The sequence below is a fragment of the Bacteroidota bacterium genome, from assembly GCA_030706745.1.
In the GTDB taxonomy this organism is placed as follows: Bacteria; Bacteroidota; Ignavibacteria; order Palsa-1295; family Palsa-1295; genus PALSA-1295.
The window spans coordinates 57,672-115,342 of the sequence record JAUZNX010000007.1 but is presented as its reverse complement, the minus strand read 5'-3'; the positions used below and the strand labels follow the sequence as shown (position 1 = coordinate 115,342).

General features: G+C 53.4%; 40 protein-coding genes and 3 tRNA genes (2 of these 43 cut by a window edge). 18 read left to right on the top strand and 25 right to left on the bottom strand.

Annotated features, from left to right (window positions below; genetic code table 11):
• From Q8902_09785 to Q8902_09765, 5 genes are all read left to right on the top strand, one after another.
• Positions 1 to 1,694 carry the 3' portion of an APC family permease gene (locus Q8902_09785; GenBank protein ID MDP4199848.1) on the top strand. It extends 181 nt beyond the left edge of the window, so only the last 1,694 of its 1,875 coding nucleotides appear in the window; its start codon lies beyond the left edge, outside the window; its stop codon occupies positions 1,692 to 1,694.
• Positions 1,695 to 1,748: 54 nt separating this feature from the next.
• Positions 1,749 to 2,444 (top strand): 2-C-methyl-D-erythritol 4-phosphate cytidylyltransferase, encoded by a 696-nt coding sequence (gene ispD, locus Q8902_09780; protein ID MDP4199847.1) that lies wholly within the window; start codon positions 1,749 to 1,751, stop codon positions 2,442 to 2,444.
• A 113-nt stretch (positions 2,445 to 2,557) separates the two neighbouring features.
• On the top strand, positions 2,558 to 3,229 hold the full coding sequence (plsY, locus tag Q8902_09775) for a glycerol-3-phosphate 1-O-acyltransferase PlsY (protein ID MDP4199846.1): 672 nt from the start codon (positions 2,558 to 2,560) through the stop codon (positions 3,227 to 3,229).
• Positions 3,230 to 3,307: 78 nt separating this feature from the next.
• On the top strand, positions 3,308 to 4,303 hold the full coding sequence (locus Q8902_09770) for an NAD(P)H-dependent glycerol-3-phosphate dehydrogenase (protein MDP4199845.1): 996 nt from the start codon (positions 3,308 to 3,310) through the stop codon (positions 4,301 to 4,303).
• A gap of 175 nt (positions 4,304 to 4,478) precedes the next feature.
• The gene (locus Q8902_09765) at positions 4,479 to 4,751 is read left to right on the top strand and encodes a hypothetical protein (GenBank protein MDP4199844.1); all 273 of its coding nucleotides are present in this window, start codon (positions 4,479 to 4,481) and stop codon (positions 4,749 to 4,751) included.
• Between the two features lie 68 nt (positions 4,752 to 4,819).
• Here the strand turns inward: Q8902_09765 and Q8902_09760 are convergent, their stop codons facing one another.
• The 6 genes from Q8902_09760 to Q8902_09735 form a co-directional block, all read right to left on the bottom strand.
• The gene (locus Q8902_09760; GenBank protein MDP4199843.1) at positions 4,820 to 5,314 is read right to left on the bottom strand and encodes a DsrE/DsrF/DrsH-like family protein; all 495 of its coding nucleotides are present in this window, start codon (positions 5,312 to 5,314) and stop codon (positions 4,820 to 4,822) included.
• A 14-nt stretch (positions 5,315 to 5,328) separates the two neighbouring features.
• A complete protein-coding gene (locus Q8902_09755) occupies positions 5,329 to 5,643 on the bottom strand; it encodes a TusE/DsrC/DsvC family sulfur relay protein (protein ID MDP4199842.1) in 315 nt (104 codons plus the stop codon).
• Positions 5,644 to 5,673: 30 nt separating this feature from the next.
• Positions 5,674 to 6,942 (bottom strand): FAD/NAD(P)-binding oxidoreductase, encoded by a 1,269-nt coding sequence (locus tag Q8902_09750; GenBank protein ID MDP4199841.1) that lies wholly within the window; start codon positions 6,940 to 6,942, stop codon positions 5,674 to 5,676.
• A 261-nt stretch (positions 6,943 to 7,203) separates the two neighbouring features.
• A complete protein-coding gene (gene speA, locus Q8902_09745; protein ID MDP4199840.1) occupies positions 7,204 to 9,255 on the bottom strand; it encodes a biosynthetic arginine decarboxylase in 2,052 nt (683 codons plus the stop codon).
• A 146-nt stretch (positions 9,256 to 9,401) separates the two neighbouring features.
• Complete coding sequence (locus Q8902_09740) at positions 9,402 to 10,100, bottom strand: VIT family protein (GenBank protein MDP4199839.1); 699 nt, start codon at positions 10,098 to 10,100, stop codon at positions 9,402 to 9,404.
• A gap of 214 nt (positions 10,101 to 10,314) precedes the next feature.
• Entirely contained in the window at positions 10,315 to 14,190 is a 3,876-nt protein-coding gene (locus Q8902_09735; GenBank protein MDP4199838.1) for a hypothetical protein, read from the bottom strand.
• Positions 14,191 to 14,487: 297 nt separating this feature from the next.
• On the opposite strand from Q8902_09735, the gene Q8902_09730 reads away from it, so the two are divergent.
• The 7 genes from Q8902_09730 (at position 14,488) to Q8902_09700 (ending at position 21,665) form a co-directional block, all read left to right on the top strand.
• A tRNA-Gly gene (locus Q8902_09730) sits at positions 14,488 to 14,560 on the top strand.
• Between the two features lie 83 nt (positions 14,561 to 14,643).
• Complete coding sequence (locus Q8902_09725) at positions 14,644 to 14,934, top strand: hypothetical protein (protein ID MDP4199837.1); 291 nt, start codon at positions 14,644 to 14,646, stop codon at positions 14,932 to 14,934.
• Between the two features lie 40 nt (positions 14,935 to 14,974).
• On the top strand, positions 14,975 to 15,124 hold the full coding sequence (gene rpmG, locus Q8902_09720; protein ID MDP4199836.1) for a 50S ribosomal protein L33: 150 nt from the start codon (positions 14,975 to 14,977) through the stop codon (positions 15,122 to 15,124).
• Between the two features lie 81 nt (positions 15,125 to 15,205).
• Positions 15,206 to 15,278 (top strand) — tRNA-Trp (locus Q8902_09715).
• A gap of 117 nt (positions 15,279 to 15,395) precedes the next feature.
• The gene (gene secE / locus Q8902_09710) at positions 15,396 to 15,632 is read left to right on the top strand and encodes a preprotein translocase subunit SecE (GenBank protein ID MDP4199835.1); all 237 of its coding nucleotides are present in this window, start codon (positions 15,396 to 15,398) and stop codon (positions 15,630 to 15,632) included.
• Between the two features lie 9 nt (positions 15,633 to 15,641).
• Positions 15,642 to 16,193, top strand: coding sequence for a transcription termination/antitermination protein NusG (gene nusG, locus Q8902_09705; GenBank protein ID MDP4199834.1), 552 nt, complete (start codon positions 15,642 to 15,644; stop codon positions 16,191 to 16,193).
• Between the two features lie 303 nt (positions 16,194 to 16,496).
• Positions 16,497 to 21,665, top strand: a complete 5,169-nt coding sequence (locus Q8902_09700) for a hypothetical protein (GenBank protein MDP4199833.1) — start codon at positions 16,497 to 16,499, stop codon at positions 21,663 to 21,665.
• Between the two features lie 14 nt (positions 21,666 to 21,679).
• Here Q8902_09700 and Q8902_09695 read toward each other — a convergent pair.
• A tRNA-Ser gene (locus Q8902_09695) sits at positions 21,680 to 21,768 on the bottom strand.
• Positions 21,769 to 22,043: 275 nt separating this feature from the next.
• Between Q8902_09695 and Q8902_09690 the strand changes: the two genes are divergently transcribed.
• Together Q8902_09690 and Q8902_09685 are read left to right on the top strand one after the other, a co-directional pair.
• Positions 22,044 to 23,009 (top strand): hypothetical protein, encoded by a 966-nt coding sequence (locus Q8902_09690; GenBank protein MDP4199832.1) that lies wholly within the window; start codon positions 22,044 to 22,046, stop codon positions 23,007 to 23,009.
• A 19-nt stretch (positions 23,010 to 23,028) separates the two neighbouring features.
• Positions 23,029 to 25,419, top strand: coding sequence for an NAD(P)-binding protein (locus tag Q8902_09685; GenBank protein ID MDP4199831.1), 2,391 nt, complete (start codon positions 23,029 to 23,031; stop codon positions 25,417 to 25,419).
• A 50-nt stretch (positions 25,420 to 25,469) separates the two neighbouring features.
• Here Q8902_09685 and Q8902_09680 read toward each other — a convergent pair whose 3' ends face one another.
• Together Q8902_09680 and Q8902_09675 are read right to left on the bottom strand one after the other, a co-directional pair.
• A complete protein-coding gene (locus Q8902_09680; GenBank protein ID MDP4199830.1) occupies positions 25,470 to 30,578 on the bottom strand; it encodes an adenylate/guanylate cyclase domain-containing protein in 5,109 nt (1,702 codons plus the stop codon).
• Positions 30,579 to 30,695: 117 nt separating this feature from the next.
• Positions 30,696 to 34,067 (bottom strand): cyclic nucleotide-binding domain-containing protein, encoded by a 3,372-nt coding sequence (locus tag Q8902_09675; GenBank protein MDP4199829.1) that lies wholly within the window; start codon positions 34,065 to 34,067, stop codon positions 30,696 to 30,698.
• Here Q8902_09675 and Q8902_09670 point away from each other — a divergent pair.
• On the top strand, positions 34,055 to 34,705 hold the full coding sequence (locus tag Q8902_09670; GenBank protein MDP4199828.1) for an HD domain-containing protein: 651 nt from the start codon (positions 34,055 to 34,057) through the stop codon (positions 34,703 to 34,705). The two genes, Q8902_09675 and Q8902_09670, sit on opposite strands and share 13 nt — an antisense overlap.
• Here the strand turns inward: Q8902_09670 and Q8902_09665 are convergent.
• The 10 genes from Q8902_09665 to Q8902_09620 form a co-directional block, all read right to left on the bottom strand.
• Entirely contained in the window at positions 34,702 to 38,073 is a 3,372-nt protein-coding gene (locus Q8902_09665) for a CusA/CzcA family heavy metal efflux RND transporter (protein ID MDP4199827.1), read from the bottom strand. The two genes, Q8902_09670 and Q8902_09665, sit on opposite strands and share 4 nt — an antisense overlap.
• A gap of 2 nt (positions 38,074 to 38,075) precedes the next feature.
• Positions 38,076 to 39,500: an efflux RND transporter periplasmic adaptor subunit gene (locus Q8902_09660; protein ID MDP4199826.1), complete on the bottom strand. Its 1,425-nt coding sequence runs from the start codon at positions 39,498 to 39,500 to the stop codon at positions 38,076 to 38,078.
• Positions 39,501 to 39,512: 12 nt separating this feature from the next.
• Entirely contained in the window at positions 39,513 to 40,847 is a 1,335-nt protein-coding gene (locus Q8902_09655; GenBank protein ID MDP4199825.1) for a TolC family protein, read from the bottom strand.
• A 104-nt stretch (positions 40,848 to 40,951) separates the two neighbouring features.
• Entirely contained in the window at positions 40,952 to 41,317 is a 366-nt protein-coding gene (locus Q8902_09650) for a hypothetical protein (GenBank protein MDP4199824.1), read from the bottom strand.
• A 51-nt stretch (positions 41,318 to 41,368) separates the two neighbouring features.
• Positions 41,369 to 41,947: an HAD-IC family P-type ATPase gene (locus Q8902_09645; protein ID MDP4199823.1), complete on the bottom strand. Its 579-nt coding sequence runs from the start codon at positions 41,945 to 41,947 to the stop codon at positions 41,369 to 41,371.
• Between the two features lie 8 nt (positions 41,948 to 41,955).
• A complete protein-coding gene (locus Q8902_09640) occupies positions 41,956 to 42,510 on the bottom strand; it encodes an HAD family hydrolase (GenBank protein ID MDP4199822.1) in 555 nt (184 codons plus the stop codon).
• Positions 42,511 to 42,873: 363 nt separating this feature from the next.
• Complete coding sequence (locus tag Q8902_09635; protein MDP4199821.1) at positions 42,874 to 43,050, bottom strand: hypothetical protein; 177 nt, start codon at positions 43,048 to 43,050, stop codon at positions 42,874 to 42,876.
• 122 nt (positions 43,051 to 43,172) lie between these two features.
• Complete coding sequence (locus Q8902_09630) at positions 43,173 to 43,604, bottom strand: hypothetical protein (protein ID MDP4199820.1); 432 nt, start codon at positions 43,602 to 43,604, stop codon at positions 43,173 to 43,175.
• A 2-nt stretch (positions 43,605 to 43,606) separates the two neighbouring features.
• Complete coding sequence (locus tag Q8902_09625) at positions 43,607 to 43,987, bottom strand: heavy metal-associated domain-containing protein (protein MDP4199819.1); 381 nt, start codon at positions 43,985 to 43,987, stop codon at positions 43,607 to 43,609.
• A 13-nt stretch (positions 43,988 to 44,000) separates the two neighbouring features.
• Positions 44,001 to 44,402 carry a hypothetical protein gene (locus Q8902_09620; protein MDP4199818.1) on the bottom strand — a complete coding sequence of 134 codons (402 nt, stop codon included), beginning with the start codon at positions 44,400 to 44,402 and terminating at the stop codon, positions 44,001 to 44,003.
• A 269-nt stretch (positions 44,403 to 44,671) separates the two neighbouring features.
• On the opposite strand from Q8902_09620, the gene Q8902_09615 reads away from it, so the two are divergent.
• Both Q8902_09615 and Q8902_09610 read left to right on the top strand, forming a co-directional pair.
• Entirely contained in the window at positions 44,672 to 47,602 is a 2,931-nt protein-coding gene (locus Q8902_09615; GenBank protein MDP4199817.1) for a T9SS type A sorting domain-containing protein, read from the top strand.
• Positions 47,603 to 47,682: 80 nt separating this feature from the next.
• On the top strand, positions 47,683 to 49,692 hold the full coding sequence (locus Q8902_09610; GenBank protein ID MDP4199816.1) for an OmpA family protein: 2,010 nt from the start codon (positions 47,683 to 47,685) through the stop codon (positions 49,690 to 49,692).
• A gap of 20 nt (positions 49,693 to 49,712) precedes the next feature.
• Here Q8902_09610 and Q8902_09605 read toward each other — a convergent pair whose 3' ends face one another.
• Genes Q8902_09605 through Q8902_09580 form a run of 6 tightly spaced genes read right to left on the bottom strand, consistent with a single transcriptional unit; the run spans position 49,713 to position 56,285 of the window.
• Positions 49,713 to 50,633: an FAD binding domain-containing protein gene (locus Q8902_09605; GenBank protein ID MDP4199815.1), complete on the bottom strand. Its 921-nt coding sequence runs from the start codon at positions 50,631 to 50,633 to the stop codon at positions 49,713 to 49,715.
• The gene (locus Q8902_09600) at positions 50,630 to 53,449 is read right to left on the bottom strand and encodes a molybdopterin-dependent oxidoreductase (GenBank protein ID MDP4199814.1); all 2,820 of its coding nucleotides are present in this window, start codon (positions 53,447 to 53,449) and stop codon (positions 50,630 to 50,632) included. The genes Q8902_09605 and Q8902_09600 overlap by 4 nt, the downstream gene beginning before the upstream one ends.
• On the bottom strand, positions 53,449 to 54,192 hold the full coding sequence (gene fabG, locus Q8902_09595; GenBank protein ID MDP4199813.1) for a 3-oxoacyl-ACP reductase FabG: 744 nt from the start codon (positions 54,190 to 54,192) through the stop codon (positions 53,449 to 53,451). The genes Q8902_09600 and fabG overlap by 1 nt, the downstream gene beginning before the upstream one ends.
• Positions 54,185 to 54,682, bottom strand: a complete 498-nt coding sequence (locus Q8902_09590) for a hemerythrin domain-containing protein (GenBank protein MDP4199812.1) — start codon at positions 54,680 to 54,682, stop codon at positions 54,185 to 54,187. The genes fabG and Q8902_09590 overlap by 8 nt, the downstream gene beginning before the upstream one ends.
• Before the next feature lie 59 nt (positions 54,683 to 54,741).
• Positions 54,742 to 55,632 carry an XdhC family protein gene (locus Q8902_09585; GenBank protein ID MDP4199811.1) on the bottom strand — a complete coding sequence of 297 codons (891 nt, stop codon included), beginning with the start codon at positions 55,630 to 55,632 and terminating at the stop codon, positions 54,742 to 54,744.
• Positions 55,629 to 56,285, bottom strand: coding sequence for a nucleotidyltransferase family protein (locus Q8902_09580; GenBank protein MDP4199810.1), 657 nt, complete (start codon positions 56,283 to 56,285; stop codon positions 55,629 to 55,631). Before Q8902_09580 ends, Q8902_09585 begins: the two co-directional genes overlap by 4 nt.
• 332 nt (positions 56,286 to 56,617) lie before the next feature.
• On the opposite strand from Q8902_09580, the gene Q8902_09575 reads away from it, so the two are divergent.
• On the top strand, positions 56,618 to 57,671 hold the 5' portion of the coding sequence (locus Q8902_09575; GenBank protein MDP4199809.1) for a 2-hydroxyacyl-CoA dehydratase. Its footprint extends 212 nt past the window's final position; 1,054 of the gene's 1,266 nt are visible here — the first part of the coding sequence; the start codon lies at positions 56,618 to 56,620; its stop codon lies off the right edge, out of view.

Genomic DNA, 57,671 nt, shown 5'->3' with positions numbered 1-57,671 from the left:
CCTATTTGATAGTTGGCGTCGCCGCGTTCGTCTTTATCATCGCGACATCTGTGCTCATGCGGTTCTTGTCGAGCCGGATGATCGAAATCGCGCACATTCTCGAAAAGCACGGCATCCGTGGTGGCGGTGTCTATAGTTTTAGTTACCTGGTGCTCGGGCCTACGATGTCGTTCGCCGCAGTGGCTTCGATTCTTGTCGATTACATTTTGACGGCTGCGATTTCCACCGTTGCGGCCGTAGGCAACGGGGGTTCGTTTTTCAACCTCTCGCCGGTGGTTATTTACATTCTCATGTTTGCCGTTGTGTGGGGAGTTGCGTCGCTGAATATTGTTGGGATCCGCGAGAACGCGCGGTTTACGTTTCTCATTTTCATCGTTGCGGCGATGATTCTCCTGACACTGATTCTTTCTGCGGTCATCGACCCAAGTCCGGGACAGTTCACCGCGGCCACGGAGGGTGTTCACTTCACACTCACTGGCATGTTCGGGCACGGCTTGTTCAGTGGCATCAGTTTTATGATCTTTGGTATTTCGGGTGTTATTCTTGCCTATTCCGGAATCGAAAGCGTGATTCAGACGGCGGGCTTGGTGAAATCCTGGAAGGACATTCGCAAAGCATACATCTTTCTCGCTCTGACCGTCGGCATCGTTACGCCTCTCATTACGATGCTGGTATTGACTCGCACCGACATCGACTTCAAAGCACACGAGAACGACCTGATCACCTATTTTGCCAATGTGGTGAATGGACGCGTCTTCTCGTATCTCATGGGCGGGCTGGCGAGCTTTACACTGATCATGGCCGTCAACACGGCCTTCGTGGCATCGAGCGAACTTCTGGAGCGCGTCGCGCACCGGTATGGGTTCGACTGGTTGATCAAAACCAATAAGGCGGATTCGCTCTATCGCATTCACATCATGAATGCCACGCTCTTCAGCGTGATTATTGCCGTCACGGCCGGAAGTCAAACGATGCTCGCGCACATGTACGCCGTTGGCCTTGTCGCGAGCTTTACGATCAACATGGGCGCACTAGTCTATTACCGCTACTCACGCGGGAGCGAAGAAATTCCGGACTATCATACGTCGCGCACGGGCACCCTGCTCATATTCCTATTGCTGCTATCGGTCTTCGCGTTCATCGGTTATCACAAGTGGCAGGGCTTTGTACTATGGGCGATCACGGTCACGATCTTTCAGATCATTGGCTTCCGTGTGGCCAAGCGGCGCGCGCCGGAAATTCAGCAATTCCGCAAGACCGACAGTCCAATGGAGCTCATGTTCCGCATTGCCGAAGCGGATGAGACGAAGGACTTTCATCTGTTCTTCCGGCGACAACAGGACACCTCGCCACTGAATTCGGATCCGAACGTTGCATACATCACGCTCTACTCACCCCGCTCGGGATCACCGCAGAAACTTGGCGAGAATCATTACTTGCTGACCCTCTTCCGTGAGTCGCTGGCGCATCGGCTTGTGGCACTGATCTATATGCTGCAGTATGATTTTGCCGATCGCAAAATCGTCTTCCACCTTGGCTGGCCGACCTCGAGTTGGCTCGATCGGTTCTCGACGGGCGTGATGGTCTTTTCGCTGATGCGACTGCCGCGACGCTTCCCGGCGTATAGCTTTGTCATTGAGTATAAGGGACAGGAACACGAGGCCGCCGAGATTCAGGAAGCTGAGAAAAAGTAGTTACGAATAGCAAATGCCGAAAAGCGAATTCCATCACCGTGCTAAGTTGTCATTATGAGGGATGTCGGCGTAATCATCGCAGCGGCTGGAAGTGGCAGCCGATTCGGTAAGGTCAAGCAATTCGAATTGCTCGGTGATCTCGCGCTGTATCAATATGTTGCGCGAACGTTTTCATCAATCGAGTCAATCCGCGCGCTTGTACTTGTCGGCCGTGAGGAAGAGGTGCCCACATACGAAGCCGGTCTACGCGAACTCAAGCTAGAATGTGAGTGCCACGTTGTTTCCGGCGGCGCGACACGACAGGAATCGGTGGCCAAGGGTTTGGATGTATTCCGTGCATTTGACGGCATCGAGGTACTACTCGTTCACGATGCCGCGCGGGCATTGGTGAATCCGCCGCTCATCGAGGCGGTGATTCGGGCAGTCCGCGAGCATGGTTCGGCCATTCCGGGACTACCGGTTGTGGACACACTCAAACGAACAGACGGTCAGAGGATTATCGAAACAGTCTCGCGCGAGAATCTCTGGCGCGCGCAAACGCCGCAAGGAGCACGCCTCGAGTTGATGCTCGGGGCGTATGATGTGGCGCCGGACATACTCCGCACGGCGACTGACGAGGCGCAGTTGCTCGAGCGGATCGGTGAGCATCCGTGGATCGTGCCCGGAAGCGAGTCGAATTTCAAGATTACATATCCGGCCGATCTGGAGCGCGCGCGTTCCGTTCTGGCCAACGCATCGCAGATAGATTAGCAGTTTATGAGCGCAATTTTATTCAACGATTTCTGAAGAGCAGGTGTTGTATCGGCTTCTAAGAGAATTCGCATACTGCCGTCCAAAGGAAATTACAAAGGATTTAGCAACGCATGTTGAGTCTGGTTCTCATTGTCATCGCGAGCTACCTGATCGGCTCGATCCCATTTGGGATCATTATTTCGAAGCAATTTCGTGGATTTGACATTCGAAGCAAAGGTTCGGGCAATATGGGCTCGACGAATGCTTTTCGAGTGCTCGGCTGGAAATTGGGCCTCGCGGTCCAGGTTCTCGATCTGGCCAAAGGACTGGGTGCGGTTCTGCTTGCCACCTATTTCTTCAACGGCCTTCCGTTTCATAATGCGACGCCGTTTCAAGACATCACGATTTTTCGTTTGATCGCCGGATGCTCCGCAGTTCTCGGCCACGTCTACACGATCTTTGCTGGCTTCCATGGTGGAAAGGGAATTAGCACAGCGGCTGGAATGCTGATTGGCGTCGCGCCGATCGAAATTGCAATCGTGGCCGGCATCTTCTTACTGGTGGTTGTTCTGAGTGGGTATGTCTCGCTCGGGTCAATCATTGCCGCGATCATGTTTCCGACAACGATGTTCCTGCGTGAGAACGCGTTCGGAGTTCATATCGTCGGATACAGCACGCTGATCGTCTTTGCGATCGGGCTTGCGCTCTTCCTGATTTTTACTCACCGGGCGAATATTACACGCCTGATCGAGAAGCGAGAAAACCGCTTCGATGCATTACGCATTTTCCGCAAAGCGTCATAAGATTTTCGTGGCCCTTTGGCCACGGACAATCACGACCGTGGATTAGCCCGGCAAACGACGCTACGCCTTCAATTAACCATGAATACGGCTGTCATTGGTGCAGGTGCCTGGGGGACGGCACTGGCGCGCGTGCTCATGGAGAGAGGCCACTCGGTTACGCTCTGGGCCCATCGTGAAGAGTTTGCAACTGAGTTGCGCGAATCTCGCGAGAACGCGATCTATCTTCCCGGAATCCAGATCGATCCAGAGATCGAAATCACGCATAGCCCGGAGGCCATTGCTGGCAAAGAATTATACGTCTTTGCCTTACCATCGCAAGCCACGCGTGCAGTTACGATTGGTCTCCGCCAGCATATTGCGCGGGATGCCTGCTACGTCAATGCTTCCAAAGGGATCGAGCGCGGCAGCGACGAGCGGGTGACGGAAATTATCGCAGAGTCCCTTGCCGTTTCTGCGGCACGCACCGTTGTTCTGAGCGGTCCAAGTCATGCGGAAGAAGTCGCGCGAAGAGTGCCAACGGCAGTGGTGATTGCCGGGGAAAACCACGACACCGTGCGCACTGTGCAGGATGCATTCTTCCTGCCTTATTTTCGAGTGTACTCGAGTTCTGATGTCATCGGTGTCGAGTTGGCCGGCGCATTGAAGAATGTCATTGCTATCTGCGCAGGAATGATCGATGGCGCCGGATTTGGAGATAATACCAAGGCCGCTCTGATGACTCGAGGTCTCGCTGAAATGCGCCGATTGGGTGTTGCGCTTGGCGCGGAGGAACATACGTTCAGCGGACTTGCAGGTCTTGGCGATCTCGTTGTCACTTGCGCAAGCAGACACTCACGCAATCGTTATGTCGGTGAGCAAATAGGGCTTGGCCGCACCCTCGCAGATATTCAGGCCAGCATGAAGAAGATCGCCGAAGGCATAACCACAACAGAATCGGCCCGCAGCCTCGCCAGGTCCCATAAAATCGAAATGCCAATTATCGAGGAGACGTATCGTATTCTCTTCGAAGGAAAAGACCCCAGAGAAGCGACGAACGATCTCATGACCAGAAATCCGAAATCGGAGCGCTGGTAAGGTCAGACACCCATTATCTGGGCAGTGACCGGGACTTGAGTGGTGGATGAATTAACGATGAATTGCAGTGAAGGCTCTTGCTTTCTTCGGCTCGAATGACTATATTGCACACGCGACTAAAGCGGTTATTGGCCACTGTTCAAAATTTTTGGTTCGATTTGCCGAACCCACGAATATGACTGCTACACTTTTGGAGACCCGAATCACTTCGCTCTATGAAGCGGAGCAGCATGTGTATGCCATACCTCCCTCGGGCAAAATGCCCTCGCAGCATTGGACGATGCTGACGAGCGAGCGCCGGGTCAGCCTTCGATCGCGTGCCATCGAAATATGGAAACACTATCTCGAGAATGATGGCCACGTCGTTCCCCATCCCGCGGTGCAGATTCCCGAACTCCGCACGATGCTCTCTCATCCGGATGGCGAATCCATCATCGAGGAGTTGTGACCGGCGCGCTCCCCTTAATGGGCCAGTGCCGACTCCATTCAGTTTTGCGAACTTGATTCGCGAACGAACTATGTGAAGATGATTTGAGCCCCTACTGACTTCTCGTAGAATTCCCCGACTGTGAGGACTTGGTCCAATTGCGGAATGAAGTCATCGTTCGTCAAGTGGAACATGTCAACCGTCGCTTTGCACGCGTATATCTTGCCGCCGGCGTCGTGGAACATCTCGAGGAATTCCGGGATTGGAGGGATGTCCAGCTTCTCCATTTCTTTGCTCATCATTTTCGTCGCGATGGCGGACATGCCGGGAATCGCTCCCATGATGGTCGGCATCGGAAATCCTTTGGCGTCAGGCAAACGCATCGCCGGATTGCCGACGGTTGCAATCCGGAGCTTGTGATTGTACTTTTGAAGTATACCGTAGAGCCCGAAGAACGTAAAAAATAGGTTTGCTTCGATCCCTTCCATCCGGGCGCCGTTCGCCATGATGAGGCCCGGATAGATACCTTCCAGCGAACCGTGCGAAACGACGATCGAGACCTTACTGAGTTTGTCTTCGGCCATTGTGTTTCCTTTCGTTAAACGCAGCTTGCAGGTTTCGGGTAACCGGAGATTTTCGCCGCTTTTTTGATCGGTCCTTCCGGGAATAAATCATAAAGTTCTTTCGTCGGAATCCCGCCGACTTTATTCATACGCCGGATGCCAGGCACGACACCCTTCTCGCCAAAGTCCTTGTCGATGAAATTCAGCACACGCCAATGCGCGGGCGTGAGCGTGACGCCGAGACCCTTCGCAAGTTCCGCAGCAACGTCGGGGTTCCATTGGGCATGATTGGTCATGTATCCCTCGTCATTCACGTCGATCGAGGATCCATTGATTTGTAATACGGCCATAACTAAATTTGTCTGTTGAGTGTGAATGTGTTACGCTTCAGAGGCAACATCAGTCGGCACGGTGGGTGGGATCCGCTTTCCGGTCCGACTCATGGTGTGGCTGATGCCAGGGATCGGCCTGGCTTTCAGCAGTCCATTCCAATAAATCCATCGGAAGGCAAGCTTACCGAGATGGTTCACATAGCTCTCTTTCAAGAGGGAGAACGGGCCAATGCCCGGTAGCGGGAATGTTCCCGGCATCGGTTCGAGCTCGTAGTTGAAGTCGATCAGAAATGCCTTGTTAAATCCCGATTCGATGTAGCAATTCGCGTGGCCGTCGAAATCTTCGGTGAGCGGCTCGCCATGCATGTAGTGAAGGATATTCTTCGTCAACACTTCGGACTCGAAATGCGCGACCGATCCGGCTTTCGATGCCGGCACGTCCGTCGCGTCACCGATCACGAAAATATTATCCTTCACTTTGGACTGCAACGTATGCTTGTCGGTCGGCACGAAATTCAGTTCGTCGCCAATGCCGGAGCGCTCGATCATCGCGTCGCCCATGTTGGTCGGAATCGTCACGAGAAGATCGTAAGGGACCTCCCGGCCGTCCCAGGAGATAATCTGATGCTGATCGTTATCGACACGCGCGATGTTGAAGTCGGTCACCGTGTTGATCCGCTTGTCCGTCAACGTATGTCCCATCACGTCGGCGCAAATAGGCTTTGTAAACGCGCTGGAAAGGGGAGTGACATACACCAACTCCGTCTTGTCGCGGAGCCCGCGCTCGGCAAGCCACCAATCTGCAAGGAAGGAAAACTCGAGTGGCGCTACCGGGCACTTGATAGGAAGCTCTGTAATATGGACGACCAGTCGGCCGCCGTTCCAATTCTCCAGCGCGGCGTGGAGTGCAGTGGCTCCTTCGAACGTATAGAAGTCGAAGATACGCTTTCGCCAATCGCTGCCAGTTAATCCTTCAGTCTGTTCCGGCGCGGTTTTGGCTCCCGTTGCAATGATGAGGATGTCGTAATTCAGCGTCGTCCCGGATGCAAGCATGACGCTGTTTGTCCTCGGGTCGATCCGGTCGATTGCGGATTCCAGATATTCGACTCCATGCGGGATGAACTCTCGCTTGGACTTCACGACGTCCTTCTCTGAGTAGAGTCCAAAGGGAATAAAGAGAAATCCGGGCTGGTAATAGTGCTTCGGGTATTGATCCACGATCGTGATTTGCCACTCATGGAGATCGATACTCTTATGAAGGTGATTGGCCATCATGGTACCGGCCGTACCAGCACCTAAAATCACAAGCTGTCTCATAGTCTCTCCCTTTGAGTGAAAAAAGGACCCCAGAGACTTACGTTATCGTGATCATCCTTACTGAGATGACCCAACAATTCCATTCGGATAGGGATCGTCTTGTCGTCCATGCCGTTCATTTCCATCTTGTCCAAAACCTACTGAGATGTAGGGATAGAAAGAAAATGCCATATTATGCAACTGGCTCAGAGCGCAAGAATTTTATGAATGGAGGGAGGATGGGCAGAAAGGAATTGGCCTGTTTGATAAGAAATCTTACGACTATCCCTTCCCGTTGAACGTCAAATATGTGTGGTCCTGCAAGCCTTTCTCGTACTCGTTCAAGAGTCGCATCGCATCGTTCGGTTTCAACCGGTCAGACTTGATCGCTTCGTCAATCTGGACTTTCATGCGGCGTACCAATTCCTTTTCGTGGTATTGGGTGAGTTCCAGCACCTGCGAAATCGAGTTGCCTGGGATTGTTTCTTCGATGTAGAATCCGGAATCTTCATCCGGGTCTAGGAACACATGCGCCTCGTTAACACGGCCAAACAAATTGTGAAGGTCGCCCATGATGTCCTGATACGCGCCGGTGAGGAAAAATCCAACAAAATACTCTTCGCCAACTTTCAGCGGATGAAGCGGCAGCGTTGTTCGAACGTCACGGATGTCCGCAAACTTGGTAACTTTTCCATCAGAGTCGCATGTAATATCGACAAGCGTGCCGTGAATCGTTGGCGGCTGATCCAGGCGATGGATCGGCATGATCGGGAAGATCTGCCCCAGTGCCCAGTGATCGAGCAGGCTCTGGAAGACCGAAAAATTGCAGAGATACTGATCGGCAAGATGCGGCGTGAGATCGGCAATTTCTTCCGGCACGTCTTCTTCGGTATTCGGATCTTCGGCGCGGCGCTTAAACAGTGCGGCGATCTCCTCGACAATGTGCCAGTAAAATGTCTCGATCTTAGCCTTTGTTGGCAAGTCAAGAATTCCAAGATCGAAGGCATTCTGCGATTCGTCCTTGATCTGCAGCGTGTCATGCAGAGCCTCACGCGGGTTGATCTCGATGCGTTGCTCGATATCGCGAAGTTGCTTGATCCACTTGTGGTCCGACTGGCTCACTGTCAGATCGTATTCTGCCTTGGTTTTTTCGATGGCGCCAAAGACCTGCACGACCAGCAATGCATGGTGCGCGACGATCGCGCGACCCGACTCTGAGACGATTTGCGGATGCGGAACACCTTCTTCGTCGCACACGTCCATGATGTTATAGACCGTGTCGGCGGCATATTCTTCCATCGTGTAATTAGTGGAAGAGTGGAAGCTGCTGCGGCTTCCATCATAATCGATGCCCAAACCGCCGCCGACATCGAGATAGCGAATGCCGCTGAGTCCCATCTTGAGCAGCTTCGCATAGTAGCGGGTGGCTTCGCGAATCGCCCGTTTGATGGAAAGAATGTCCGGTACCTGGCTGCCGATGTGGAAATGAACGAGTTCGAGTGAATCGAGGGCGTTCATTTTCGTCAGATAGTCGATCGCTTCAACGAGATCCATCGTCGAAAGCCCGAACTTTGCCGATTCGCCGCCGGAAGTGGACCAGATGCCGGTACTTTTTGCGGCAAGGCGGATACGCACGCCGATCAGTGGCTTCACACCAAGCTCTCGCGCGACTTCGATGATCGCCTTGACCTCTTCGACCTTCTCAGCAATCATGATGACTTTCTTGCCGAGCCGATTGCCCATCAATGCCGTGCGAATGAACGCGGTATCTTTATACCCGTTGCAAATAATGATGGCATCGGGATTTGTGTGCGTCGCAAGCGCAGCGAACAATTCTGGCTTCGAGCCGGCTTCGAGGCCGTAATTGTAAGGCCGGCCGGCATCTTCGATTTCCTCGACAACTTCGCGAAGCTGGTTGACCTTAATCGGGAACACACCGAGATACTGCCCCTGATAATTCTGCTCTTTGATGTTGTCGGCAAACGCTCTATTCAACCCGACGACGCGGTCCCGAAGCAAGTCCTGAAATCGGAGCACGAGCGGGAAACGCAATCCCCAGTCCCGTGCGTCAGAAATTACATCCATGACGTCCATCGTCGCGCCCTGCTCGCGCAATGGTGCGACGGTCACATGGCCCTTCTCGTTGATCCCGAAATATCCGAGACCCCACCGGTCGATGTTATACGTCTCGACGGCATCCTCGATTGTCCACTCGGCTGCCGTTTTGAAATCGGCGGCAGTGAAATTCCGTGAGGAGTCAAGACCGTTGGTTGCGGCAGCGTATTCGCGCGTTTCCGTCAGTTGCTGTTCGTGGGAAAGAAGCTGTTCGGACAAGTCCTTGGAGTGAATTACGAGTGACGAATGATGGCGGATGCGGTCATGGATGATCGCGTCCGACCCGGAACAGCAGTAGCGCGAAATCGGTGCAAGGGAAATTTCGGCGCTTAGCCACTTGGCGGCATGCGCGGGCTACAGCTAACTCAGACCACCGTGCCAAAGATCGCCCCGATGCCAGCCGTCACTGCGAGCGCGAGCGCACCCCAAAACGTGACGCGAAGCGAACCTCTTACCATACCCGCACCGCCGGTTTTGGCCGCCACGGCACCAAGCACAGCAAGAAAGATGAGCGAAGAACTTGATACGGCCGGGATGAGCATCGCAAACGGCGAGATAAGAACGACCACCAACGGCAATGCGGCTCCTGCTAAGAACGAGGCTCCCGATGCAGCAGCAGCCTGCACCGGACGCGGCTTGACCATATCATTGATCCCCAGCTCATCGCGCGCATGCGCACCGAGGGCATCGTGAGCCATGAGTTCTTCTGCCACTTGTTTCGCCAAAACAGGATCGAGCCCGCGCCCCACGTAGATGTTAGCAAGCTCCTGATGTTCGAACTCATTGTGGACTGCGATTTCCTTCTTCTCGACCTTCAGATCGGCTTCTTCGGTGTCCGACTGCGAACTGACCGAGACGTATTCTCCGGCCGCCATGGACATTGCGCCCGCAACAAGCCCTGCCACTCCAGCGATCAATATGCTACCGCGCGCAGCATGTGACGCAGCCACGCCAACGACCAAACTTGCAGTCGAAAGAATGCCATCGTTCGCACCTAATACGGCTGCACGCAGCCAGCCTGTTCGATTGAAGTTGTGTTGTTCAAGCAGAAAGTGCGATTTCATGGTGAACACCCGGTGGCGGGCTAAATTATGAATAATAATTAAAAAATAAGATTGAGTATATAATTTTATGATGTTCATGCAACACCCAGCCCCTCGAACCTTGTTATATAGGGTGAAGGGGGTACTCTCCGTTTATGTCAGATGATTTCAATGGGACATTCGCCCGTTACAGGGGTCCAGTCAATTGAAATCAGACCAGCGGTCTTGCTCGCTTCTACTTTAATAACATAATCGAGCCGAGCGCTCTCGAAGAACCAGCAGGCGAATCGAATCGCACCTGATATATATACGCTCCAGCCGAGAAGTGGCTGAGATCGAACACATAATCGTGATCTTCACCGCGCGCAAACGGGATGACTTCACTCAGCGTCGTGCGTCCAATGGCATCATGAAGCTCGATCGTTGCAGTGCCTGGCGCGGTAGCATGTAGCTGCACGTGCGCTTCGAAGTTGGTACTGGCTGTCATCGGATTTGGAGAAGGGTCGGTGACGAGTAGCAATTCCTCATTGCGCATTGTGCTCAGCAGGAATGTAGTATTGCAGTCGCGCATCAACGATGATGTGCTGGTTGCGCCCTTGGTCGCCAGCACGCACCGTGCAAAATCAGGATCGGATGCATTCAGTTGCATCGAGTTTACTCCGACGGTGAGATCGGTTGTATCGCCGAGCACGGACTGGAGATGAATAGAAAGGACCGGCAGGGTCGGATCGAGCACAATACCGGCCGGATTCGTCAACTGGAATGGAATTCGAGATTCGCCGTCAATTGATTGCGGCGCGCTCGTCGTGAGTGAAAGATTCGGAAGAGACTCGAGTGATTCATACTCGAAATTATCCTCGTTGTATTCCACTTCGCCGGAGATCGAAGTCAGACCTTTGGTTTGCAGGACCGTTCGGTCGGGCTGCACAGTCACGACAAAACGCTGATTTGGTGCAAGACTCGCCGGTTGCGACATCACGAAGTTCACAGAATCGAGTGGAGCAACGAATGCCTGGATTGGAATGCGCCGAACGGAATCAGGCTTTGCATCAGTCAGTACATTCACCGTATCGTAGAGCATGCCGGTGTGCGTTTCATCATAGGTAATATGTAGAGAATCACTCTGGCCAATTGCCAGGCCGCGTGGAGGGTTTTGCCCGGTTCCGGACACATCAAATCCGGCGCCCCAACTTGCCATGCTCCATCCCAAAACGGTGACAGAATCGCAACCGGTGTTTGTGTAACCGATCGTGGTATCACGCGCTTTGCATGCAGAGAGTGTGCCCAGCATGATTTTCGAAGTATCGAGCGCAAGCGCGCTTGCTCCGCCGGTCACATTAGCCCAGATCATAAATGTGGTGTCGTGTCGCACACCATCCATTCGATAATAGAGATGAAGGTTGCCAACAAACTGGCCAGGACCGCTGGCGGTAAGCACCATCTTTAGATGGACGGAATCATTCGCCAATACTTTTGGCAACGAAGGCGAAGTGGATACGATGTAAGAATTCGTGTTTCCGCGCATAGGAATGTAGGCGATGCTATCGAGGGACATCGAATCGCAACCGGGATCCAGAATTCTCACAATGCCAGAATCGGGAAGCTGGCACATGGTGCGGTCTGCAAACCGGAAACCACCATCAGTGACAGTGAGTCGGGCAGAGGGTAGCATGACCGGAAGGAATTTCCCTCCAACTGCTGATGCCCGCAATGCGAGTGTATCTGAGATTTGCTTTCCGTTGACGATAGCTTTAAGTATGGCCAGACCTGCATCGCTATTCGTTCGTGGCCGATACCGCACGCGAACCGTGATGCTTTTGCCGCTTGCGAGTTTGATGGGGAAGAGAGTCGAATCGAGCAGCGAGAATGGCGCTGGAATGTTCAGGCTGTCCAATCTAACATCATTGCAGGTAGCGTTGCGGAATGTGATCGTCGTATCGAATGACTCACAGAACGAGACATTGCCAAGGGCAAATGAATTGGGATAAACAAGCGAGCCCGAACTGGCGCCCGTGCCTGTAAGCGTGATCGTTCGCGTAATCTTCGAGCCCAGGTACCGATAGTCGAGCGTGATCCTACCGCTTGTTGCGCCGAGCGAGTGTGGTTGGAATCGCAGAAGCAGCGTCCAGTTGGAATCGGGAGGAATCTTAACCGGAAGTGGTATCGGCAAGCCATTCGTATCGAGCAGCGCCCAGTCTTTCGTGTTCAGCGTATCCAGCGTAATCGTGAGTGTGTCGCATCCGCGATTGCCAATATGGATGAGCGTATCGTCCGTCGTGCAGGTCGAAAGAGTATCGAATGCTAGCGAAAGCGCGCTCGCTAGAGCCTCCGCGCTACTCAATATGCCTCGTAGGCTAACTTTTGAGAGTGCCGGTTGCCGGAAAAACTCGGTACCGAGCTTAAGCGTGTCGATTCCAACAGCGAAGCTCTTTGGATGGAAATGCAAGCGAATCGGAAGAGAAGAATCCGGTGGAATAGCAATGGGGAGCAGCAGTGGCATGCCCAGCGAATCCGTCGCGGACCACACCTTGTTTATTGCGAGCGCAGCGCTCGTCAGCGTGACGGTGTCACAACTGTTGTTTGTAAATGTCACGATGGTATCGTACTCGCAATTGACAGAATCCAAACGGATCGCAGCCGGGACATCGAGCAATAGCGGTGGTTGCACTGCTCGAAGATACACTTTGATAATGGTGGAGTTATTCCAATTAAATGCCGGTGCGGTAAATTTCACAAGGATCGTTGCGGAATCGAGTCCCGCCGTATCCAGCATGCGGCGTGGACACCAATGAAGGCGGTAGCCGAGCACCTGTTCTCCCTTGAGCATTTGCGGCACCAGAACGCTGTCGATTCCGAATGCCTTCGAGGTGGCAGGTTTTCGTGTCGAGTCCACAATCTGGAATGATGTTATCAGAAGGGAATCGAAGTAGGGATTTTGGAAGTACTTCACAACACTTATGGAATCGCAGAGCGAAGCAGTTAGCTGGATCTCGGTCTCAGGAATCTGCGGCAGTGGCGGACACAAATTGACCAGAGTGCCATCTCCGCCATCAGTCGATTTCCACAGTCCTCCAGTGGCATCCCCCGCATAAAGCGCTCCCGGCGTAACCGAAAACCTGGTATCGTATCCGTTGTTGGGACCACCAATCGGTGACCAGGTGCTTCCACTATCCGTCGAACGATAGAGGCCATGCCCCAGCCCAGACATGACACACTGAACATACAGCGCGCACGTGTAACCGGTGATGCCGCCAGTGATATATGTTGCGCCGAAACTGGATGCCGTGAGCCAGGTTTGTCCAAAATCAACTGGTGACCGATAAATATCCCCACTGGTTTCATCGGCTGCGACGAAATATCGTTTGCTTTTCGCCCCATAGATGCCCCAGGTCTCTGTCTGGAGGTTGTTCGAAGTAAGTGCGGGTCGCCAGGTCAGGCCGCCATCGGTCGTGTAATTGAATTGATCTCTGAGGAAGCTTGATGCTCCATGTATCGAATCGACAAAGTCCAAATCGTTATCCGTTTGTCCGAAGGTCGAGCCAAACGATGCGCCGCCATTCGTCGATACATAGATTCCAGGAGCGGCTCCGCGATTGGTCACAATGAGTGCGCGCGGCGTCGCTCGGACGCTCGTCAGACCAAGCCCGGTGCCACCAGTAAGTCCAAGGTTCGACCAGTTAAGACCGCCATCGAGCGTATGCCAAAGACTCGAACCGGAGGCTTGCGACATTTCAAACGTAGCCCAGCCCTCCAACTTGTCTTTGAACCAAATGTCCGTGACGACGCAGGTGCTTCCGAATGTCAGTGCTGGAGTATTTGGGGCGACCCAGGTTACACCGCCGTCCGTGGTCCGCATGAGCGGGCAACCGAGCCCACCCTGTGAAAATCCGATAATTCCAACCGAGTCGTCGAAAAAGTACATGGAATTGACCCGAGCGACCGGCGCAGCGAACTGTGCGACTTTCTTCCATGAACCCAAAGAAGGGTCTGCAAGGAATAATTGCGAAAGAAGCGCGAAAACGACAATGGAGTACACCGAGAGGCCCCTTGCTCGCAAGCGGTTCGTGCACTCGCTATGAGTAGTCCCACCGACCGACGGAATGTTCAGCATAGGGGAGCAGAGAGAAGACTCGCCACAAAAGTGGTCGTTTCGCAACGGAGCGGCAGGGGGTGCGGTTCCGGGAGGCAACGGCCAGAAAGTTCGGTGGAACACATCGTGCCGCGCATTTGTCTAAGGGGCGCTGAGGTCGCGAGATTCCACCCTTTTGGGGTATTTGGATCGAGTGGCCCCGGCTTTTTTTTCGCGGTTTTGCGGTTAGAGCGCCGCGCAGTGCATTCCCTCTCGTAATGGGAAATCTCCAGACCGGAGAGGACCGACGAGGAATCGTCGAGCGAGGGATCGCCAAGCGCGGGAGTAACTCAGTTGGTAGAGTCACAGCCTTCCAAGCTGTTGGTCGCGGGTTCGAGTCCCGTCTCCCGCTCTGCGGTAGTGGATAGCTGATAGTGGATAACGGATAACGAATCCTCACTATCCACTTTCCACTATCAACTATCCACTAGTGAGATGACACCACCAAAGCTTTGTGGGGACTGTGGGACGCAGATGGATGTCAATCCGGACTTGTTTGCAATGCCCGGACTGGACGCTACGCCAACGGGGCTGCAGTTCAACTTTGCACGCGCGCTGCCGGTGACGGTCTACATTTGTCCGAGCTGCGGGCGGTTTAAGTTGATGTCGGCGATTTTTTTGAATAATATCGAGCCGATGCAACCGCAGGCGCCCCAGCAAGTGCAAGCGCATCCAGCTCAAGCGCAGATCGTGGGACAGCCGGGCGTGGAAGCAGAGACCAAGTGAACGTTTTGAATACGAGTTTAGAATAAAAAGGTAAGAACCGATGAGAGACATCATTACACTCGAGTGCACCAGTTGCAAGTCGCGGAATTACTCGGCGACGAAGAACAAACGGAAACAGTCTGGCCGCGTGGAGTACACCAAGTACTGCTCGCGCTGCAACAAGCGCACGCCGCACAAAGAATCGAAGTAACGCGTAACGCGTAACGAGTGATGAGTAACGTGTGACGAGATTAGACTCGTTACCCGTTACTCATCTACTCGTTACTCACGAACGTCAGTAGCTCAATTGGTAGAGCAGCGGTCTCCAAAACCGCAGGTTGGGGGTTCGAGTCCCTCCTGACGTGCTATCGGGTGATGAGGTAGGGGTTAATGGCATTAACCCGCTTAACCCAGGGAGGGCTAACTCAGTTAGCCCCGACTAACACCATTAGCCCCTACCTGACCCCGTAACTTTAAGCACTATGGCTGAAACAACTGCAATCGCTCCAGGGACCCAGAAGCCAAACCTTGGCAAGAAGTCCTTTTCCTTTTTCAACGACGTCGCCCGCGAAATGCGCAAGGTCTCCTGGCCCAAGCGCGCCGAGCTCCAAGATGCGACCGTAATCACTCTCGTGCTGTGTGTCCTGCTTTCGATCTTCACGTTCGGCGTGGACAAGATATTCGAGACGGTCATTCGCACGATATTCAACTTATTCTAAATGCAAGTCATGACCGAGCCTCAAGCGACCACCCTCAAATGGTATGCGCTCAAGACCTATACCGGTCATGAGTCCAAAGTCAAGGCCTTCCTCGAAGACGAGATGAAGCGCCGCGGCTTTTCCGAGCGTGTGCCCGAAGTCGTAATCCCGAACGAAAAAGTCTATGAAGTTCGCGAAGGCAAAAAGCGGACGAAGACCAAGAGCTTCCTGCCCGGTTACATTCTCATCGAGGCCGCACTCGATAAGAAGCTGATCGATCTCATTCTCTCGGTGCCGGGTGTCGTGAGTTTTGTCGGTCCAACCAAGACCCAGCCCACCGCATTGCAGCCGGATGAGATGCGACGCATCCTCGGCAAGGTCGAGGAGAAGCGCGGTATGGAATCGCCTGAGATTCGCTATTATCTTGGCCAGCCGGTCAAGGTGATCGATGGACCATTCTCCGGATTCGGCGCGCAGATCAAAGAGGTCAACGAAGACAAACAAAAGCTCAAAGTCGAAGTCTCGATCTTTGGCCGCAAGACACCGGTCGAACTGGACTACGCCCAAGTCGAAGCAGAGTAACGAACGCTTAGCGTTACTTCTGAAATCGATGTTCCTACGCGAACTTCGATAACGCACGTCCAATACGTCTCTATCACTCCGAGAAACGGACTCGGACCATTGACTTGATTGCTGAGAGAGGGCAGAGCTGTCATCTGCCCGTATTGTACTATTTCCGCCGCGAAGTGCTTACCAGATTGTTCTTTGACTGGTTTCCGGGTTATATAGGGAAGACAGAGCACCAAGTATTTTCCCATAGACTGAACCAGACTTGGGTCTCGTTCATTATTATTAATGCAGCTTCATGCATTCTTCCCTACGGTAATGAGGCAAGTTCTTCGTCAATGCGTCTGGTCTCTGCTGCTCGTAATCGCGGTACTACCGAAGTGTGCGATTGCACAGTCGATTCCCAAAATTTCTTCGCATGCCCGGGGCGGCGCCTTTGATTCACGATTTTCACTCGCTCCCAAAACCATCGAATTCGAAAAGAATCTCGGGCAGGTTTACGATCAATTCGGTAAGCCAATGCCGGAGGTTCTCTATCGTGCAAAGTCGAGAAGTCTGAACCTCTATCTGACGAAAAACGGAATTCAGTTCGTCTTCTCTAAGCATTCAGTGCAACCTCAGGATATTATGAAGCTGTCTCGCCATCGGAATCAACACGAGCGGAAGAGATTACTCGACACGCTCACAGCGTACCGAATGGATTTCGAACTCGTTGGGTCGAATCCGAATCCAACCATTACCGAAGAGGCGGCAAAACCTTATTATTTCAACTACTACGACAAGAGCCATCCTGATGGCCTGCTCGACGTTCCAGCTTTCGAGAGGCTGATCTACCATGACGTGTATCCAGAGATCGACATGGTGATTTACTCGACCGAGCAAGGGATGAAGTACGATTTTATCGTTCATCCTGGCGGTGATCCATCATCAATCGTCCTGTCCTACGATGGTTCGGATAGCCTTCGAATACAGGATGGGGCCGCCCAAGCATTCACTCCGATGGGCGTAATTCGTGAGGGTCTTCCTTTTTCATTCACTGGCACCGAAGATAATCTGAAGAGTGTGAACGCTTCTTATGTTCTCGATAGCAGTCATCTTCGCTTTAAGATTGACCATTACGATCATCGAAAAACACTTGTCATCGATCCTCCCCGGATTTGGGGGAGCTATTTCGGCGGCAGCGACGGCGATGAGATCTTTTCACTTGGGGTGGATAAACAACGAAATATCTTCGTATGCGGAGGTACGAATAGTTCTTCTGGCATCGCCACTCCGGGCGCATTTCAAGCAACATACACGCCGAATGCGAGCAATTTTTTTCTCGCAAAGTTTACTGCGGCGGGTTCACTCCTTTGGTGTACGTACTATTTTGACGGCGGCAATTCCGTGAATCGGCTCGGTCTTGATACCAGTGGAAATCCGATAATCGGTGGAACGACTCAAGACACAACTGGAGAATTTGCCACAGCAGGCGCCTATCAAATGAATAATGGCTTCTCATCGGCAGACCCGTACTTGGACGATATTTATCTTGCCAAGTTCTCGAGCGCGGGAGTGCGGTTATGGGGCACCTACTGGGGAAGGAAATATGGAGATGAACTCCGCGCTCTCGCTGTCGATTCTTCTAATAACATCATCATTGGTATCCAGACCAACAATGATAGCATGGCGACTCCTGGCTCATTCAAAGCGGCTCGCACAGCAAATCGGGATGATGTAGTTCTTGCGAAGTTTTCGCCGACAGGATTTCGCACCTGGGCCACTTACTATGGCTCGGGCCAGATCGGGTCGATTGCAATAGGAAAAGATAATGCGATTTTTATAGCAGCCATTCCTTCGGGTAGTGACATGCCACCTGCGACTGCAGGAGCTTTCGATGCCATTCCAACGGATGGTAGTACCATCGTAGCTTTTAGTCCGGCAGGTTCGCGAGTATGGGCGACCTACTTCCCCGGCGTGGTTCGAGCCATTTGTTCGGATCATGCTGGGTCGATCTATTTCGGCGGTCAGACGCTCGATGACACTCGCATTGCAACGCCTGGTGCTTACCGCCAGACTCTCATTGGCAATGTGTGGAATGCATTTGTAGAACGCTTCGACACTTCGGGCAAGCGGAAGTGGGGCACATATATCGGCGGATGGAATCATATTACAGATGATGGAGACGATGACCTGGGACTTGCTGCAAATCCACATGGAGATGTCATTGCAACCGGATATACTGGCGATTCTCTCTACATCGCGACGACTGGAGAGTTCCAAACTGTTTTCGGCGGTTCCACTTCCGATGCATTCCTGATGAAGTTCGACAGCATTGGTCGCCGCAAATGGGGCACATACTATGGGGGCACAGGTATCGACCGGGGTAATGCTGTTAGTACTGATATTTTCGGCCATATTCTCTTGGCGGGCTATACGGAAAGTCCAAGTGGGATTGCTTCATCAGGATCATATCAGTCCACCTATGCCGGAACTGGTGATGGCTTCGTGGCGAAGTTCTGCGACACAATTCGAGCGAACCTCAGTTCGACAAGTGCCGACACCATTTGTTATGGCGAGGCCGATACCTTAGTCGGGACATCTGGGTTCTCAGTATATCAATGGCGCGATACGGGAAGCATAATACCCGGCGCGACCTCCAGCAAATATATCCTGCCGGACACATTGCATCCCGGCTTACACCGCTTCACTTTGGACATTGCCGATCCCGAATTATGCGCGACAGCTACGGATACATTGCCCGTATTTATCCGCACACCACCGCCGATCGACGCCGGACCGGATAAGACCATGTGCTTAGGCAGTAGTGTTCAGATTGGTAAGACAATTGCGAGGTACCAATATTCCTGGTCACCGGGTAAAAGCTTGTTCGACTCGACCGTAGCACGCCCAATTGCACTGCCAACGCAAACAACGACATACGTCGTCTCTGTCACGGACACCAACGGGTGCCAGAATACGGACACGGTCATCGTTAACGTGAACAATCCGCCCGTTGTCGATGCCGGACCCGACAAGACAGTCTGTAGCGGGACGAGTGTTCGGATTGGTAATTCGATAACTGGCAAACCGCCATTCATTATTTCGTGGCAACCGGCAGACGGCATTGACCATACGGATTCGCTCAGCACGACAGCTCATCCTGCCGCGACAACTACCTACACTGTGACTGCCACGGATGTAAACGGCTGTCAATCGAGTTCGTCTGTCACGGTCCACGTGAACAAATCGCCTGTGGTGAGGGCGCTGCTGCCAGTCTCAATTTGTAGAGGCGACTCGGTTATAATCGGCGCTTCCGTTACAATCGCTGGGAACACGGCGACCTTTCAGTGGAGTCCGGCGGCAGGGCTGAGCGATCCGACCGCTCAATACCCAAAGGCCTCCCCAAAGTCCACAACGGTTTACACAGTTGTGGTCACCGATGGAAATGGATGCACTGGCAGCGACACCATCGAAGTTGCAGTCGCGGATACATTGCGACCAAGAATATCACCTGCGACTCCAAGTATTTGCGCGGGAGATACTGTCATGCTCTCGGTGTCGAGTGCATATTCTTCCTACAAGTGGAGCACCGGCGATACAACGAGCAGCATCCTTGTAACCCAGAGTGGCGACTACTCTGTGCATGTCACTGGCACGTCTGGTTGCTCGGGTACATCGGCGCCGACGCATGTGACAGTCCTGTCCGACAGCGTGCCGCACCCGGTATTACTACCCGTGCAAACGCAGTTCTGCAGTGGCGATTCGATACGAATCGAACCGGCAGGGACGTACAAGTCCTATCTCTGGTCCAGCGGTGATACGACGGCTTCGATCTTCGTCACCAAAAGTGGAGAGTATTCGGTCACCGTAACTAACAGCGCCGGCTGCGCCGGTTCGAGTGTTCCGGTAAGCTTCACGGTCGAGCCGCGTCCGCAGGTGCAATTGCTAGCGGCTGGTCCCACAAGCATTTGCGAGGGAGATTCCGTCCCGCTCGATGTCACGCCTGGCTTCCACTACACATGGTGGAACGGGACGACGAAACTTCCGGACACGACACAACGCATCTTCGCAAAGGTGAGCGGCTCGTACTCCGTCACGGCAACGAGTGCCAGTGGATGCGATAGCACATCGCCGGCGTTGGTGATTACAGTGAATCCGCGTCCGGTCGTGGCGATCTCTGGTCCGGAATCGATGTGCCTTGGTGGTAAAGCGCAGTACACGCGAAGTGGGCCTCCCGGCGCCGTGTTTTGGCTGATCACTCCTGCTTCGCTCGGAACGATCACGTCCGGTCAAGGGACGAACACGATCGAGGTGCAATGGGGGAGTGGTGGCACCGGAATGCTCTGGGTGAACGTCACTGCGGGTGGCTGCGAAGGGATTTCTCAACTTCCGATCACCATCGGGTCGCATCTGACTCCGCTCGTTTCGCACCAGAATCCACTGGCGTTTTGCCCTGGCGATAGCGTTACGCTCGATGCCGGATCGGGATATGCAACATATCAGTGGTCGAGAGATGGCAACGCGATCAGCGGTGCGACCGGCCAACAACTTACGACCAACCAGGCAGGCAATTACTCGGTCTTTGTCACGGATGCAAGCGGCTGCGATGGATCGTCGATGGCCGCAACAGTGATCGTGTATCCATTGCCAGCAAAGCCAACGATCTCACAATCCGGTGGCAAATTAACATCAACACCTTCATCAGGATACCAATGGTCGCTCGGCGGTATGCTAATACCCTCGGATTCGACGGAGACAATATCGCCGGATACGGATGGAATATATGCAGTTACGGTTACAGACGCGCACGGCTGCTCCGCAACAAGCGACCCCTACAACTACTCGATACAGGGCTTGGCAACGGTCAAGGTCCCCGCATTGACAAAAGCAAATCCAGGGAGCACAATCGTCATTCCGCTGTTGCTCGAGAATGCCGTAAATCTTGCTGAGACTCGTGCCACAACTTATGCTGGAGTCATCCACATTCGCGCGGATCTGCTTACGCCGACGAATCCAATCAGCACTCGATCTGGTAACGTGTGGGCTCTTCCGGTTGCTGGTCCGGTTGGCATAAGTGATACGCTCGAAATGCTTGCTTTCGTTGCAGGGTCAACCGATCCCAATTGCGGCACGCTCATGATCGATTCGTTCGCATTCCCGAATGCGCGCGTGGCTGTCACTCGCGTTAACGGCGAAGTCTGTGTGGCTGGTGCATGCACTTCGTGGACGGAGACATCGGACACAGCGTTCTTCATTCATTCCGTTGTTCCAAATCCGTCGACAGGTTCGTTCACGATCGAGTATCACATTGCGGAGGAGGGTCTGGTCGAGATGTCTCTTCAGGATGTGCTTGGCCGCACGGTGAAACAATTCAAATCGGCTTCGATGAAATCGGGGACAGTCCGGGAGACCTATTGGACTGATGAGTTAGGCGCTGGCGCGTATCGGCTCGTGCTTCGCAGCGGCGGCCGCGCGCGAACAATGCGGCTGGGCGTCCTGCGCTAACAACCCAAAACTCGCGGAGAGGGGGAGATTCGAACTCCCGATAGCTATTACTAACTATGACGGTTTAGCAAACCGTTGCCTTCAGCCACTCGGCCACCTCTCCAAACATCAATTTGGCGTCCGAATCCAGCGGGTTTCCGGACGCGGGCTCAAAACTTCGAGCGGCCTACTCACGTTCCTTTTGCCGCGTTTTGATGCAATGAATTGCAGGACTCCACCCGCAGCATCTTTTTCAATTCGCGGGTAGCGTCCCGAAGGTTGATTATCTTTGTATCGCCTTTTCAACCCTGTTATTGTCGTCAAGTGATTGAACCGTGACCTATGAGGATCCATCCATTTAGGAGCAGTAATCCTTCTATTTTGCCTGCTGATCGGACAGTGCCTATTCGGCTGTCCACAAGTTTTGACGAGCTGGAGGAGAAAGCCCGCACGACCGTGCACGCCGTGCATGACGATCCCGATGGACGGATCGCCCTTCGCAAGGCGTTCTACAAGCACTACGGTTACGCCTATATTCCGGATTCCTACGGTCTCGGAAATTCCGAGATAGCATTTCTCGGATGGGAGGCGGAGCGTGGTGTTCTAAACCCTGTCACTGCTGAGGGCCGTTCATCCCCGGAAGAACAAGCCGTTGCGGAGCTCGAACGCCAGCTCAGGGAAGTTGTTGGAAGCCATTGGTGGCGAAAAGTGAATTCGCGCCTGCTGCTCGATAGCGAACTTGCCGGCCTAATTTATCCGGCGATTTCACCCGACGGCCCATATCTTCTGCCGGACGATCTCGGGCCATCCGTGTGGCATTGGCTCAAATACATCGATAATCCTAACGGACTTAGCTGGTATCGGTCGCATAATAGCAGCATCGTCGTTGGATACATTGACGCGATCGAGAAGGCAGATTTAGAATCGGAATACGAGCAAGTCTTTATGAATGAGGTGTTGACCCGCTTGCTCTACGCTCAGGCGATGGTCGAGGGGATGGACTTCGCCTTTGGCAAGCTGGGCCAATGGCTGAGCGATCCGCGCGGATTTGCAGTCGGGTTCATCGTCTTGTTTCGTGATTTTTATCCGCGCAGTTATCAGTTGGACCCTCATGACATCAATGCGGTAATGCACCGAAATCACCACCTGATGGGTGAACTTGCGACGTTTCTGGACCGATGGCTTATCCATCCGTTTCTACGGAAGATCTACAGTCTGAGTGCGAAGTGGCTGGATACGCCAGGACTCGAACGGTTCTTTATCGATAACAACTCGATGTATCCTAAGACTGTCGGTAATCTCTTGCGGACAACGATGCCAGTCCGAGAACCGAGCAGCGAGAGCGTCCCAGTACCCCAATCATAATTCTGAATTTTCAATCAACGTGAGTATCGATATGAGTGACAAGCAAAAGAAGAAGATCGCCGTGCTAGGGGCGGGAATGTCGGCCCTATCAGCCGTTCATGAGATGACCAACTACGATGGTTGGCAGGATGATTACGAGATTACGGTCTATGTGCGTGGTTGGCGCGTGGGTGGCAAGACTGCCACGGGCCGCGGCGTCAACATGCGTATCGAGGAGCACGGTATCCACATCATGCAGGGCTGGTACAATAATGCCTTCCGGCTGATCCAGGATGTATATGCCGAACGCGAAGCCAAGAAACTCGATCCGGACTGTCCGATCCAAACATGGAAGGATGCCTTCATCGAGGATAACGGCACGCTGCTCATGGAGTACAGTCCCACGGAAGGCCGCTGGATCAACTGGCCGATGGTCTTTCCCGGCAACGACGCTGTACCTGGCGATGGCCCACCGCTCACCGTTTGGCAATTGTTCGACAAGGCGCTTGCTTTGGCGCTCGAGGCCATTCTCGGTTCGCCCTACCAAACAGGGGAGGAGGCCTGGGAAAAATGGATTCTCGATTTATTTTTCCCACCTCAAAGCGAGAACATCCCAGCTCTCAACGCCGATTCACCGCTGCCCAAGGTCTCGCGTGGCGGCAACACGACGACTGTCGTCGCATCGACAGTTCTGTCAGGCTCGAACACCGTTGCTGCTGGAGGAGTACCAAGCACCCGTCCACATTGGTGGAGTGGGTTTGTCGAAAAAATCGAGGCTGACTACAAGCATGTTGAGGCTCGTGTCGAAGTCAAGATGCTGTCGCACGTCCACGATCTCGTGAAGGAGATGGCGCAGCATGAGACGGGAACGCCGATTGTCAGCGCGACTGGAGTGCCACATCACGAAACGATCATCGAAGGACTCGATCATTTCATCGAGTGGCTCTTGCATGGTGTGAAGGAGCGATTGATGGAGGATAATAAGATTCGCCGCATCGTGACCATGCTCGAGTTCATGGTCGTCAATATGAAGGGCATCCTGAAGGATGTGTACGACCCGGTGACGCACGAACTCGATTTCGAACGGATCATGAAGTACGATTACCGCGAGTGGATCGCGATGCACGGTGCCAGCCAGCGCGTGCTTGCGTTTCCGATCACGCGCTTCATGTATACCGGGATCTTCCAGAACGAATACGGTGATGATTTGACTGGGGGACGAGTCGCGGCAGGCACCGCGCTGCGGCTCACGACGCTCGCCTTCGGCTACAAGGGAGCGTTCGTCTTCAAATTCCGGTGTGGGACGGGTGAGACCCTGATTACGCCGATCTATCAAGTTCTCAAGGCGCGCGGGGTGAAATTTAAGTTCTTCCAGCGCGTCCACGACATTCACCATTCCGATACCGGCGAGATCGAGCGGATCACCATTGCCGATCAGGTTACGCTCAAGAATCCTGGGGCTGGCTACGATCCGCTCGTTCCCTTCAAAGGATTCCAGTGCTGGCCAGCCGAGCCGCTCTATGATCAGATCGATCCCGATCAGGCCCGCGCAATGCAGGCGAAGAACGTCGATCTCGAAAACTCCTGGAGCGATTGGACTGACGTGAAGGCTCGTGTAATGACAAAGGGTACAGATTTTGACGAAGTACTGCTGGCCATACCGGTTTCCGCTCTCAAATCCATCACGACCGAGATCATGGAACACGACATTTCATGGAAGGAGATGATCGAGAATGTGAAGACGACACAGACACAGTCCATGCAACTCTGGATCAAACCCAATCTCAGCGAGTTGGGCTTTGATCTCAACGCGTGGGGGATGCGCGATGACTCCGAGCCAAACACCGTATGCTATCAGGACGCGATGTATTCTTGGATCGACATGTCGCTTATCATCGACTGTGAGGACTGGGACGCTTCAAATAAACCCGGTTTCCTTGTCTATTTCTGCGGGGCACTTCGCGATGAATTAGAGATTCCCGATTTTAGCGACCACGGATTTCCATTGCAGGAACTTCGTCGTGTGCAAAACTCGAGCGAACAGTGGCTCATCGATAACGCCGGAATATTTTGGCCCAATGCCACGCTCAATGAAATTCCCATGGGGTTCGACTTCCGGAAGTTGATCCATCCGAGCAATCCGAACGCGTCCTCTTATCAAAGGTACTTCTCACAGTTCTTCAAGGCGAATGTCGATCCTTCGGTGCGCTTCACGCTGTCTGTACCTTACACGAAGCAATATCGGAAAAAACCGGACGAGTCAGGGTATAAGAACCTATTCCTAGCTGGCGACTGGACCAACTATGGAGCGAACGCTGGCTACATCGAGGGCGCCGCAACGAGCGGACTCCTGGCTGGTCAGGCGATGCGCAAGAAGTTCGGAAGGACCAATCATCAGGTGGTCTTTAGCTCGACTCAGGACAAGAACTGATACGTCGTAATTGCGGCGGGTGAGAACCTCATCCGTCGTTGCGTAAACCTTTATCCTGCCAACTCCACGAAGTACATATCGACCGCTCCGATATTCTTCGCTTCGATCTGGCCTCGATATGTGCAAGGGTACATCTCTTTGATGCGCTCGAACACCGTACCCGAAACGTTGATACGGCCGCCGACGCCGTTCGACTCCATTCTGGAAGCGACATTGACTGTATCCCCCCAAATGTCGTAGGCAAACTTCTTTGTCCCGACGATTCCTGCCGCGACCGGTCCGAGATGAATCCCAACGCGGCAATTGAATGCGCCTCGCATCTTGCCGGTGTTGGCTTTTGCGCGTTCGACGAACTGTAGGATCTCGCGGGCCGCAGCGACCATATCCTTCGTGCCGTTCTCGGTTCCAGAACGGATACCGGCCGCGCACATATAGCTGTCGCCGATGGTCTTGATTTTTTCGAGCCCGTGACGACCCACAATCTCATCGAATGCACTGAAGTAATAGTCAACTTCCTGAACGACTTGTTCGGCGGTCCACTCGCGCGTCACACTCGAGAAGTTGACGAAATCCGTAAACATCACCGTTACTTCATCGAATTTCCGAGGCTGGACATACCCATTGCGCTTGAGTTCTTCGGCTGTCTCATAGGGAATAATATTCAGTAGGAGATCGTCCGATTTTTGTTTTTCGCTTGCGAGCTCGCGCGTGCGCTCCTCGACCTTTTGCTCGAGATTCTCGTAGAGCTTGGAATTTTCGAGAGAAATTGCGATTTGACCAGACAGTAATTGGAGTACCTCGATCCGTTGCGGGGAAAAGGCTCCGGCAACGAGATTGTTTTCGAGATACAAGATGCCGGTCAACGTCGAAAGGTTCATAATGGGAAGGCCAAGCACGGACTTCATACGCCCTTCGGCGAGATAACGGTCCTGTCCGAACATCGGATCGCTCATTGCATGCACGAGCACGACGTTTTGCTTCGTGCGGCTAACATACTGGATCACGGCGGGGGAGACCTCGATCGAATCAGATGCTTCCGGGAAGTCTATGCGAATCTTCTGTCCTTCGACCTTGCCAATAGCTTGCTCCTTCCAGGAGCCGTCACCTTCCGGCAGCAAGAACACAGCTCGCTCCGCTCCCGCGGACTCGATACAAATCGTCAGTAGGCGCTCGATCAGTGTGCGAAGCCTAACAGCGCTCGAAATCGCGGTTGATGCTTTTAGCAGCGACGAGAGATCAAGACTGAGAGAAGATGTATGGCTCACGGTGTGTCCATGGCCCGAGATCCCAATCAATTCAGTCGACGCAGCTTGTGGATGTCTGGCAAGATAGTGCTCTGCTTTCGCGCGTGCACCCCAATGCTCATAGGCTTGATACGCCGTACGGCTATATTCGAGCGCAGACTTATTGTCGCCAATCTTTGAAAAATGTTCGCTGGCAAGTTCGGCAGTCAGAGCGGCATCTTGCAGGAAACCGCTTGCACGAGCTTCAGAGAGTGCTTTTGCAAAGAGTTCGCCGGCCTCCTCCTTGTTGCCACGCTTACTCGCTCGCTCAGCGAGTATGAGATGGTAGCGATGCGAGTAATTATCGGGACTACTCGCAGCCCATTTCTTCATCTTGCGAAGAAGGCCTGCCACTTTCTTGTCGTGCGTTCTTCGTTCACCGGAGATAGCCCCCTCGGCAGCCCGCAATCGCACGAGTGCCTCATAGAACCGGAACATTGTCAGTTCCGCGAGCCCTACGCCTGACTCGACCAAGGCCGTCGCATGCTCCATGCTCTCTACAGCACCTGGTGTGTCGCCATAAAGATAAGACAGCATGACCTTCATCCCATAGAATCCGAATGTGCCAGTCTTATCGACCCCGGCGGCCGAATTCGTTTCGATCAATTCCTCCGAGAAGTGCTCGCCGTTCAGAAGTGTCGGTTCGGCTGAGGGGTGCATAAGATTTGCGATGACCTGTCGCAAGAACCCAGAGCGCATCACGGCACCATCGTGTTTCATTCTGGCAAATGTAGCGGCGTACGTCCCAACTTCGCTTTCGAGTTCGGCCAGCGGGACACCACCAAGGAATTGGTAATACAACCTGTAGTATGCAGACCAGTATCCCGTGGCAACATTTCCAATCTTTAGCCCGGCGGTATAAGACTTTTGAAGAAGTTCGTAGGTCTCTTTGAGCGGTCTGTTCCAATGATAGATGAAGACCCCAAGCACGAAGAGCACCTTTACTTCGAAGTCTTCAGAGTAATGCCGCCGAAGTGTTTCAAGACTCGTTTGGCCAAACCGGAAACCTGCTTTGAAGTCACCAAGGATTCCAGATAGCGTAATAGCGTATGATCCATAAGCATACGGTGCCGTTTCGCCATTACCATACTTGAGCGAGAGCTCGACCATCTTGAATATCATGAGAGGGAAGAGCTGACTGCCCGTCAAGAATGCTGAAGGACTCACCCGCTCGATGATCGTCATTGCAGACGTCTTTTGCGGATCCGTCATCGTCGGCAGTTCCGCCAGCGACTCGATCTTCTTGCCCGCCAGTCGCATCTTTGTAGCTGCGAGCGCCCGGACGACATGGAGCATTGTGGGCTTACGAGGGAACTTCACACCGAGTTTAGCCAGGACTTCAAGACCAAACTGCAGCATCTCCTGATGCTTATTCACGGCCATCGCGGCGTCCAACTTGATCATGTAGGCGCGGATGGATTCGAGCGGATCGCGTGCATTGTGAATCACAGCATCAGTCCACGCATCGGTCAATAGGGCATCACGAGTAACGTAAGCAGCTTCTGATGCTTCCGTGTAAAGCGTCAAGGCAAGGCCGTAATTGCTCGTCCACACATCTTGCGGCAGTTGGCCAATTGCTGTGCGATAGAAGAGAAATGCAGGTTGGTATGCCGAACTCTGCTTCGCCTTATTCCCCGCCATCAAATTGAGCTCGACCAAAGATCGGCGTTCGGCGGCATCCGTTATCGCCGAAAGCCCTAGATTGAGCTGATAGACGATGTCGAATATACGTTCCGATTGCTGCTCAAGTGGCACATTCTTGAGGAGTAGCCGACCGATGTCAAGGTGAACTGCTGTCCGTTCCTCTTCTGGGATCAGAGAATGCACCGCCTGTTGGACGCGGTCATGCGCGAAATAGAATGTGGCCGTTTGCCCCAAAGTCGCGCTCTCTTCAGCTTCCACTAGCTTATACCGCTCGTCGGCGGGCATGATGAGCCGCTCAAGCGTCGCCGTGCGAAGAAGCTGCGATAGCTCGAACGGCGACTTTCGAGAAATGAAAGACAGAGTTTGGACATCGAAACTGCTTCCAATGCATGCTGCACATCGCAGCGCGCCTTGCACATCCTCTGGCAACTGTTTCACGCGATCCGCAAGAAGCTCGACAACATTATCCGTAATCTTCAGCTGTCGGATTTGTGTGACATCCCATCGCCATCGGCGTTCGTTAAAATCGAACCGGAGGGCCCCTCGAGCATCGAGTGATGCCAGAAATTGACGGACAAAGAATGCGTTGCCGCGTGTTTTTTCCTGCACCAAATCGGCTAAGCTTCGAATGTCTTCCGGACTCTGAAACAGGGCGTCGGCCAGTAGACGTGATATGTCGTCGCGAGTCAAATCGAGGACATTGATCCGAGAAATTGCAACACCTGAATCGGATACATCGCGAAGCATGACCGCCAGCGGATGTGTTTGGTCCGCCTCCGTATCACGGTAGGCGCCAATGATGAGAAGATGACGGTGTTCGGGACTGCTCATCAAGAGCTTGAGCAAGTCAAGTGATGCAGCATCGGCCCATTGCAGATCGTCAATGAAGAGCACGAGCGGATGTTCTTCGGTCGCAAGTGCAAGGAAGAATTGACTGAGTGCGTATTGGAACCGGTTCTGAGACTCAGCGCCACCGAGCACGGGAAGATCCGGCTGTGGGCCGAGCACCAACTCGAATTGTGGGACGAGATTTGTGATGACCTTACCCAACGTCCCAAGGGTACTCAGTAACGATGTTCGCCACTTGGCCAGCACGTCATCGCGCTCGGTCAAGAGCAATAATGCAAGCTCTGCGAGGGCCTGACCGATTGCCGAATAGGGAATATCGCGCTGAAATTGATCGAACTTGCCCTCGGCATATCGCCCGCCGCGCGTGCTGATCCGTTTATGTAACTCATGCACGAGAGCGGACTTTCCGCTGCCTGGAGCCCCGAGGACAAGGATAGGTGACGCGGCGCCATCGGCTGCGCGATCGAACGCATCGAGCAGAAGCGCGATTTCCTTCTCGCGTCCATAAAGTTTCTGTTGAATTTGGAGAATGCCCGAATAATCGTGCGTGGCAAGCTCCATGTCAGCAATGAAGCCATGTTGCTGAAGCGACTCCCGGCACCGTTCGAGATCGTATTGCAGTCCGAATGCCGACTGATATCGGTCCTCCGCATTCTTTTCCAGAAGCTTCATCACGATGCGCGAGAGCGTGTCTGGCAGATCGGGATTCCGTGTCGTTGGCGGCGTCGCAGCTTTCGCAATATGACAATGGACCAACTCCGCCGGGTCGCTCGTGTCGAATGGGAGTGAGCCACAGAGCACTTCGTAGAACGTCACACCGAGCGAATAGAGGTCGGTGCGGTAATCGACCATGCGGTTCATTCGCCCCGTTTGCTCGGGCGAGATATAGGCGAGTGTTCCTTCGAGCTTTTCTGGGTTGCCGAGAAACGAGGAGCGAAAATCGATGCGGCTGCTAATACCGAAATCGATCAAACTTACCGTGCCAGTCTGCAAATCGACGAGGATATTACTGCTGTTAATATCCTTGTGGATCACCGGTGCGGCGTGCAACTCAGCCAACAAATGAGCGATCGAGATCGCCATGTCGAGAAACACGGAGAGCGGCTGCCGCTCGGATACGAATGCTTCCCGAAGTGTGACCCCATCGATGTGAGTTAGCACGAGCGCCCGGCGATCGTCGATCGTTTCTTTCCGGAGTGCTCGCCGGACTCCGGGAATCGAAAGTTGCTGCGTGATTTCGTATTCGTTATTTAAACGCGTAATCTCCTCAGCTGTAGGAAACTCGCTTTTGAGCGTCTTCACAACAACCGGGCTTCCGGTTACTTGATCGGAATCTTTATAAACGGAGACCCAAGCGTTTTGGCTGAGTAGCGACTTACTCATGGCAAGAAATGTATCCTTGACGACACGAACAGAATGATTGTTAGGCGGCACTAAATTGAACGGTATTTCAACGGAACGTTCCAATGGAAAGGTTCAAATTGCCGCTGCATGGGGATTTCAGGTATCGACCCCCGGCTTTGAGGCCGCAACCTCGCCAGCATGCGAAATTTGTTCGTTTTGCTTCCGTAACTTCCTGGAGAGCGTGGTTATTGCGCCACGCGCTATCTCGACATTGTCGGCCATCAGATCGTAAAACACATCTCGCTGGAGCTTCAACAACGTCGTTTCCTCGATCGCCGTTACGGAAGCAGAACGTGGCTCAGGATCGAGTAATGCCATCTCGCCGACCACATCTCGAGTACCGAGTTCGGTCAGGAAATGAACGCCAGCATGCACACGCACTCGGCCCTCGACGATGATGTAAAGGCAATCGCCAATTTCACCCTTCTGGATAATGTTTTCGCCGGCTTTGAAGTGGACTTCCTCCAGCGCCTGTGCGATGTGCGCGATTACCGGATCGGGCGTTTCTCGAAATAGCTCAACAGTCTTTAAGAGAATGACGCGTTCAAATAGTAACGGCATAAGTTCACCTCCAGTAGAATTATGATGAAGTTCAGCGATCCCTGAAGCGACTGACTCGCTCGACTTCCAATAGCGTGCTATGGCGATCGTCCAATCACCATAGAATCGGTCCTTGTTTGAAATCAAACGATCGAGCGCTAATTGCTGCGGCACTCGCTCAATTGGTCCCATGGAAATGATATCCGCCAATGCGGCACCATGATGGGCTCTTCCACTCAAAAATAAACTAGCTTCGAGCACCGCGATGATGTCCTTCGAGCCTTCACTTGGTAAGATGTGATGAAGTGTTTCGAATGCATTTGCACGGTCGCGTTCATCACCCAACAGGAGACTGTCACGAACGCGAAGCAGAGTGTGATGTTCGTATCGCAATCCCAGCAACAGCAGCAGGCGCTCGGCGGCGCGAACAATTTCGAATGCTAATGTGCTTCGGAACAAGCGGGCGGCTCGCGATAACCCCGGAGCAGCGCGAATCGAATCCACGAAAGACAAGATTGCAGCGATCTCGTAGACCCGATCGCATTCTTCTCGGATCAGCCGGTCGAATAGGCTGCGATCGCCAAGGTTTGTCCGATCCAATCTTGTCACGGCGCCGAGCAACGCGCGCAACGTTACGAGCCGAATATTGCTTAAGTCACCACTCCGAGAAGGCGGCCAATGGAGAAGCGACTCCAGCTCGTGAAATGCCCGTTCGTCCATTGACAGGTCCTCTCCACGAATAGAATGACCTAGCAACCGGGCAACTCGTATCAACCGCGCTTCATCAACGGCGTCCGACTCAATGCGACGAGCAAGAGCAGGTATGAGGAGACTCCCAAATGCCGACAGACAAAGCTCCAGCCCTCTCATGAACTGCCGCGACGTTGCCATATTAAAGTACTGTTCAAGCAAAGGCTCGACCAGATCCTGGTGTGCAATTAGCGACGATGCATTCGCTGCTGCGAGACGCACGTCCTCATTTTCGTCGCCGAGCAGGGCCAACAGCTGAGGGTTGGTCTCCTGGACGGCGGCCCGACCGATTATTCTTGCCGCAGAAGTCCGCCGCGCGGGATCGGGGTGATTCATCAGCGCCCGGAGATGCTCGTTGGCGATTCTGAGATTCGTCATCGTCCGGCTCTTGAACAAGCCCGTCAATAGACCCTCCAGCACCTGCGGACGTTCATCCTCAAGCCAACGAGTCACCGAAGTGTTGTCGAATCCGCCATGGATCTTCCCATAAGCTTGTAGTATCGGGCCGAGAACATCCGGCTGATCCTGGGAAACTCGGATAGCATGTTCCAACGTGTTGGATAATCGTGATTGATGATCAGGTGTGAGGGTGAATTCCTCACTCCGCTGAAGTGCGGCTATTCGTAACGCGCGATCGCCATGATCGAAAACAATGGGCAAGATGTCGATAAAGAATGAAGATTCCGTCTGCGGAATAAGCCGGAGAGCATATTCGGCTTCAGTCGTATTCATGCTTCGCAACTTCTCGACGATCATCAGTCGTGTCGCATGATCCAAGACCAGTTCGGCCTCGTTAAGTCGTCGATGTTTGAGTGCGCGGAAGACCATCATCCGATATTCCCGATCGAACCATCCGAGAGCAAACGCCCAAGCGACAAACACTCCGACTATTGCGTAACTAATGTCGAGAAGTGTGAACCCAATGGAGACTGAGAGGACATAAAGCAAAAGTGCTGAAACACCCAACCCAATCGGCTCCGCGATACCGCCGACCAAATACTGCCCCTTGTGTCGGTCACGCTTAGAAAGGGGCTGCAATGCAATGGCAAGCGCGGGTACGTGTACGGCATCCGACCATAGTTGGACAAATAGCATTCCTGCGGTGAATGACCAGATCATTGCCGATTCCTTTGTGCCCATTGCTCCGATGAGTCCTGCAACCGTGATCGCACAAAGACCAACGGGAAGCACAATGCTGGTTCGCGCCAACCCGAACCGGTTAAAGAGCCGGCCAACAATGCCGATTTTTAAAATCAGGCTTATGAGTTGGGCAAGACCAAGAAATAGACCGAGGAAATTCGCGATCTCAGCGATATCTTTACTGCGAAGCTCGATCTGACGCAGGAAGCCATAGTCGATACTTGTCGTCGCAAGGACTGCGAGAAACGATACGAGCGCTACACTTGCAATGTACCGGTGTGCGCGAACAAACTCCATGACTGATCGCTTCCGAAGAACGGATATGCCAGGCTCCATTCGGTGCTTGTGGGATTGGGAGTGGTTCGCTATTGGAGATTGATGCGCAGAATGCGTCGCGAAAGCATGACCGAAATCGCCGACGATCCGCTGAAGGAAATAGAGGCTTGTGGCAGCTCCGATGGCAGAGAGTATCAAAAGGTCGGGCACCTGAAAAAATGCGAGAATGACCGGGACAGAAAAATAACCAAGTATCTTTGCAAGGAAGGAGCCGGAATCGATAAGGCTGAACAGGCGCTTGCCCTGTCGCACATCGAACAGATGGGATGCAATCACCCAGAATTCGTCGTCAGTCACATAGATCATGATGCGCGACCATACCAGCAGGCCGAAAGCCATCATGTATGTCGGAATTGTCGAGCCGGCCAACATACTGAGCCTCAGGGCGATCGTACCGCCGACCAAAGCGAGTAGTTCGAGTCGGAGCAATCGTGCTTGTCCGATGGTGCGCTCCAGATGCTCCGAGGCATACGCTATTATGAGTTCCAGAACCGCGGCGGACGCGAATGCGATGGGTAGATAATCGATTGGAAAGGTAGCGAGGAAGATTGGAAGGGCAGCAGAAACCAGATATGCAACACCCACACCCAGGCAGAACGAGTGCATCCAAAGGAGCGCCACCGGACGGCGTTCATTTGAACGAAGGTTCAGGGCTTGCAGAACGAAGCGAGACGTCCAAAGACGATCGAATGGCGCAGACACAGTACAAAGATAACTCCATTCTGGATGGAAGTATGAAACTGGTCCTTCAACGGGTCCAGGAATTTGCGACCAGCAAGATCGCTTCGCTACATCCCGGTTATCGGTATCATTGCGTAGAGCATACCGCAATGGTGGTCGAGTATGCTCGCGTGATTGCAGAGGCTACCCGTCTTTCTGACGCTGAGACTTCCATTCTTCTGATCGCCGCGTGGCTCCATGATGTCGGCTTCGACATGATCTATATTGGTCATGAGGAAGAAAGCTGCAAGTTTGCACGGGAAGTACTCGCGCGAGAGGTCAGCAGCGAAATCATTGCGGATGTGGAGGAAGGCATCCGCGCAACCGAAATTCCGCAGCGGCCTACCGGCCGTATCGCGCAAGTACTCTGCGATGCAGACCTCTTTTATCTTGGTACTGATCTACTCTTGCCATGGAGCGACCGACTCCGTGAAGAGCACCTCCATGCGCTGGGCCGTGAATATACCGATCTCGAATGGCTTGATATTAATATCCAGTTCATTCGGAGCCATACGTTTTTCACCGATTACGCAAGGGAGCAAGCAGGGCCGGGGCTTGCCGATAATCTCCAAATGCTCGAAACCATGAGGATGCTGCTCATCGAGAACCGTGCGCTCTAATGGTGCATCCAGCCGGAGATCTCGCTCTTACGAAGTGTTCCTTTGTGAAGTGCACGCACCTTAAGAACATAGAAAATGATTGGTGTGACGATCAGCACGTGAATTGCACTTGTTAGCATGCCGCCGACCATCGGTGCAGCAATTGGTTTCATTACGTCGGAGCCAGTCCCGGTCGAGAACAGAATGGGAACGAGCCCGAGCATCGCGGTTGCGACGGTCATGAGCTTCGGACGAAGCCGGAGCACCGCGCCTTCAATCGTAGCATCATATATGTCCTTAACGGTCATCGATCCTTCCTTTATAATTAGCTTCTTATCCAGCGCCTCGTGCAGGTACACGACCATGACCACTCCGGTCTCCGTCGCGATGCCATATAGTGCGATAAATCCGACCCAAACCGCAACAGACCAGTTCATGCCAAGAACCGCGATGAGGAACACGCCACCGATGAGCGCGAATGGGACACTGAGCATTACGACGCCCGCTTCCTTGAAATCTTTGAGTGTCACGTAGAGCAAAAGAAAGATTACGAAGAACACAAGCGGGATCAGCAGCCGGAGCTGTGACGCCGCGTGCTGTTGCTGTTCGTACTCCCCGCTCCACGAAAGCGTGTAGCCGACTGGAAGCTGCAAACCCTTCGTCAATACCGATTTCGCTTCCGAAACGAAGCTGCCCATGTCGCGGCTGCGGACATTGAGATAGACAATCGAACGCAGGAGGCCATTCTCGCTCGAGACCATAGCGGGACCATCCTTGATCTCCACGCTTGCCAATGCTCCGAGCGGAACGTACTGGATTCGTGAGATCGGAGGCGGCGAAAGTAGATTTGACTGCGAGGCTTGAGAGGCGGCAAGTGAGCCGCCTGAGGTCAATCCGGTGTTATCCTGTCCGGCAGAGCTGGATGTTCCCATTCCGCTGCCCATTTCGGTTGTCGCGTCGCTCGACGTGACCGATGCTCCTGCGCCTGCTTGACTTGTCAACAACGTTGCTCCCGCTCTGATCGGGATTGGGACTGGGACTGGCAGCGATCGCAATTCCTCAACCGACCCGCGAAAGTCCTGCATATAGCGCACGGTGATTGGGAATCGCTCGCGGCCTTGCACGACTGTTCCGGCACTCTCGCCACCAATCGCACTCTCGATTACGTCGTTGATGGTAGCCGGCGTCAGCCCGTACAGCCCCGCGGCTTCCGGCCTTAAACTGATTTCCAAAAACGATCCACCTTTGACTCGCTCTGCTGCTACATCCGCCGCGCCGCGGATTGGTCGAAGCAATCGTTCGGCTTCAGAGGCGAGGCGATCGAGCGTATCCAGATTGCTTCCGAAAAACTTGACCCCAAGATCGGTTCGCACGCCCGTCGTGAGCATATTGATCCGATTGATGATTGGTTGTGTCCATCCGAGTGCCACGCCCGGCATGCGGAGGTTGCGGTTGAGGTCATCGACGATCTTATCCTTGGTGATTCCAGGGCGCCATTGTGCACGAGGCTTGAGCAGGATAATCGTCTCGATCATTGACTGTGGAGCGGGATCGGTCGCAGTCTCTGCTTTACCCACTTTGCCGAGAACCTGCTCGACTTCCGGATAGCTCTTGATGATTGCATCCTGCGCTTGCAGGATGCAAGTGGCTTGGGACATCGAGGTGCTTGGCACCAGCAGCGGCATGAATAGCAGACTGCCCTCATCGAGCGGTGGCATGAACTCGCTGCCGAGACCGAGCGCGATTGGAATTGCGACGGCCAGCGCCAGAGCATTAACAGCAATTGCAGTCTTCTTGTGTTTGAGCGCCCATGCGAGTGTGGGCAGGTAGAGTTTCTGTGCCAAACGCGACACTGGGTTCTTCTCTTCAGGTCGCATTTTGCCGCGCATGAGAAGCGTCATCAGCACGGGCACCAGTGTGATCGATACCAGCGCGCTGCCAAGCAAGGAGAATGTCTTTGTAAATGCTAGCGGATGAAAGAGCTTGCCTTCTTGTCCTGTGAGCAGAAATACGGGGAGGAAACTGACGACGATGATAATAATGGAAAAGAAGATCGGTCGCGCTACTTGTTGCGCACTGTGAATAACGACATCACGATAGTCATACTCAGTGCCATCGCGCTCTTTATTTGTTTGGGCATCCGAAAGATGACGATGAGCATTCTCGAGCAGCACAATAGATGCATCGACCAGGATTCCAATCCCAATGGCGATGCCACCCAGCGACATGACGTTGGACGTGATGCCGAAGGCCCGCATCAGAATGAACGCAATGAGAACCGAAACCGGTATCTCGATAACAATTCGCAAGGCGCTTGGAAAGTGGAATAGGAAGATGAGGATGATGATGGAAACAATGATAGCTTCTTCGATCAGCGTGTGCTCGAGTGTTGCGACAGAAGCTTCAATCAGTTCGGAGCGATCGTACGCCGTCTCTATCTTTACTCCTGTTGGTAAGCCGGGCGCAACCTCGGCAATACGCGATTTCACACGGTCGATCACGTCTTTGGCGTTCTCGCCAGTCCGCATGACGACGATGCCGCCGGTTACTTCGCCAGTTCCATTCTTATCGAGCGACCCCCGACGCGGAGCGGCGCCGATCGTTATGTCCGCCACATTCGATAGAGGGATGGCTACGCCATTGCGCGTGGCGACATTTACCGCTCGAAAGTCGCTTGCGCTGGTGAAGTATCCTTGACCGCGTACGAAACTCTCACGTCCATTCACTTCGATGATACGTCCGCCAACGGCATTGTTCGAGCGAGTTACGGCGCGCGTAATGTCATCGAGTGTGACATCGTAGAGCTGCATTTTGAGGGGATCGAGATTGATCTGATACTCGCGCACATATCCACCAACAGAGGCAATTTCCGCAACACCTTCAACCGACTGCAGTTGGGGCTTGATGAACCAGTCCTGGAGCGCGCGCAGCGTTCCGAGATCATATCCTTTCCCTTCCACCGTGTACCAGAAGACGTGGCCGACGCCGGTGCCATCGGGACCAAGTTGCGTTTTCGTACCAGCCGGCAAACTGGCCTGAACGGTCGCAAGCTTTTCGAGGACGCGACTTCGCGCCCAATATGGGTCGACGTTATCCTCAAAAATCAGATAGATGAAACTCATGCCGAACATCGAAGTCGCACGAACGGCCTTGATGCTGGGCAGGCCTTGGAGCGCGGTGACGAGTGGAAAGGTCACCTGATCTTCGACGATCTGCGGCGAGCGGCCCATGTACTCTGAGAACACGATGACCTGATTCTCCGAAAGATCGGGAATGGCATCGAGCGGCGTTGTGGCGATTGCCCATGCGCCGACTACCGACACGAGGAGGAAGACGGCAATGATGAACAGGCGATGCCGTGCACTCCAATCAACAATGCGTTCGACCATGACTATTTCTCCCGAATTGCAGTGATGAGCCACTCACCGCTCTCAGAGCGAGTGAGAGTGAAGCGTACGGATTCATCGACTTGTACCGCCTGGAGAAATTTGGGATCCGCGACTTTGTAGGCCATGCTCATTGCAGACATGACGCTCGGGATATTGCCGTGATCGAGGGTGATGGTCTGGTCCGCAGTATTGATCCGACGAACCGTTCCGGTGCCCTCCCCGGAATTCTTATTTCCCGTTTCGCCCATATTCATCCCGGCCATGGGATTGCTCTTCGTGAACTGATGCTCGGCATCGACTAAGAACGAGCCATTCGAGGCGATTCTATCATCCAACCTGATGCCGCTTCGCACTTGATAATAGTTGTCCGGTGAGAGTAGGCCGAGCGTGACATCGTGCCGCGCGAACATATTGCCAGAGTCGAGCACCCATACATAGTCTCCGGTGCCGGTTCTCACGACGGCGTTTTGTGGAATGGCGAGGGACCGTCCAAGTTCTGAGCGAATGCTCGCCGTGAACGTCATCTGCGGACGAAGTTTGTAGGACGGGTTCGGAAGGCTGAGCCGAACTCGAATTGTGCGTGAGGATTGATCTTCCACCGGCGAGATGAAGATAACCTTACCCACAAAGTTCTCATCAGGATAAGCTTCCGAGCGAATTGGGATAGACTGACCGACGTGAACGTAACGAATATTCTGCTCAGGCACATTCACCTCGGCCCAGACCATCGAGAGATCGGCAATTTGGAAAATCGTGGTGCCCTCATCGACATATGAACCTTCTTGTGCCAGCTTTTGCAGCACAAGTCCGTCCATTGGCGCGGCAATGGTCACCGTATTGGCGACAGTGGGGCTTTCCCCAAACTGACGGATTTGCTCCTCGCTCAGCCCATAAAGTTCAAGCCGCTTTTTGTTGGCTCTCATAAGTCCTGCGTCCGCATGATGTTCCATGCCGGCTGTGTGGCCTTGATCCATCTCGCCAGCGCCGGCGGCGATGAGATAATCCTTTTCCGCACTAAGAATATCTGGGCTATAGAACTCGAACAGTGGATCGCCTTTGCGGACATACGTCCCAGTGGCCGCCACGAACATCCGTTCGATCCTGCCACGTGCACGCGCGGCGATCGTCTTCTGCGCCGGCTCAGGAATCTCGATCACGCCAACCGTTGAAAGCTCGCTTGTGAACGCTCTTGATTCAACCGGAACAACCGTAATGCCGGACCGGACCACCGCCTCGTTTGTCAAGCTGACCATCTCGGGCGTGCTGCTGGCCGTGGTAATCGATGTCATCGTGGTACTGGACTGGCTCATTGGCTTTTCTCGCTTGCCCAAGAGAAGTATGACTGCTCCTCCGAGAATTGCGACGAACAGCGCCAGTAGTCCATACCGCAGGGCTTTACTTGTCCGAAGTGTATTTTTGCTTGTCATATCGAGCGCCTCTTATTTCCAATCGTTTCGACTTGTATATTTGGTGAGCGTTGTTCCGGTCAGGAACTCGATCATTGCGATCGCCTTGTTGTATTCAGCTTCCAGCCGGTAGCGATCGTGCTCGCGATGGAAGAGTCCAAGTTGCGTGCGAATAATATCGTCAATATTTGCTTTCCCATAGGTGTAATTGGATATGTCCGTCTGCAGGTCCAGTTGCACGGCGGGATAGATCTCGTTACGGAGGAGAGTGTACTCTTCTTGAATCCCCTGCAACTTGGCGAGATTTGTTTCAATCGCCGTATGGATGTTCAGTTCTTCGGCTCGGGCATCTGCTACCTTCATTGCTCGCATGGCATCGGACTCAGCGAGTGCCTCCGTGCGTTTACCACCAAAGTTGAACGGAAGTTCGACGCTGACAGTGGCGGAAACCATATCGGTCTGCGACATCGACGATGGGGTAACCCCAGCCATGGCTGCGCCGGGGAAGTTCATGGGATTCATCGGCGAAGTTGCCGAGAGCGCATCGCGCTGCATGTAGGCAAGTGATACCTGGAAGTCCGGGTATTTGTCGAGATCGTTTCTCCGGTAGATGAGACGATCCTGCTCGATCTGCGCCTCCAGCTTCTTTAAGGTGGGACGGTTCGCGCGGGCAATTGAGTCCAAAGCCATGACCGAATAGGTAAAAGGAGGAAGCCCAAGGCTTGAGGTCATGGTAACCGCCGCAGGACTTCCTGATGCTTGTTCCAGATCGGCAGCGCGCTCTCGGAGCATCGTTCGCTCCTCAATAATCTCTGTCGCGAGTGTTGCGCGCTCGAGTTTTAGGTCCAGTACTTGCGACTGCGTGGTGCTGCCCGTGGCAAGCTTAGACTCCGCAAGAGGAATTAGATCGTCCAGCGCCTTCTGATGCAATTTGTTGACCGCAATCTCTTGATCCAGATGATATAGATCAAAATAGGCTAACTTGACATCACGGGCAAGCATGTTGCGCGCTTCCTGCAAATCGTCTTGCGCTGTGAGGGTATCTTGCGCAGCAATCTTTCCGTCGAACTTCAGCTTGCCCGGATAAGGGAATGACTGGGAAATGCCAATCATTTTAGAAGTCATTGGCTCCTCCGAAAACCTGAAGGAATTCGTCGGAAGATTTTGGGCGCCGAGCATCAACATGGGATTCGCGAGCGAGGATTTTTGCGCGATTCTTCGGCGGGCCGCTTCGATCTGTGACTCACCCGAGAACAGCATCGGGTGTGAATCGATGCGAGCGAGTATAGCATAGAGTCCCGCAATGGAGCTATCAGGCGGTGGCGTTTGGGCATGCGCAGAGCTTGTTGCCAGAAGCAACGAACACACAAATAACAAAGTAGAGAATGGATGTTTGGTCATTTTGCGATAAAATACATCGGTTACGGCGGCCTCGCGGTCGCCGGCAATATGCTAGCCGAAAGTATTGATCGCTAAATGCGGTAGGTCGAGAATAGGGCGCACTGCTCCGCAGGAGTTCGAGGCGGGGACGCAGGAATCGGGATAATTGTAGTCGTTACTGCACGGCGCACGAGGAGGAAGGAGGTTGCCAGCAGCGGAAGGAGAATGAAGGAAAAATCGGCCTTGACAGGAGCAGGCTTGCCAAACTCCGACTTCACAGAAAGGTGGGTGGCCTTAACTACGCAACATGCCTTCGGCTTCATACTTGGCTTTTTGCAGGCCGCGCACGCTGCCGTAGTCTTCCCCGATGGCTTGGCGCAGGTACGCGTCGTCAGCGTCACGCCCGTCGTTGAGACGAGTATGGCCATTGCGAGAAATAACCGAGTTAAGCGCATCATGCTGTTCTTATAGACGAAATCAGGAGTAAAAAGATTCGCTCAGGCCCAGCATCACGCCGAAGTGTTCAGCTTTAATAGATTGGCATTGATGGCAACGATAATCGTGCTCAATGACATGAGCACGGCACCAGCCGCCGGGGAGAGAATGATCCCCACGCCCGAGAGAACACCGGCTGCCAGCGGAATTGTAATAATGTTGTAACATGCCGCCCACCAGAGATTCTGCACCATCTTCGAGTAGGTCGACCGCGAAAGCTCAATCAGCGCGATGACATCATTTGGATCGTTCTTCACGAGTACAATGTCCGCCGTCTCGATCGCGACATCGGTGCCAGCCCCGATGGCGATGCCAACGTCGGCCTGCGCGAGAGCCGGTGCATCGTTGACACCATCGCCAGTCATCGCAACTTTCAATCCGCGTGCTTGGACTTCTTTGATCTTCGCGGCTTTATCTTGCGGCAGTACTTCCGCAAAGTAATCGCGAATCCCAAGCTCGCTCGCCACTGCCACCGCAACTTGCTGATTGTCTCCCGTGAGCATCATCGGCTCAATGCTCATTTGCTGAAGTCGGATCATCGCAGTCTTCGATTCCGGCCGAACTTTGTCGCCTAATGCGATGGCGCCGGCTATTCGGTCATTTACGATGACGTAAACGACAGTATGCCCTGATCTAGCTGAGCTGTAACATCCCCGTTGGTATATTGGAGATTCTGCTCTCGAAGATAACCGGAGCCGACAATTTTCATCGCCAGGCCGTCGATTGTTGCTTCGGCGCCGACGCCGGGGAGTGCCCGAAACGCTTCGACCTTCCGAGGGGATGGTTTGGGTGAGACAATTCCTCTCGCGATCGGATGTTCCGATTGCGATTCGAGAGCGGACACATAGTCGAGCAATTCTTCATCGCTGGTAAAATCATTCGATACTCGGATGACCTTCAGAATGCGAAACTGTCCTTCAGTGAGAGTCCCCGTTTTGTCGAAAACAATTGCCTGAATATTGCGGCTGGATTCGAACGCGCCTCCGTCGCGAATAAGAAGTCCGCGCTTTGCAGCTATGGATGTTGAGATTGCCACGACGAGCGGCACTGCAAGCCCAAGGGCATGAGGACAGGAGACGTCCATGACAGTCACCATACGCTCAAGAGCAAACGAAAAAGATGCGCCAACAATGAATTTCCAAACGAGAAGCGTTATGAGGCCTCCCAGGAGTGCAACAGCGGTCAGCCAATTGGCTGCGCGATCGCAAGATCCTGTGTCTGCGATTTGGATTCCTGCACATCTTTTGCCAATTTGATGACCTGTGCGGGGAATGTCTGATCGCCACGGCGATCAGGGTCATCATGCCTGGCTGCCTGTAGCGGATTTCCGAAATCAAGCCGGTCAGGAAGGGCCAACCGCCATAGAAGAAGACGAACGTGGAAAGTGCCAGGAGGAGGTAGGCGCTTTGAGCGAATTGAAAGCCAGTGACGCCAATAATCTCTTGAAATGTTTCCGATAGCAGGAGAATCGGGACGGTTGCAGAAAGGGTGATCCAGAACCTGCGCTGGAAATCAGCTATTACACCTCGATGATCATGGTGGGCGGGACCTGGACCTGCGTGAGATCCGACTCCGTGGTTGTGTCGCACTGCCCCGTGAGCATGCTGTCCGTCACTGGATGGCCTGTCAGCGGGTTGATGGCCTGTACGATCACTCCCTTCGGCCTGAGCTTGATCAGGAGAAACTGCGTGTGCAAGGGACAGGTGTCTGGCCATTACATCGTGCAATATTGCCTTAATTCTAGGAAGCCACTGCAAACATTGTTCCGCAGCTTCAAAGGCAGGCGATCTCGCCCGATCTTGATCTGTGCCGAATGGTCTATGGCTTGCGAACGACTCCAGTTTTGTCGTGCAGACTGGGGTTCTGGAGTTGGCCGCGCTTCATGGGGGTTGCCTGAACGCGGAGTCCCAACTTCGCACGCATTTTCGCTGCCATCATCGTATCGGATGCCATCACATTACACATATGTTCTGCCAGTGCGGAATCGGAACGGGCTTTACCCATCATGAGATCGCAAATGCCACCACCCGTCGTATCCATAGGCCCTTGTTGCATCATCAGTTGTTGGACCTGAAGATACATGTCACGGTCTTGCACGATCCTTTGGGCAATAATTGCGCGTGCAGTGCTATCAGCCATGAGTTCGGTCACTTGATCGCTTTTGGAGCGTTCGGGTTTATTGCAGCCGGTACCAATGGTGAGCAGAAGGAATGTCGATAATGTGCAGATGAGACTCGTTTGTCGAAGCATGGCTATTGATTCTCCTTTTTACAGCAGGCTGGTAGTGCCTTGTGGGCGGATTTGTCAGCAGAATACTTCTTAGTGCTATATCCGATTTTCGAAATCCATTGTTCGATCGTCTTTTGGGTCACGGATAGCAAATGCGATACGATAACGTTTCCAGCCACATGGTCAGCTTCAACTGAATGCACTCCCTCAAACCTGCCAAGTTTGGTCTTGATGCGATTCTCACATGACCCGCAGACCATATCGAGCACATGCACCGTGTCCGTGACCACGACGGTGTCATTGACGGGCGTTGTCGCCCGAGCGGCCGATACGAAGAATGAAAAAATACAGAAGAGAAGGATGGACGCGATTAGGATCCAGCGCCCGGCAGAAGATTGATGCATTTGGTTGCAGTACTCAGCGAGCAAATGTAGCCACAATACTGGCAGGATAATCATGCATACCACCCATTTCCATTGGGTCGTGAATCATGAATGAAAACACGCAAGTGTACGTGCCAGGCTTCGCACTTGATGGCGTCGCCGTCGCGGTGATATGATGTGTGGATTCCGAAGTCCGGTGAGCGGCGAGATTGAAACGAATAACCGAGGTATCTCCCGTCACCTTCATGTTACTGAGCATACACGGGCATCCGCAACTTAGAGCGGCCTCGACCGTGCCGGTAGTATCCATTCCGGCAAGTTGGATTTTGTCCGAAGTGAGTTGCACGCTGCCGGGCGATGTGTTCATGGGGGAAGAGCATGCAAAAAATGTGGCGGTAATAAGAACGATCGAAACAATTGCCAGAAGTGTCTTCATGTCACATTGAGAACGAATTGAACCTACACCCCAAAACGAAGTGCAATCTCTGTGCCTTGCCTTCCTATTGTTGGAAATCGCACTTCTCGTTTGATATCCCCGACAATTTTCCTTATCGGTCTCTGAAATCCTTACAGGACTCCGTTAGAGATGCGACAAATTATTGTCCTGTCCGATGAGCTCGGAAAATACAGTCAACTACTGCCGCACTTTTTTGATAATTTTGGACATGCATTAAGAGTGAGATGCACAAGCGCTTAACTTGCATTATGCTGCGAAATTTACGAGGGGTGTTTGCGATTGCGGCTTTCGCCGTGATGCTCGCGGGAGTGATCCCCTCTGTCGCGTTGGCCCAAACCATTTCCGGCATGATCAATGTGTATCAGCACGTTGTGAGTATCGATGAGTGCCGGAATACGATGACTGTTCCTGCAGCCCACACATTTGTTATAGGTGATCGAGTTCTGATTATTCAAATGGGTGGTGCAGCCATTGATGAGACAGACGCCGCGAGCTACGGTACCGTCCAAAGCGTGAATGGAGCTGGGGCTTGCGAAATTGCAGAAGTCAGCGAAATACTGGATCTCGTTACGATTCGCTTTAGGAACAAGTTAGTGAATCACTACGACGTGAGTGGGCTTGTCCAAATTGTTAAGATTCCCCAGTATACTGATGTTATCGTGCATGGACTTCTTACTGCAACCCCCTGGGACGCCACGACACAAACCGGCGGAGTGCTTATACTTGAAGCATCCGGTACACTGACGCTGCAATCGGACATCGACGCGAGCGGAATGGGTTTTGCCGGCGGCCAAACAAACGATAAGGACAACGGTAATTCGGTAACGTATTATGTTGGTCCGGATACAGGTGGCGGCGGGTACAAAGGCATGGGAATCGGGACAGAGGATTCCATGCTGCGCGATCAGGCGCGAGGCGCTCCCGCAAACGGTGGTGGTGGCGGGGATTCGCATAATGCTGGCGGTGGTGGTGGTGCGAACTTGACAAATGGCGGACAAGGTGGCGATCAATGCAGCGGCGAAGGATTTGCGAGAGCCTCAGTTGGTGGAATTGGTGGACATGGTCTTGCCGCATACTCCGGCAAAGGATTGTTCTTGGGCGGCGGCGGAGGTGGTGGACATGAGAACGATGGCGGAGGAACCGGCGGAGCCTCCGGCGGCGGGATTATCATTATTCGGGCTAAGGCGATCGTTGGTGCAGGGGGGAGCATCCGCAGCAACGGCGCGAGCGTACGTGACACTTCGAAGATCGATGGCGCGGGCGGCGGCGGAGCAGGAGGGACAGTGTTGCTCGATGTCAGTACGATAGCGGGCGCTCTGACCATCCAAGCTGATGGCGGCAATGGCGGCTATGCCGACGCGGACAGCATAAGAGGCGCGTCGTATGGGTACGGTCCCGGGGGCGGCGGAAGTGGCGGAGCAATCTACTCTGATGCGCATACAGGTTTGAGTCAAGAGACGAACGGCGGGAAGTCGGGTCTGTTGGTGAGATGTTACGATCCGTCAATCGACTATACAGCGTACGGGGCGACCGCGGGTCAAGATGGTATTACGATACCGGCCCCGTCCGCAATTCCGGAAGGGACGACTCCCTATACCTATCCAAGGGTACTCCAGGATACGATGACGATTTGTGCCGGGGATAGCGCTTCCCCGGCCGCGACGGGCGCTGACTCGTACGCGTGGACCGGCGGCACCTACGCCAATCCTTTCGATTCGGTCCAGGTCGTTTCGCCGAATACGACAACGACCTACTACGTAGCGATGAGGAAGGGTGGCTGTCCGTTCAAAGATAGTGAGACGATCATTGTGACGCCACGAACATCATCTTCGTTTAGCGGCCCGCGTACAGCATGTACTGGCAGCACTGCGACCTATGTGACAGATCCAAGCGCCGGGGTGAATCACACCTGGAGGGTCGATGGAGGAACGCCGGCAACTCTAACCGGCGATTCAGTCGTCGTAACATGGGCGGATTCTCGCATAGGTCACGTGACATTAGTGAGTTCAAATGGTTCATGCCCAGACTCGAGCACGATCGATGTTGCGCTCGGTAAGACTATTATCCCAGCAATTCTCGGGCAATCTGTTCTTTGTACCGACGTAACGGATACACTCCGAGCAGACACGATTTATGACAGGTACCAGTGGAGCACTGGCGAAACCACACCATGGATTGTCATCTCGAATGCAGGGACTTATACCCTGACCGTTTGGACCACGGGCGGATGTGAAGGAACATCCTCCGCGTTCAATATCACCGTTGCTGCGAAACCGACCGTCGACATATCGGCTTCCGCTACACAACTGCCCGACAATGGTGACTCGATCATTCTACGTGTGCCCAGCATCTTTTCGAAATATTTATGGATGTCCGGCACGCGGCAAGTTGGCACGGCAGATTCGCTCGTTGTCGATTCTGCCGGCACGTACCTGGTTTTTGTTGAAGATGTCGCTGGGTGTCAGGCTGTCGATTCGATTGAGATCATTCCGGCGGCGGCGCGCCCCGATGTATTGCTTGCATTGCCCGACTTAGACGCGGCTCCCGGCGATCATATCATGATTCCCTTGGACATTCTGAGTTCGCATCATCTTGACAGCTCGAAGGCAACATCCTATTATTGCAGGCTCCGATTCAACCGCTCGTTGCTCGAGCCGGACGATGCATGGCCCTCGGTCGATAACGGTCGGTACCGCACCATAACGATTGCAGGCCATAGGGCTGATACCCTTGTCGTCGGCAATCTCCTTCAGCTTGGGTTTCGGGTTGCACTCGGCGACACCGATCAGGATTCGATCATGCTCGACTCGGTGGTGTGGACGAATGGTCGACCAGTGACTACCAGCCTGCGGAGTGGGTTATTCCAGCTCCTCGGCGTCTGTACGGAGGGAGGAAAGCGGCTCTTTAGCGCGAACGGATATTTTGGAATTAGCTCGATTGCGCCCAATCCGACGAGTGGCAACCTCTCGATCAAGTATCATCTGATCGAGAGCGGTAAGACCTCATTTCGCATCGTCGATATGCTTGGACGTGTGGTGCGGACAGTGCTGGACGCAGAGCAGAATGCTGGTGCTTACGACGTTCAACTCGATCTCTCATCCCTGCCCTGCGGAATCTATACGACCATACTTCAATCGCCGACACAGCGGGAATGCCGAAGGATGGAGGTGTACCGGTGAGGCAATTGAGAATTACGAATGACGAATTACGAAATACGAATAACAAATTGTGGAGAAGAGTCTTATTCGTCATTTGTCATTTGTCATTCGTCATAGCCTCGATTGCCCATGCGCAAGGAGTCGACTCGGGCGCGCGGTATGGAGCGTTTCTGAACGGCGCGTTGCCGATTCAATCTGGCAACTTCCGGTATGTACCCACGTGCCCAGTATGCGGCAACGCATTCAGAACCGGGACTGGCTTTGGGTTGGATTTCGGTGCGCTCCATGCAATGCCACTCAGTTCGAAGTACTCGTTAGAATTGCGCCTTGGCTATCACGATCTTGGCGCGACGTTAAACAGCACCGAGGTCACACAAGTCATCGATCAAAACGATCAACTCGTGAACGGCACATTCGTGAACACATTGAGGACAAAGATAGGAATGATCGGACTCTCGCCATTGATCGCATACCATCCTTCGATGGCATGGCGCCTGCTTGCCGGCCCTACCATTGGATTAGTCACCTCAAAGATCTTCGAGGAGCGAGAAGAAGTCACGCAACCGAGTAATGGTGTTTTTGTTGACGGTAATGGCAACGCAGTTGGCCGTGTACGAAATGATTATTCCGGTTCGATTCCTGATGCTTCGAGATTCATGGCTGCGATCACCATCGGAAGCCAATACGAATTGCCGATGAATGCGACGGGAACAATGCATCTCGTGCCGGAGGCATTTTTCACATACGGCGTAACTCCGCTAGCGAAGGGGATGAGCTGGCGAGCAAGTTCTATCACGGCGGGTGTCTCGATTGAGTACACACCGACGAAGGTCATACCCACACTTCCTCCGCTACCTCAGCCACCTCCGGCTCCTCAACCACCTCCAGTGAAGCCAAAAATGCCATCGATTGCGGCATCACTCGAAGTCGAAGGGGTTGAAGTGGACCAGACGGTACATCCAATAAGGGAGTTGGTGATTGAAGACTACATTCGGACGCAGTACCGTCCGCTGTTGAACTACATCTTCTTCGATAAGGGGACATCGGAATTACCTGCACGTTATCACAGGATTTCAGATCAGGAGACTCGGAACTATGATTTCCATCGGTTCTCTGATCTTGAGACACTGCCACTGTATTATGAGGCACTTAATATCTACGGCCAGCGCATGCGGGCATTCCCGAAGGGCCGCTTGACGATTATCGGCTGCAATGATGGCGGCGATGAAAAAGCGATCAATGGGCTCTCGCAATCAAGGGCGAAAGCGGTGTTTGACTATCTTCACGATGTTTGGGGCATCAAGCCATCGCGTATGAAGCTTGAATATCGAACTTTGCCGGAGAAGCCATCGAGCATCAGCGATACGGGCGGATTGCAGGAAAACCGCCGCGTGGAAATCACCTCGAATCTTTGGCAGATAATGGAGCCGATCTTCACGACCGATACAGCGCATGTGCCCAAGCCGCCAATTCTGCGCGCTGAACCAAAGGAAGTTGCGGAGGCAGGTGTGGCGCGGTGGCTGGTCACGGTCCAGGATGATAAAAATGTGGCTTCGAAGACATTCACTGGCTCCGATACGGTGCAGCATACGCTTGACTGGGATTTGCAGAATGTGCCAGGCACGAGGCTAAAGAATCTTGGATCGATCCAAGCTCGATTTGAACTATCTGATCGGAGTGGACAAGAAGTACACAGTGAGCCGGTCCAATTGCCAGCGCGGCACTATACCCTGCTCGATAAGCACCACGAGGGCTCCATTGATACAATCATCTCGCGGTATAATTTGATATTGTTCGACTTTAATCGTAGCGAACTCAGTGATGCAAACGCGCGTATCTCCGCATTAGTACGATCGAGAACGACAGCGGAGTCAAAGGTCAAAGTGTTTGGGTATACAGATCGAATCGGAAGCGACGAATACAACTTCAAGCTCTCGACTTCGCGCGCGCAGGCCACGGCGCAGTCCATCTATCAAAAGAATGCCAGCGCGTACCACAGTCTTGATGTGCGTGGTCTCGGGCGATCCGTATTACTATATGATAACAGTCTGCCGGAAGGACGTTTCTACTCCCGCACGGTAACGGTGGAAGTCACCACGCCAACAAATTAATGACAAATAGGCTGGCTTCATCAGTCTTTGGTCATTGATTGGAGAACCTCCGTGAGCATCTCCTTCCGGTATGAACGGCGATAGGATAGATTGTCGATAATTTGGCTCTGCTTGAGTAGTGCGGTAGCAAGCGATCCGGCATCGTTCGTCGTAGTGTCGCGCACGACTGCCGGTGCGGGTCCGATACCACTTACCGCGACAGTCGTTGTTCCATCATGACTTTGCCGCAATGCAACTGTCAAGTTCGTAAAATCAACACTTCCGCGCGGCCGAATCTTGCGGAATAATACTCGCGGAATACTCTTAGGTATTGGTATTAGTATTCGGGTGAGAATATCTCGCTTCGAGGTCGTATGAGAAGCAAGACCATCACCTGTATAGAGCCACTCGACTGGCTTTCCCACGATGTTGTGAGCGTTTTCCTCTTCCAGGATCTCGACTTGTGCTCCGATGACGATAAGCACTGGAGCCAGATCGGAAATGAAGACCGAGTAGCAGTGCTTGGCGCTGCCGGTTGCAATGCAGACCTCTGCGCCGCATTTCAGGCAGCCGCCTGCGGCTGTCTGCCAAAACTCAGACTGATCGTAGTAAATACAACGGTTCTCGCACAGGAGATTGCCCGCGACAGTTCCACTATTGCGGATTGAGGGCGAGGCAATCGCCAGGGCCGCCTCGGTAAGAGCCAGGAAGTGCGATTGCACGGTCGCATTACTAGCCAGCTCGGCGAGGGTGGTTGCCGCACCGATCGAGAGCGTGTCGCCTTCGAGCGTAATGCCGCGAAGCTCACGGATGCCTGTGAGATCGATAAGATGAGTCGTTGCGTCCAATCCAAGCGATCGGCGCACCATGAGATCGGTACCGCCAGCAATGAACATACAATCCGTCTCACGCTTCGTGAGGAGCGCCGCTTCTGCCAGAGTCTTGGGGTGCGAGTAACTCATTCCTTTACTAATTTCTTCTTTGTGAGTGATGTCACTTTGCGGCCCTCACCGAATTTCTGGTGTTTCATCGCAGCGAGCAGGCTCTCGGATGTTATCGGCAAGGTCGTTACTCGAACTCCAACGGCATCAAATACGGCATTGGCAATGGCCGGGATCACCGGATGCAGAGCGCCCTCTCCGCATTCCTTTGCTCCGAACGGACCTTCCGGGTCCATTGTCTCAATGATATTGGTGTGGATGGGCGGCGTATCAACTGACGTCGGTATCCGATAATCGAGCAGATTCCCATTGAGCAGCAGTCCGTCGTAAAACTCCATTGCCTCACTCACGGCTTGTCCCATGCCCATGTGCCAAGAGCCTTCGAGTTGGCCTTCGACAGCAAGGCGATTGAGTGCGCGCCCGCAATCGTGCGCGCCCCAGAGATCGAGCACGCGGAGCGCGCCGCTTGTGGGATTCACCTCGACTTCCGCGATCAACGCGCCAAAACTGTACGATGGGCTCAGCCCCGCGCCAGCGCCTTTGAAATCGCCTCCCAACTTTGGCGAGATATACCAGCCGCTTGTCGCAAGCGCGCCACGATGTGCGGTCGCAATATCGATCGCCTCTTGCCAGGAGAGATCTATTCGCTGATTGGCGGATTGAATCCGGTCGTTTACGATTGTGAGGTCTGTGGCCTGGATTTCGTGTTGGCGGGCAACGGCTTCGAGAATTGTCTCTCGCATTTTCGTCGCCGCGCTCTTGGCGGCATTGCCTGCCATAAAGGTCACCCGACTCGAGTAGCTGCCCAGGTCAACAGGCGTGAACCGGGTGTCAGCGGCGTGAACGAATGTTTTTGAGAGCGAAACGCCGAGTTCTTCGGCGACCACCAGTGCTAGCATGGTATCCGAGCCTTGGCCAATATCGCTCGCACCGGAATAAATTACAACGCGGCCATCGAAATCCACTTTGAGATGGACGACGGACTGTGGCAGGTCATTCCAGATGATCGGAAGCGCGCTGCCACTGATGAAGAATCCGCATGCGACACCGATACCACGGCCATGCGGCAACTTCCCATGCTTTTCATCCCAGCCAGAGTCACGTCGGATGGTCTCAATAGCTTCGGGGAGTCCGTTGCTGGTAATTCGGTACTGCCCCAGTGTTTGTGTATTACCGGGCAGTAGATTTTGCAGTCGAAGCTCGATAGGATCGAGGCCAGCCTGGTGGGCGAGATCGTCGAGTACGACTTCCATCGCATATCGTGGATTGACCGCACCGTGGCCGCGCATCGCGCCGCAGGCCGGTTTGTTCGTGTAGACGCGCCGTGATCGGAAGCTATACTGATCGAGCGCATACGGCGCCTGGAGCAAAACTCCGTTGTAATACGTCGTGACAACTCCGAAACTGCCGTATGCGCCACCATCGATCACCACATCGGCATTGGTGCTGAGTAGCTTGCCTGCAGCATCCATAGAAGTCGTGAGCGCAATGTGGGTTGGATGACGGCCATGATTCGTCAAAAACACTTCTTCGCGACTGAGCCGCGTCCGAACGGGGCGGCAGGTTTTGATCGCAAAGTAGGAGACGATCATTTCGTGTGCGAATGGATCGCTCTTGCCGCCGAACCCGCTGCCAACGAATGGCTTAATCACGCGGACTTTCTCCAGAGGCAAATGAAGTACTTTTGCGAGTGCGCGCTGGGTGTAATGTGGCACCTGCGTAGCCGATGTCAGCGTGAGGCCGTCATGTTCATCCCAGACTGCAATGGCTGCATGTGGTTCAAGGAAGGCATGATTGATGCCAGGAAAATCAAACTCCATCGACGATGTAAAAGCCGAAGGTCGGGTCTCGTCGCGCGCTCCCAACTGCATCTCCGCTTGTTTGTGGAGATTGCATCCATGTTTAGTCGATTGCTCGTGAATGAGTCCGGCCTTGTCGGTCGGTCTTAGTGCGTCCTTCCAGTGAAAGGCGGTGGGCAGCGGTTTGTATCGGATAACGATGGTCTTGAGGGCATTACGTGCTTCTGCTTCTGTCTCGGCTGCGACTGCGGCGACGATCTCACCAATAAACCGTACCTTCTCAACCGCAATGGCCGTCTGATCCTGCGAAATGGCAAGCACTCCGAAGGTCTCGGTCAAGTCCTTACCGGTTGCCACCGCTCTTACGCCCGGCATAGCGAGAGTGGCGGTGGTGTCAATGCTCTCGATGGTGGCGTGCGGTTCGGTGGACCGCAGGAATGCACAAAAGAGCGCGTTGGGCACGATGATGTCATCGGTGAACTTTGCTTCGCCGGTCACCTTCTTGCGCGAGTCGAGCAGGGGTGTACGCTTCCCGATCACACTGCCGGCATGCGGAATTGAAGGTTGTTCTGGCTGGAATTCAGCATTCGCTGCTGCTTCGATCCCATCGATGATCTTTTGATAGCCGGTGCAACGGCAGATATTTCCCGAGATCGCCTCGGCTATTTCCGCGCGGGTGGGATGAGGGTTCGATTCTAGAAATGCTGTTGCAGTCGTTACAATGCCAGGCGTACAATATCCACACTGCAACGCGCCGTGTTCGATGAGTGCTTCCTGGACCGCGTTGAGTTTGCTGCCATTCGCGACTCCCTCGACGGTTGTGACTTCGGCCCCATCGTATCTCAGTGCCGGCGTGATGCAGCTGAGTGTTGGCTGTCCATTGACGAGGACAGTGCAGGCTCCGCAGCTTCCCTGCTCGCAGCCGATCTTTGTGCCTGTAAGTTGAGCTCTCTCGCGAAGCACCCGGGCGAGCGTCTCGTGTTCCTCAATCAGGAAGCTCCGCTCGCGGCCATTAACTCGAAGTGTCAGTGTCTGCATCAGATACCAGCTCCAATACTCTTGCCCCCGTCAACATATAGAACTTGTCCTGTCATGAACCGGCACTCGTCCGATGCAAGGAATGCAACGACCTCGGCTACGTCTTCGGGTTGCCCCATACTTCGGGTTGGCTGTGCGTTAATGAGTTTCTGTTGAACTTCTGGAGGCAGGGCGCGCGCGAGCGGTGTGTCAATCAATCCCGGAGCGACCGCGTTCACTCGCACCATGTGCGGGCCAAGTTCCAATGCGAGTGATCGTGTTAGCCCGACGATTCCGGCTTTCGAAGCAGAATAGTTGGTCTGGCCTAAATTGCCAAGCCAGGCTCTGGATGAAATGTTGATAATTGCCCCAGTCTTGCGCTCCTTCATTACCATAGCCGCTTGGCGGCACATGAGCCAGGTCCCGCGCAGGTTCACCCGAATGACCAAGTCAAATTCCTCGGGTGTCATTTTCCATATCATATGATCGCGGATGACGCCGGCGTTATTGACTAGTACGTCGATGTGACCGTATGTTGCTCGAACCCACTCGAATAGTTGTCGCACGTCATCAGCGTCGGAAATATCGCAGCGATGGAATGTGGTTCGGTCGCGGCCAATGCCTTCCACAGCAGCATCGCCGAGTTCCGCAGCCAGATCGACGATGATGACAAAGCATCCTTGTGATGCAAGCCGTTGCGCGATCGCCTCACCGATTCCCTGGGCGCCACCCGTTACGATTGCGATGCGTGCATGGTCAGCCACGTGACATTTCCTCCTCCCATTGTTTCTTTCGTTCGATTCCGAGTTCACGATCCGTATCGAGGAATTGGAAATGGATTCGTTCTCGGTCGCTATCACTCAGGACATCTTCGGCAGCGACGAATAGTTCGTCATTCTCCGCGCTGATATGATCAATGAGATCCGAAGCATATTTTTCGAATGTGGCACACGTTGTCTTCCAGTCATTGGCATTGATGGCCGCTTCCGCAGCCGCGAGCGATTCGCGGAAAAGTGCATGATGATCCTCCAGACTACCAGTCAGCATTTCAATCGCGGGATTTGCATCGGCTAACGCTGGAAACAAGATATCATCTTCCTTTTGATGATGGTAGCCATCGGCATATTCGCGAAAAAAAAGAAGAAGTGTCCGAAGTTGTTCGGCCTGACTCGCGGGATCGTCGGCGCGGAGTTCATTTTTGAGACGGTCGATCGCGACGAGAATAGTCTCATGCTCATCGTAGAGTTGTTGCAATGCTGGGGAAATCATTATTGGAAGCGGGGAAGTTGAAATTGCAGATTATGAATTACGAATTATGAATGAAGAACACACAAGCCTTCAGAAGTTTGCTCATAGTCGAGCAACTCATTCGTTATAGGTATTTTGTCCTTCGTATGTGTTGGTTTGCTCTGGTTTTTGATTGCAACCATCCCAGCCGCGATGCTTACAGCAATTTCTGCTGGGCTGCAGGCGGCGATGTCTATGCCGATGGGCATGTCGACACGATCTAGCTCCTCTTCGGTTGCCCATCCACGATCCAGGAAGAGCTTTCGGCTCACGATCACCTTGCGCTTGCTCCCAATCATCCCACAGTACTTGTATGGCTGACGAAGCACGAGCCGAAGAACTTCGCGATCGAGTGAATGACTATGAGTTGCGATGACGGCATAGGTATTCGTGTCCCAGAGCAATGATGAAAGGGCTACTTCTGGAGCTTCATTGATGAAAGTGATTCCTTGGTGGAGGCTCTCAGCCTGTCCTCGTGAGTTGGAAGCCTTCGTCACGTGGTCAATGATGCCAGGACGTCCATCGACAAGCAGAACATTAAAGTCCAGGGGTACAAGAATCGCTGCAAGAGCGCTTCCCACATGTCCTGCGCCAAAGATGACGCATTGAGCCGGGATGTCCAGGAATTGTGTGTATAGATGTACCGTACCTCCGCAACACATATTGTGATCGCGGGTAAGGTGATGCTGGAACAGCTGGCTGCTACCGCATGCTATTGTCTGTACGGCATCATCGATCGCGGCATGTTCCAGTGCGCCGCCGCCGATTGTTCCGACGATCGAACGATCTGTTCGCACCAACATTTGCGCGCCAGCCTTCAACGGAGTTGAACCTTCGGTTTTAACTATCGTGCACAGCACGCCCGGTTCGCGCCGCTCACGGAGCTGGATAATACTGTGAAGAATAGTATTCGTCACGCGGGGACCAATTCGTTCACGGACTCAGGAACAGGGAAGTACTCGCGGTATTCCGCCGGTGTATTAATGTTGATCGAAAGGAAGAAAGCTTCCTCCATCGACCCGACCCGCACTAGAGTGCGTTGAAAGGGTCGCAAAATATCTCGAAGCGTGAAATCCATACCCGTCGTGGGCGCTTCGAGAACAGCATGGCTGACTGTCTCGGAAAGTAGAAGTGGATGGCCGGCATGACCGAATACGTCGGGCGCGGCAAAATCGGTGCATTCTTCACAGCTCAGGAGCGCAGCAATTACCGATGGATTGACAAAGGGACGATCCACATCCTGCAAGAACACACTGGACTCTCCATTCCAATTGCGCAATCCGAATCGAATGGATTCCAGTCGATCGGCGGATGGATTCTCATGAAACACGTGTCGGGTTTTGAGGCTGATGGTCAGTGGATGCGCTATTGCATGCAGCACCCGCGGATCCCGGCTGGCAGACTCAGACCATACGACAATTGCGCGATCCACACCCGCGGCGCGATACGATGCTATAATATGATCGAGGAACGTCTCACCTTCAGCATAGGCTAGAAGTGCCTTCGCCGAACCCATTCGCGAAGAGGCGCCACCCGCGAGAATTACAACTTCAGATGCATGTACCGACATATTGAAGCTGATCGCTCCACTATTGTGCCGCCTTTACAGTCCGAGAGGATGCCCCATGAGATGCCCGCTCTAGCTTTGGCATTTGGTCAATGGCGAGAATTCTTCTTACTCTTATCACCCAAGAGTTAAGTTTCTTTATTGCACTCTGTAAAGTAATCTTACGAACAGTGTTAGCTTTGTCATGCTTCTCCCTTCGAAATGGAGCGCAATCGGCATCTTCTCATTCCCTATATAGAGAAGATGGCCTGTGGCAGAGTGCTTGTGCTCCAATTCCTTGTCCTGCGCCCCATACGTTCGTAATTCGCGCAGACCTGCGAGTATCTTCCACGATAATGCACCGAACATTCGAGAAGTTAATCTCGGAATGCGAGCACATCGCATTCGATCTACAATTCTCACATGCGAAAGCATGGAAACGCGCAAGTTCTGAGCGTTTCCTCGCTGGCTATCTGCCGATTTACATCCCTCGAGAAGTAATCCATGCGATGGGCGGACTCCCAGTCGGAATCATGGGTACTGGCGATCGGATGCAGATCATCAAAGGAGATGCATACTATCAGTCTTATATCTGTCATTTACCACGCGGCGTCGTGGAATTGGCGATGAGCGGTGCTTTTGCCGAGTTTGATGCATTCATCTTTCCATCGATTTGCGACGTGATCCGAAACTTGTCGGGAATGTTCCAAATCTTTAAGCCCGATGTATTCGTCAAATATCTTGACCTGCCGCAAAATTTCCTTCCGTCGGTCGGTGGTGCTTACTATCGGCGAGAAATCGAGACTACTGTTGAAGGGATATTGTCACACCGTTCAACAGTACCCTTCGAAAACGAAGTATGGGTGGAACGACTAAATCATTCTATTCGACTTTATAATGAGAATCGGGCGCTCATCGAGCGCATTGTTACAATCCGGCAAGAGTATCCCTGGCGGGTATCCGCAGTGGACTGGTACAATGTACTTCGGAGTGGGTTAGCCATGCCAGTGGAGGAGCACAATAATATTCTGTATGAGCTTGAAGCATACCTTCAGGATGATCGCGGACGTCCGCTGGACAACATCCGAGTTGTGATCAGTGGGGCATTCTGTGAGCAGCCTCCAGTTGGGCTGATCAAAACAATCGAACTGGCTGGTTGCTACATTGTAGACGATGATTTCATGCTGGGCTCGCGATGGATCGAAGGTGATATTGCTGAGGATACGAGCGACCCACTCGGGGCAATCGTCGATGCGTATCTCCAGCATTCGACGTTTTCCGCATCCCTCTATGAAGCTGCGCCAGCTAGCGGGACAAAAGTCGAACGTCTGGCGAGTCTCGTCAAAAGCCGAAAGGCGGACGGTGTGATCTTCGCCGCACCGAGCTTCTGCGATCCAGCCCTGCTCGATC

What these genes read in the sequence shown, in the direction of transcription:
- Q8902_09760 (MDP4199843.1), bottom strand. Translation starts at nt 5,314, where the DNA reads ATGGCCGAAGACAAACTCAGTAAGGTCTCGATCGTCGTTTCGCACGGT.
- Q8902_09755 (MDP4199842.1), bottom strand. Translation starts at nt 5,643, where the DNA reads ATGGCCGTATTACAAATCAATGGATCCTCGATCGACGTGAATGACGAG.
- Q8902_09600 (MDP4199814.1), bottom strand. Translation starts at nt 53,449, where the DNA reads ATGCAGACACTGACACTTCGAGTTAATGGCCGCGAGCGGAGCTTCCTG.
- Q8902_09605 (MDP4199815.1), bottom strand. Translation starts at nt 50,633, where the DNA reads ATGAGTTACTCGCACCCCAAGACTCTGGCAGAAGCGGCGCTCCTCACG.
- Q8902_09670 (MDP4199828.1), top strand. Translation starts at nt 34,055, where the DNA reads ATGGCGCAGACACAGTACAAAGATAACTCCATTCTGGATGGAAGTATG.
- secE (MDP4199835.1), top strand. Translation starts at nt 15,396, where the DNA reads ATGGCTGAAACAACTGCAATCGCTCCAGGGACCCAGAAGCCAAACCTT.
- Q8902_09665 (MDP4199827.1), bottom strand. Translation starts at nt 38,073, where the DNA reads ATGGTCGAACGCATTGTTGATTGGAGTGCACGGCATCGCCTGTTCATC.
- Q8902_09650 (MDP4199824.1), bottom strand. Translation starts at nt 41,317, where the DNA reads ATGATGCGCTTAACTCGGTTATTTCTCGCAATGGCCATACTCGTCTCA.
- Q8902_09725 (MDP4199837.1), top strand. Translation starts at nt 14,644, where the DNA reads ATGACACCACCAAAGCTTTGTGGGGACTGTGGGACGCAGATGGATGTC.
- rpmG (MDP4199836.1), top strand. Translation starts at nt 14,975, where the DNA reads ATGAGAGACATCATTACACTCGAGTGCACCAGTTGCAAGTCGCGGAAT.
- plsY (MDP4199846.1), top strand. Translation starts at nt 2,558, where the DNA reads ATGTTGAGTCTGGTTCTCATTGTCATCGCGAGCTACCTGATCGGCTCG.
- Q8902_09630 (MDP4199820.1), bottom strand. Translation starts at nt 43,604, where the DNA reads ATGCTTCGACAAACGAGTCTCATCTGCACATTATCGACATTCCTTCTG.
- Q8902_09750 (MDP4199841.1), bottom strand. Translation starts at nt 6,942, where the DNA reads ATGAGACAGCTTGTGATTTTAGGTGCTGGTACGGCCGGTACCATGATG.
- Q8902_09620 (MDP4199818.1), bottom strand. Translation starts at nt 44,402, where the DNA reads ATGAAGACACTTCTGGCAATTGTTTCGATCGTTCTTATTACCGCCACA.
- Q8902_09580 (MDP4199810.1), bottom strand. Translation starts at nt 56,285, where the DNA reads ATGTCGGTACATGCATCTGAAGTTGTAATTCTCGCGGGTGGCGCCTCT.
- Q8902_09680 (MDP4199830.1), bottom strand. Translation starts at nt 30,578, where the DNA reads ATGAGTAAGTCGCTACTCAGCCAAAACGCTTGGGTCTCCGTTTATAAA.
- ispD (MDP4199847.1), top strand. Translation starts at nt 1,749, where the DNA reads ATGAGGGATGTCGGCGTAATCATCGCAGCGGCTGGAAGTGGCAGCCGA.
- Q8902_09700 (MDP4199833.1), top strand. Translation starts at nt 16,497, where the DNA reads ATGAGGCAAGTTCTTCGTCAATGCGTCTGGTCTCTGCTGCTCGTAATC.
- nusG (MDP4199834.1), top strand. Translation starts at nt 15,642, where the DNA reads ATGACCGAGCCTCAAGCGACCACCCTCAAATGGTATGCGCTCAAGACC.
- Q8902_09735 (MDP4199838.1), bottom strand. Translation starts at nt 14,190, where the DNA reads ATGCTGAACATTCCGTCGGTCGGTGGGACTACTCATAGCGAGTGCACG.
- Q8902_09770 (MDP4199845.1), top strand. Translation starts at nt 3,308, where the DNA reads ATGAATACGGCTGTCATTGGTGCAGGTGCCTGGGGGACGGCACTGGCG.
- Q8902_09740 (MDP4199839.1), bottom strand. Translation starts at nt 10,100, where the DNA reads ATGAAATCGCACTTTCTGCTTGAACAACACAACTTCAATCGAACAGGC.
- Q8902_09615 (MDP4199817.1), top strand. Translation starts at nt 44,672, where the DNA reads ATGCTGCGAAATTTACGAGGGGTGTTTGCGATTGCGGCTTTCGCCGTG.
- Q8902_09765 (MDP4199844.1), top strand. Translation starts at nt 4,479, where the DNA reads ATGACTGCTACACTTTTGGAGACCCGAATCACTTCGCTCTATGAAGCG.
- Q8902_09660 (MDP4199826.1), bottom strand. Translation starts at nt 39,500, where the DNA reads ATGACAAGCAAAAATACACTTCGGACAAGTAAAGCCCTGCGGTATGGA.
- Q8902_09625 (MDP4199819.1), bottom strand. Translation starts at nt 43,987, where the DNA reads ATGCATCAATCTTCTGCCGGGCGCTGGATCCTAATCGCGTCCATCCTT.